Annotated in this window: 48 protein-coding genes (1 of these 48 running past the window's edge); 18 read left to right on the forward strand and 30 right to left on the reverse strand. The window is 72.3% G+C overall.

Going from position 1 to position 57,671, the window contains the following annotated elements:
* Window positions 1–7 precede the first annotated feature (7 nt).
* Window positions 8–601, forward strand: coding sequence for a hypothetical protein (locus GA0070558_RS26805; protein WP_091284687.1), 594 nt, complete (start codon window positions 8–10; stop codon window positions 599–601).
* A gap of 112 nt (window positions 602–713) precedes the next feature.
* Here the strand turns inward: GA0070558_RS26805 and GA0070558_RS26810 are convergent, their stop codons facing one another.
* The 3 genes from GA0070558_RS26810 to GA0070558_RS26820 all read right to left on the reverse strand — a co-directional run bounded on the left by GA0070558_RS26810 (window position 714) and on the right by GA0070558_RS26820 (window position 3,187).
* A complete protein-coding gene (locus tag GA0070558_RS26810; protein ID WP_228987049.1) occupies window positions 714–1,346 on the reverse strand; it encodes a transcriptional regulator in 633 nt (210 codons plus the stop codon).
* A 135-nt stretch (window positions 1,347–1,481) separates the two neighbouring features.
* Complete coding sequence (locus tag GA0070558_RS26815) at window positions 1,482–2,519, reverse strand: aminotransferase class V-fold PLP-dependent enzyme (RefSeq protein ID WP_091284689.1); 1,038 nt, start codon at window positions 2,517–2,519, stop codon at window positions 1,482–1,484.
* A 278-nt stretch (window positions 2,520–2,797) separates the two neighbouring features.
* Window positions 2,798–3,187 (reverse strand): cation:dicarboxylate symporter family transporter, encoded by a 390-nt coding sequence (locus GA0070558_RS26820; RefSeq protein WP_305119954.1) that lies wholly within the window; start codon window positions 3,185–3,187, stop codon window positions 2,798–2,800.
* A 24-nt stretch (window positions 3,188–3,211) separates the two neighbouring features.
* Between GA0070558_RS26820 and GA0070558_RS26825 the strand changes: the two genes are divergently transcribed.
* Window positions 3,212–3,463 (forward strand): response regulator, encoded by a 252-nt coding sequence (locus GA0070558_RS26825; protein ID WP_091284778.1) that lies wholly within the window; start codon window positions 3,212–3,214, stop codon window positions 3,461–3,463.
* A gap of 48 nt (window positions 3,464–3,511) precedes the next feature.
* Here GA0070558_RS26825 and GA0070558_RS26830 read toward each other — a convergent pair whose 3' ends face one another.
* The 5 genes from GA0070558_RS26830 to GA0070558_RS26850 all read right to left on the reverse strand — a co-directional run bounded on the left by GA0070558_RS26830 (window position 3,512) and on the right by GA0070558_RS26850 (window position 11,369).
* A complete protein-coding gene (locus GA0070558_RS26830; protein ID WP_256092145.1) occupies window positions 3,512–4,435 on the reverse strand; it encodes a DUF2268 domain-containing putative Zn-dependent protease in 924 nt (307 codons plus the stop codon).
* 3 nt (window positions 4,436–4,438) lie between these two features.
* Complete coding sequence (dnaE, locus tag GA0070558_RS26835) at window positions 4,439–7,975, reverse strand: DNA polymerase III subunit alpha (RefSeq protein WP_091284691.1); 3,537 nt, start codon at window positions 7,973–7,975, stop codon at window positions 4,439–4,441.
* Between the two features lie 169 nt (window positions 7,976–8,144).
* Entirely contained in the window at window positions 8,145–8,750 is a 606-nt protein-coding gene (locus GA0070558_RS26840; RefSeq protein ID WP_218107114.1) for a TetR/AcrR family transcriptional regulator, read from the reverse strand.
* A gap of 136 nt (window positions 8,751–8,886) precedes the next feature.
* Window positions 8,887–9,759, reverse strand: a complete 873-nt coding sequence (locus tag GA0070558_RS26845; protein WP_091284693.1) for an oxidoreductase — start codon at window positions 9,757–9,759, stop codon at window positions 8,887–8,889.
* Between the two features lie 65 nt (window positions 9,760–9,824).
* Window positions 9,825–11,369: an MDR family MFS transporter gene (locus tag GA0070558_RS26850; protein ID WP_141722333.1), complete on the reverse strand. Its 1,545-nt coding sequence runs from the start codon at window positions 11,367–11,369 to the stop codon at window positions 9,825–9,827.
* A 176-nt stretch (window positions 11,370–11,545) separates the two neighbouring features.
* Here GA0070558_RS26850 and GA0070558_RS26855 point away from each other — a divergent pair, with 176 nt between their 5' ends.
* From GA0070558_RS26855 to GA0070558_RS26870, 4 genes are all read left to right on the forward strand, one after another.
* Window positions 11,546–12,373 (forward strand): M23 family metallopeptidase, encoded by an 828-nt coding sequence (locus GA0070558_RS26855; RefSeq protein WP_091284697.1) that lies wholly within the window; start codon window positions 11,546–11,548, stop codon window positions 12,371–12,373.
* Window positions 12,374–12,481: 108 nt separating this feature from the next.
* Window positions 12,482–13,150: a hypothetical protein gene (locus GA0070558_RS26860; RefSeq protein ID WP_077939331.1), complete on the forward strand. Its 669-nt coding sequence runs from the start codon at window positions 12,482–12,484 to the stop codon at window positions 13,148–13,150.
* A 141-nt stretch (window positions 13,151–13,291) separates the two neighbouring features.
* Window positions 13,292–13,690 (forward strand): VOC family protein, encoded by a 399-nt coding sequence (locus tag GA0070558_RS26865; protein ID WP_091284702.1) that lies wholly within the window; start codon window positions 13,292–13,294, stop codon window positions 13,688–13,690.
* A 70-nt stretch (window positions 13,691–13,760) separates the two neighbouring features.
* The gene (locus GA0070558_RS26870) at window positions 13,761–14,090 is read left to right on the forward strand and encodes an ArsR/SmtB family transcription factor (protein WP_077939329.1); all 330 of its coding nucleotides are present in this window, start codon (window positions 13,761–13,763) and stop codon (window positions 14,088–14,090) included.
* Between the two features lie 83 nt (window positions 14,091–14,173).
* On the opposite strand, the gene GA0070558_RS26875 is transcribed toward GA0070558_RS26870, so the two are convergent.
* The 3 genes from GA0070558_RS26875 to GA0070558_RS26885 all read right to left on the reverse strand — a co-directional run bounded on the left by GA0070558_RS26875 (window position 14,174) and on the right by GA0070558_RS26885 (window position 16,415).
* Window positions 14,174–14,995, reverse strand: coding sequence for an alpha/beta fold hydrolase (locus tag GA0070558_RS26875; RefSeq protein ID WP_091284704.1), 822 nt, complete (start codon window positions 14,993–14,995; stop codon window positions 14,174–14,176).
* Window positions 14,996–15,014: 19 nt separating this feature from the next.
* Window positions 15,015–15,584, reverse strand: coding sequence for a DJ-1/PfpI family protein (locus GA0070558_RS26880; protein ID WP_077939326.1), 570 nt, complete (start codon window positions 15,582–15,584; stop codon window positions 15,015–15,017).
* Between the two features lie 87 nt (window positions 15,585–15,671).
* Window positions 15,672–16,415 carry a GntR family transcriptional regulator gene (locus tag GA0070558_RS26885; RefSeq protein WP_091284706.1) on the reverse strand — a complete coding sequence of 248 codons (744 nt, stop codon included), beginning with the start codon at window positions 16,413–16,415 and terminating at the stop codon, window positions 15,672–15,674.
* Between the two features lie 382 nt (window positions 16,416–16,797).
* Here GA0070558_RS26885 and GA0070558_RS26890 point away from each other — a divergent pair, with 382 nt between their 5' ends.
* The 7 genes from GA0070558_RS26890 to GA0070558_RS26920 all read left to right on the forward strand — a co-directional run bounded on the left by GA0070558_RS26890 (window position 16,798) and on the right by GA0070558_RS26920 (window position 25,149).
* Complete coding sequence (locus GA0070558_RS26890) at window positions 16,798–18,234, forward strand: sugar ABC transporter substrate-binding protein (protein ID WP_091284708.1); 1,437 nt, start codon at window positions 16,798–16,800, stop codon at window positions 18,232–18,234.
* A complete protein-coding gene (locus GA0070558_RS26895; protein WP_091284710.1) occupies window positions 18,231–19,181 on the forward strand; it encodes a carbohydrate ABC transporter permease in 951 nt (316 codons plus the stop codon). The genes GA0070558_RS26890 and GA0070558_RS26895 overlap by 4 nt, the downstream gene beginning before the upstream one ends.
* Window positions 19,181–20,092, forward strand: coding sequence for a carbohydrate ABC transporter permease (locus GA0070558_RS26900; protein WP_091284712.1), 912 nt, complete (start codon window positions 19,181–19,183; stop codon window positions 20,090–20,092). Before GA0070558_RS26895 ends, GA0070558_RS26900 begins: the two co-directional genes overlap by 1 nt.
* Window positions 20,092–21,159 (forward strand): ABC transporter ATP-binding protein, encoded by a 1,068-nt coding sequence (locus tag GA0070558_RS26905; protein WP_091284714.1) that lies wholly within the window; start codon window positions 20,092–20,094, stop codon window positions 21,157–21,159. Before GA0070558_RS26900 ends, GA0070558_RS26905 begins: the two co-directional genes overlap by 1 nt.
* Complete coding sequence (locus tag GA0070558_RS26910) at window positions 21,159–22,235, forward strand: ABC transporter ATP-binding protein (RefSeq protein ID WP_091284716.1); 1,077 nt, start codon at window positions 21,159–21,161, stop codon at window positions 22,233–22,235. The genes GA0070558_RS26905 and GA0070558_RS26910 overlap by 1 nt, the downstream gene beginning before the upstream one ends.
* 97 nt (window positions 22,236–22,332) lie before the next feature.
* On the forward strand, window positions 22,333–23,793 hold the full coding sequence (locus tag GA0070558_RS26915) for an NAD-dependent succinate-semialdehyde dehydrogenase (protein ID WP_091284717.1): 1,461 nt from the start codon (window positions 22,333–22,335) through the stop codon (window positions 23,791–23,793).
* Between the two features lie 126 nt (window positions 23,794–23,919).
* A complete protein-coding gene (locus GA0070558_RS26920) occupies window positions 23,920–25,149 on the forward strand; it encodes an iron-containing alcohol dehydrogenase (RefSeq protein ID WP_091284719.1) in 1,230 nt (409 codons plus the stop codon).
* Between the two features lie 18 nt (window positions 25,150–25,167).
* Here the strand turns inward: GA0070558_RS26920 and GA0070558_RS26925 are convergent, their stop codons facing one another.
* The 4 genes from GA0070558_RS26925 to GA0070558_RS26935 all read right to left on the reverse strand — a co-directional run bounded on the left by GA0070558_RS26925 (window position 25,168) and on the right by GA0070558_RS26935 (window position 32,541).
* Window positions 25,168–25,848, reverse strand: coding sequence for a response regulator (locus GA0070558_RS26925; RefSeq protein WP_091284721.1), 681 nt, complete (start codon window positions 25,846–25,848; stop codon window positions 25,168–25,170).
* A gap of 1 nt (window position 25,849) precedes the next feature.
* On the reverse strand, window positions 25,850–26,008 hold the full coding sequence (locus GA0070558_RS33590; RefSeq protein ID WP_176734392.1) for an ATP-binding protein: 159 nt from the start codon (window positions 26,006–26,008) through the stop codon (window positions 25,850–25,852).
* Window positions 26,009–26,153: 145 nt separating this feature from the next.
* Window positions 26,154–31,424: a type I polyketide synthase gene (locus tag GA0070558_RS26930; RefSeq protein ID WP_091284722.1), complete on the reverse strand. Its 5,271-nt coding sequence runs from the start codon at window positions 31,422–31,424 to the stop codon at window positions 26,154–26,156.
* Window positions 31,425–31,497: 73 nt separating this feature from the next.
* Window positions 31,498–32,541 (reverse strand): ketoacyl-ACP synthase III family protein, encoded by a 1,044-nt coding sequence (locus tag GA0070558_RS26935; protein WP_091284724.1) that lies wholly within the window; start codon window positions 32,539–32,541, stop codon window positions 31,498–31,500.
* A gap of 425 nt (window positions 32,542–32,966) precedes the next feature.
* On the opposite strand from GA0070558_RS26935, the gene GA0070558_RS26940 reads away from it, so the two are divergent.
* Together GA0070558_RS26940 and GA0070558_RS34635 are read left to right on the forward strand one after the other, a co-directional pair.
* Window positions 32,967–33,146 carry a hypothetical protein gene (locus tag GA0070558_RS26940; RefSeq protein WP_256092146.1) on the forward strand — a complete coding sequence of 60 codons (180 nt, stop codon included), beginning with the start codon at window positions 32,967–32,969 and terminating at the stop codon, window positions 33,144–33,146.
* 216 nt (window positions 33,147–33,362) lie between these two features.
* On the forward strand, window positions 33,363–33,485 hold the full coding sequence (locus tag GA0070558_RS34635; RefSeq protein WP_256092147.1) for a hypothetical protein: 123 nt from the start codon (window positions 33,363–33,365) through the stop codon (window positions 33,483–33,485).
* 112 nt (window positions 33,486–33,597) lie between these two features.
* Here GA0070558_RS34635 and GA0070558_RS26950 read toward each other — a convergent pair whose 3' ends face one another.
* The 5 genes from GA0070558_RS26950 to GA0070558_RS26970 form a co-directional block, all read right to left on the reverse strand.
* Window positions 33,598–35,190, reverse strand: a complete 1,593-nt coding sequence (locus tag GA0070558_RS26950; protein WP_091284726.1) for a beta-1,3-glucanase family protein — start codon at window positions 35,188–35,190, stop codon at window positions 33,598–33,600.
* Between the two features lie 198 nt (window positions 35,191–35,388).
* A complete protein-coding gene (locus GA0070558_RS26955) occupies window positions 35,389–37,284 on the reverse strand; it encodes a CocE/NonD family hydrolase (protein WP_091284728.1) in 1,896 nt (631 codons plus the stop codon).
* Window positions 37,285–37,421: 137 nt separating this feature from the next.
* The gene (locus tag GA0070558_RS26960; protein ID WP_043967787.1) at window positions 37,422–38,333 is read right to left on the reverse strand and encodes a sulfotransferase family protein; all 912 of its coding nucleotides are present in this window, start codon (window positions 38,331–38,333) and stop codon (window positions 37,422–37,424) included.
* A gap of 3 nt (window positions 38,334–38,336) precedes the next feature.
* Window positions 38,337–39,392 carry a sulfotransferase family protein gene (locus tag GA0070558_RS26965; protein ID WP_091284730.1) on the reverse strand — a complete coding sequence of 352 codons (1,056 nt, stop codon included), beginning with the start codon at window positions 39,390–39,392 and terminating at the stop codon, window positions 38,337–38,339.
* On the reverse strand, window positions 39,389–40,633 hold the full coding sequence (locus tag GA0070558_RS26970; protein ID WP_176734393.1) for a glycosyltransferase: 1,245 nt from the start codon (window positions 40,631–40,633) through the stop codon (window positions 39,389–39,391). Before GA0070558_RS26970 ends, GA0070558_RS26965 begins: the two co-directional genes overlap by 4 nt.
* A gap of 239 nt (window positions 40,634–40,872) precedes the next feature.
* Between GA0070558_RS26970 and GA0070558_RS26975 the strand changes: the two genes are divergently transcribed.
* Genes GA0070558_RS26975 through GA0070558_RS26985 form a run of 3 tightly spaced genes read left to right on the forward strand, consistent with a single transcriptional unit; the run spans window position 40,873 to window position 44,082 of the window.
* On the forward strand, window positions 40,873–41,808 hold the full coding sequence (locus tag GA0070558_RS26975; protein ID WP_091284735.1) for a sulfotransferase family protein: 936 nt from the start codon (window positions 40,873–40,875) through the stop codon (window positions 41,806–41,808).
* On the forward strand, window positions 41,801–42,601 hold the full coding sequence (locus GA0070558_RS26980; RefSeq protein ID WP_091284736.1) for a sulfotransferase family protein: 801 nt from the start codon (window positions 41,801–41,803) through the stop codon (window positions 42,599–42,601). The genes GA0070558_RS26975 and GA0070558_RS26980 overlap by 8 nt, the downstream gene beginning before the upstream one ends.
* Window positions 42,598–44,082, forward strand: a complete 1,485-nt coding sequence (locus tag GA0070558_RS26985; protein ID WP_091284738.1) for a hypothetical protein — start codon at window positions 42,598–42,600, stop codon at window positions 44,080–44,082. The genes GA0070558_RS26980 and GA0070558_RS26985 overlap by 4 nt, the downstream gene beginning before the upstream one ends.
* Before the next feature lie 12 nt (window positions 44,083–44,094).
* Here the strand turns inward: GA0070558_RS26985 and GA0070558_RS26990 are convergent, their stop codons facing one another.
* The 10 genes from GA0070558_RS26990 to GA0070558_RS27030 all read right to left on the reverse strand — a co-directional run.
* A complete protein-coding gene (locus GA0070558_RS26990) occupies window positions 44,095–44,940 on the reverse strand; it encodes a sulfotransferase family protein (RefSeq protein WP_091284740.1) in 846 nt (281 codons plus the stop codon).
* A complete protein-coding gene (locus GA0070558_RS26995; protein ID WP_141722334.1) occupies window positions 44,937–46,505 on the reverse strand; it encodes an oligosaccharide flippase family protein in 1,569 nt (522 codons plus the stop codon). Before GA0070558_RS26995 ends, GA0070558_RS26990 begins: the two co-directional genes overlap by 4 nt.
* A gap of 6 nt (window positions 46,506–46,511) precedes the next feature.
* Window positions 46,512–47,567 carry a Wzz/FepE/Etk N-terminal domain-containing protein gene (locus tag GA0070558_RS27000; protein ID WP_176734394.1) on the reverse strand — a complete coding sequence of 352 codons (1,056 nt, stop codon included), beginning with the start codon at window positions 47,565–47,567 and terminating at the stop codon, window positions 46,512–46,514.
* A 26-nt stretch (window positions 47,568–47,593) separates the two neighbouring features.
* On the reverse strand, window positions 47,594–49,093 hold the full coding sequence (locus GA0070558_RS27005) for an O-antigen ligase family protein (protein WP_091284746.1): 1,500 nt from the start codon (window positions 49,091–49,093) through the stop codon (window positions 47,594–47,596).
* A gap of 64 nt (window positions 49,094–49,157) precedes the next feature.
* Complete coding sequence (locus GA0070558_RS27010) at window positions 49,158–50,384, reverse strand: glycosyltransferase family 4 protein (protein ID WP_091284748.1); 1,227 nt, start codon at window positions 50,382–50,384, stop codon at window positions 49,158–49,160.
* Window positions 50,385–50,688: 304 nt separating this feature from the next.
* Window positions 50,689–53,907 carry a ThuA domain-containing protein gene (locus GA0070558_RS27015; protein WP_091284750.1) on the reverse strand — a complete coding sequence of 1,073 codons (3,219 nt, stop codon included), beginning with the start codon at window positions 53,905–53,907 and terminating at the stop codon, window positions 50,689–50,691.
* 379 nt (window positions 53,908–54,286) lie between these two features.
* Window positions 54,287–55,399, reverse strand: coding sequence for a sugar phosphate isomerase/epimerase family protein (locus GA0070558_RS27020; RefSeq protein ID WP_228986305.1), 1,113 nt, complete (start codon window positions 55,397–55,399; stop codon window positions 54,287–54,289).
* A 424-nt stretch (window positions 55,400–55,823) separates the two neighbouring features.
* Entirely contained in the window at window positions 55,824–56,405 is a 582-nt protein-coding gene (locus tag GA0070558_RS33030; protein ID WP_052503910.1) for a TlpA family protein disulfide reductase, read from the reverse strand.
* Complete coding sequence (locus GA0070558_RS33035; protein WP_141722335.1) at window positions 56,402–56,854, reverse strand: hypothetical protein; 453 nt, start codon at window positions 56,852–56,854, stop codon at window positions 56,402–56,404. The genes GA0070558_RS33030 and GA0070558_RS33035 overlap by 4 nt, the downstream gene beginning before the upstream one ends.
* A 77-nt stretch (window positions 56,855–56,931) precedes the next feature.
* On the reverse strand, window positions 56,932–57,671 hold the 3' end of the coding sequence (locus tag GA0070558_RS27030; RefSeq protein ID WP_077939302.1) for a M6 family metalloprotease domain-containing protein. Its footprint extends 1,306 nt past the window's final position; only the last 740 of its 2,046 coding nucleotides appear in the window; the start codon falls outside the window, past its right edge — the gene reads right to left on this strand; it ends in the stop codon at window positions 56,932–56,934.

Consider the following 57,671-nt stretch of genomic DNA (forward strand, 5'->3'; position numbering starts at 1 on the left):
CACCCCCATGAACACGACCATCCTGCGTAAGAGCGTCCTCGGCATCGCCGGACTCGCGTTCGCCGGCGGCCTCGCCGCCGGCCCCCTCCACCACACCGGCACCGGCACTGCCGACGCCCGTCCGGTCGCCGCCGTGCAGGCCGACACGACCGTGGACGCCGGGAAGCTGATCCCCCACGGTGTGCAGGGCGCGCAGTCGCGCATCGACCTCGACGCCGAGCAGACCGCCAACGCCAAGGCCATCATGGCCGCCACGAAGAAGACCGGCCTGGACGAACGCGCCGCGGTGATCTCGATCGGCACCGCCCTGCAGGAGTCGAAGCTGCAGAACCTGGGTCACCTGGGTGACCGCAACGACCACGACTCCCTCGGCCTGTTCCAGCAGCGCCCGTCCAGCGGCTGGGGTTCGCCGGAGCAGATCACCGACCCGCAGTACGCGACCACGGCGTTCCTCAAGGGCCTCCGACAGGTCGACGGCTGGCAGAACATGCCCCTGACCGACGCCGCCCAGACCGTCCAGGTCTCCGCCTACCCCGACGCGTACGCCCAGTGGGAACAGCAGGCCGCCGACCTCGTCACCCAGCACTGGAACAACAGCTGACACCACACACCCACACCACCCGCCGGCCGGACCCCTGACACGGGGCCCGGCCGGCAGCGTCTCCACCTCAGCCGTCGAGTGTTAGGAAGGGGCCCCTCCTATACAGAAAGCGTTAACAAGGGGCCCTTCCTTGCAAGCAGGCGGCGGTGGCCGCCGCCAGGGTGGTCAGGCGGATCGACGGGGGCGGCAGCGGTTCGATCCAGCCCGGCCCGGCCGCGTGCACGCGTACGCCCGGGGTGTCGCGGCCGAAGCGGACCAGTCGGTACGCGCGGCCGGTGACCGGCGTCTGCGACCAGACCACGACGGTGTGCGGACGCGCCCGGCGCACGGCGGACGCCAACGCCGTCCAGGGCAGCGCGGGCCCGAGCAGCAGCGCTCCCCGCCCGCGCTCCCGCAGGGCGGCGGCGAGCGCGTGCAGGCCGAGACAGTGGGTCTCGTGCTCGGCCCCGGCGAGCAGTACGCCGCCGGTGGGCAGTTGCCGGGCGGGCTCACGGTGGAACACGTCCAGGCCGATGCGCACGCCCTCGGTGAGGGCGTGTTCGGTGGCGACCTCGGCCGCCGTGTGGCCCCGCAGCGCGGCGAGCAGCGGAACGCATACCTGCTGCCAGGACGCCAGCACCCCATGGTCGGCGGCCAGCGCCAGCAGCAGGGCGGCGACCTCGTTGGCGTCGAGGTCCTCGGCGGCTGCGGAGAGGCGCTTGCGCGCGGTCTCGACGGCCTCGGCCGGCATCGAGTCGGTCAGCACGACGTACCCCCGGGTAGACGGTCACTACCAGGGGTTCGTCCGGGCGGCGCGATTCGGATGCGGCGCGGGCGCGGCTGCCGGCGGCCAGCGCCGGCCCACGACCAGCGCCGGCCGGCGACCGGGGCGCGCGGCGGGTCAGCCGGTCAGCGCGTCGAGGGCCAGGTCGACGTCGGCGTCGGTGGTGTAGAGGTGGAACGACGCCCGGACCCGGCCGGCGCGCACCGCCGCCCGGATGCCCGCCCGTTCCAGTTTCTCCTGCGCGCCGGGCACCTCGACGGCGACGATCGCGCTGTCGCCGGGTGGCCGGCCCAGCCCGGCGAGGAACCGGTTGGCCAGGCGCACGTCGTGCTCGCGCACGGCCGGCACGCCGATCTCGGCGAGCAGTTCCAGGGCGGGGGCGGTGCCGATCCAGCTGAACCACGCCGGGGACTGGTCGAACCGCCGGGCGTCGGCGGCGAGCCGCAGCGGCGGGCCGTAGTAGGAGGAGAACGGGTCCTCGGCCGCGTACCAGCCGGCGCCGTCGGGTCGCAGCCGCTCGCGCAGCGCCGGCGCCAGGTAGGCCAGGGCCGACCCGCGCGGCCCCATCAGCCACTTGTACGCCCCGACGGCGACGACGTCGGCCAGGCCGGCGTCGAACGGCAGCCAGCCGCACGCCTGGGTCGCGTCGACGGCCACCAGCGCGCCGTGGGCGCGGGCGGCGGCGACGATCCGCTGGTAGTCGGCGACGGCCCCGTCGGCGGACTGCACCAGGCTGAACGCGACCAGATCGGTGTCGGCGTCGATCGCGTCGACGAGCCCGTCGAGCGGGACCGTGCGCACCCGCACCCCCCGCTCGGCCTGGGCCAGCCAGGGGAAGAGGTTGGAGGTGAACTCCACCTCGGGGGCCACGACGGTGGCGCCGGCCGGCAGGGCCGCCGCGACGGGGGCGAACAACGCGGACACCGTGCTGCCGACCGTCACGTCGGTGGGCGCCACGCCGACCAGGCCGGCGAAGGCCGCCCGGGAGCGCCGGGTGGCGTCGTCCCAACCCTCCCAGGACGTACGTCCCGTCCGCCAGTCGGCCAGCGCCTCCTGCACCGCCGCCCAGGCCGGCTCGGGCGGCAGCCCGTAGCTGGCGGTGTTCAGCCAGCCGGGCTGCGGCTGCCACAGCTTGCGTGCCTGCTCCAACTCCATGCCGCCGACGGTAGTGCGGCCGTCGCCACCTCCGTGAGCGCCAATTCACCGATGGTGGCCGCCGCCCCCGGTCGCGGCCCGCCCGAGGGGCGATCGACGCGGGGACGGCGGTGGACAGGAGCCCGGGGACGGGGGCGGCGCGGCGGCGGCCCGGTCAGGCGGGTGCGCCGCTGAGCGCCGGGCGCTGCGGCCCGGCCGGCGGCTGCGGGTCGTCGTCGTCCTCGTCGAGCATGGTGGCCTCGTCGAAGGGGCGGCGGCCGGCGAGCACGTCGGCGGGCCTACGCGCGGTCGAACTCGCCGGTCCAGGTGCCGACCAGGACGGTGGCCACGGCGTTGCCGGCGAAATTGGTCAGCGCCCGCGCCTCGGACATGAACCGGTCGATGCCGACGATCAGTCCGACGCCGTCGAGCAGGTCGGGGCGGTGCGACTGGAGGCCGCCGGCCAGGGTGGCCAGGCCCGCGCCGGTGACGCCGGCCGCACCCTTCGAAGCAATGATCATGAACAGGAGCAGGCCGACCTGCTCGCCGATCGACATCGGCTTGCCCATGGCGTCGGCCACGAACAGCGCCGCCATGGTCAGGTAGATGGCGGTGCCGTCGAGGTTGAACGAGTAGCCGGTGGGCACGGTGATCCCGACGACGGGCTTGCTGACGCCGACGTGCTCCATCTTGGCGATGACGAGGTGGACCGGATGTTCGCCACCCTGCGGGGCCCGGCTGCGCACACGCTGCCAAAGGGGCTCGACGAGCAGACGCTGCGGGCGGTGCTCGGCTCGCTCGGCGGCGACGCCGGCCGGTCCGCGTCCGAGGTGGCGGGGCTGGCCGGCATCTCCCGGGTCACCGCCCGGCGGTACCTGGAGTATCTGGTGGCCGCCGAGCGGGCGGTGCGGGCGCCCCGCTACGGCACCCCGGGCCGCCCCGAGGTGGAGTACCGCCCGGCCTGACTCGATTTCCACCTGACCAAGCCCGGCCGGACCGACCACCGGGACCCGTCAGGCCGCGACGGCGACTGCGCCGAGGGCGCGGCGCAGTTCCGGCACGGCCCGGTCGAGGTCCCACCGGGCGGTCTCCGGCAGCGGATAGTGCCGTCGCAGCTCACGAACCAGCCGCAGGCCAACCAGGTAGCCGCAGCGCTTTGGCAGGTCACCCCCGTCGGGCAGGTCCCGCATAAGGAAGTACGGTGCGTTCCGGTCGAGGTCGGTGGCATCGAGGTCTGCGATGATCCGGTCGATGATCTCCTCCCACCGAGTCCGGCATTCGGCGAGCCATGGCTCGTATCCGGGGCGGTGGAACCACAGGTACGCCTCGTCGGAAAGGCCCGGAACAGTCTCCGTGGTGACCTCGGTGGCCAACCCCTCGGCCAGCAGCGAGGCGGCAACGCCGTGCTCCGGCCAATCCCTGATGGTCGCAAGCCGGTCGTGGACGACGTGCGCGGTCTCGTGGTGCACCAGCAGCCGCTCCTCGGCCAAATCTCCGAGTTGCTCGACGGCGAGGAAGAGTGCGTACCGGCCGTCGAGGCGGTCCGCCCAGCCGTTCGCCCGGCGCAGGCCGACCAACGTCACGCACTCGATCGGATCGCGGTCATCGGCCCAGCCCAGTGCCCCGGCCACCGAGCGCACCGCATCGGGCAACTCAATCCGTAGCCGGGCAGCTCGCCTCGACAGGTCGGCCCGATCCTCGGTCAGCTGGTCCAGCACCGCAGGCAGGTCGTCGCCGCCGGACCACTCCCCCGCCCGGTCGAGGGCGGCGGCGAAAACATCCGGGTGCCGGTCGAGGTAGCGAGACCGCCACAGCTCAGACCGGCGAGCCGGGGAGGCTCCGTCGGCTGAGCGGGCGTACTCGAGATAGGTCGGGACCAGGTCGCGGACCCGCACGGACGGCTCCCCGGCAGTGATGTCGGGTGGGGTGCCGGTCACGGGTCAGCTCACGTTGGCCGGGCCGAGGACGCTCTTGAGGTCGCCCATGAGGGCGGTGGTGGCCGCGACCCGGAAGGGGCCGAGGCGCAGGGTGGTGGTCTTGCCGCCGTTGAGGAGCTTGACGTGCACCTCGGTGTCGCCGGGGTGCAGGACGAGGGTCTCCTTGAGGCGTTCGACCAGCGGCGGGGTGCAGCGGTGCACGGGGATGGTGAGGGTGACCGGTTTGCTGCCCGGGTTGCTGGTGACGTCGGGCAGCTGCATGTCCATCGCCATGATGCGGGGGGTGTCGTCGCGGCGGTCGACCCGGCCCTTGACCACGACGATGGCGTCCTCGGCGATGTACTGGCCGATCACCTCGTAGGTGTTGGGGAAGAACAGGGCCTCCACGCCGCCGGCGAGGTCCTCCAGGGTGGCCGACGCCCACGCGCGGCCCTGCTTGGTGACGCGGCGCTGCACCCCGGAGAGGATGCCGGCGAGGGTGACCACCGCGCCGTCGGGGACGGTGCCCTCCTCGGAGAGGGCGGCGATGGTGCAGTCGGCCGCCGCGCCGAGGACGTGTTCGAGGCCGAACAGGGGGTGGTCGGAGACGTAGAGGCCGAGCATCTCGCGTTCGAAGGCGAGCTTGTCGCGCTTGTCCCACTCGGCCTCGCCGATGGTCGGCATGACGGTGGTGTTGCCGCCGACGGTCTCGGTGTCGCCGAAGCCGGCGCCGAACAGGTCGTACTGGCCGACGGCCTCCTTGCGCTTGACGTCGGCGTACGCGTCGATCGCGTCGGCGTGCACGGCGAGCAGCCCCTTGCGGCTGTGGCCCATGACGTCGAACGCGCCGGCCTTGATCAGCGATTCGATGGTCTTCTTGTTGCAGACCACCGCGTCGACCTTGGCCAGGAAGTCGTAGAAGTCGGCGTACTCGCCCTTCTCCTGGCGGCACCGCATGATCGAGGCCACCACGTTCGCCCCGACGTTGCGGATCGCCGCGAGGCCGAACCGGATGTCCTTGCCGACCGGGGTGAACGGCCCGGCCGAGGTGTTCACGTCGGGCGGGAGGACCTGGATGCCCATCCGCCGGCACTCCGACAGGTACAACGCCATCTTGTCCTTGTCGTCGCCGACGGAGGTCAGCAGCCCGGCCATGTACTCGGCCGGGTAGTGCGCCTTCAGGTACGCCGTCCAGTACGACACCAGCCCGTACGCCGCCGAGTGCGCCTTGTTGAACGCGTACCCGGCGAACGGCACGAGGACGTCCCACACGGCCTGGATCGCCTCGTCGGAGTAGCCGCGCTCGCGGCAGCCGTCCCGGAAGGGCACGAACTCCTTGTCGAGGATCTCCTTCTTCTTCTTGCCCATCGCCCGCCGCAGCAGGTCCGCCTGGCCGAGCGTGTAGCCGGCGAGGATCTGCGCGGCGCGCTGCACCTGCTCCTGGTAGACGATCAGGCCGTGGGTGGGGGCGAGGATCTCCCGCAGCGGCTCCTCCAGCTCCGGGTGGATCGGCGTGATCTCCTGCAGGCCGTTCTTGCGCAGCGCGTAGTTGGTGTGCGAGTCCACGCCCATCGGGCCCGGTCGGTACAGCGCGAGGACGGCGGAGATGTCCTCGAAGTTGTCCGGCTTCATCAGCCGCAGCAGCGACCGCATCGGCCCGCCGTCGAGCTGGAACACCCCCAGCGTGTCGCCGCGGGCCAGCAGGTCGTAGGCGGCCTTGTCGTCCAGGTCCAGGCCCAGCAGGTCCAGGTCCTTGCCGTGGTTGAGCTGGATGTTCTTCACCGCGTCGTCGATGATCGTGAGGTTGCGCAGGCCGAGGAAGTCCATCTTCAACAGCCCGAGCGACTCGCACGTCGGGTAGTCGAACTGGGTGATGATCACCCCGTCGGAGTCGCGCCGCATCAGCGGGATGTGCTCGATGATCGGCTCCGCCGACATGATCACCCCGGCGGCGTGCACACCGGTCTGCCGGATCAGCCCCTCGATGCCCTTCGCCGTGTCGATGACCTTCTTGACGTCCGGGTCCGACTCGTACAGGCCCCGGATCTCCCCCGCCTCCGCGTAGCGCGGGTGCTTCGGGTCGAAGATGCCCGACAGCGGAATGTCCTTGCCCATCACCGCCGGCGGCATCGCCTTGGTGATCCGGTCCCCCACCGCGTACGGAAAACCCAGCACCCGCGCCGAGTCCTTGATCGCCGCCTTCGCCTTGATCGTGCCGAACGTGGCGATCTGCGCGACCTTGTCCTCACCCCACTTGTCGGTGACGTACTTGATCACCTCACCGCGCCGACGCTCGTCGAAGTCGATGTCGACATCCGGCATCGAGACCCGCTCGGGGTTGAGGAACCGCTCGAAGATCAGCCCGTGCGGGATCGGGTCCAGGTCCGTGATCCCCAACGCGTACGCGACCAGGGAACCCGCCGCCGAGCCACGGCCCGGGCCCACCGCGATGCCCTGGTTCTTCGCCCACTGGATGAAGTCGGCGACCACGAGGAAGTACGACGGGAAGCCCATCTGGATGATGACACCCAGCTCGTACTCCGCCTGCACCACGTGGCCCTCGGGGACCCCGCCCGGGAACCGCCGGGCGAGACCCTTGAAGGTCTCCTTGCGGAACCACGACTCCTCCGTCTCCCCCTCCGGGATCGGGAAGCGCGGCATCAGGTTGTGGAACTCGAACATCCCCGCCGGGTCGACCTTTTCGGCGACCAGCAACGTGTTGCGGCAGCCCTGGAGCCACAGCTCGGAGGAGTCGACGGCGCGCATCTGGTCGGCGGACTTGATGAAGTAGCCGCCGCCCTCGAAGCGGAACCGGTTGGGGTCGGCGATGTTGCTGCCGGTCTGCACGCAGAGCAGGACGTCGTGCGCCTCGGCCTGCGCCTCGTGGGTGTAGTGCGAGTCGTTGGTCACCACCGGCGGGATGCCGAGCTTCTTGCCGATCTCGGTGAGCCCCTCGCGGACCCGGCGCTCGATGTCGAGGCCGTGGTCCATCAGCTCCAGGAAGTAGTTGTCCTTGCCGAAGATGTCCTGGTATGCCGACGCGACCTTGATCGCCTCGTCGAACTGGCCCAGCCGCAGCCGGGTCTGCACCGCGCCGGAGGGGCACCCGGTGGTGGCCATGATCCCCTCGGCGTGCTCGGCGATCAGCTCCATGTCCATCCGGGGCCACTTGACGTAGTGGCCCTCCATGGAGGCGCGCGAGTTGAGGGTGAACAGGTTGTGCAGGCCGGTCCTGTTCGCCGCCCACATCGTCATGTGGGTGATCGCGCCGTTACCGGAGACGTCGTCGCTCTTCTGCTCCGGCCGGCCCCACTTCACCCGCGCCTTGTGATAGCGCGACTCCGGCGCCACGTACGCCTCGACGCCGAGGATCGGGGTGATCCCGGCGGCCATGGCCTGCTTGTAGAAGTCGTTCGCGCCGTGCATGTTGCCGTGGTCGGTCATCGCGACCGCCGGCATGCCGAGCCGGTTGGCCTCGGCGAAGAGGTCCTTCAGCCGGGCCGCACCGTCGAGCATCGAGTACTCGGTGTGCACGTGCAGATGCGCGAACGAATCGCCCATGCGTGGCGCCCCCCCGGGTCGGATCATGGGTTGTCGAGATCGGTCGGCCCACCCTATCGCCGGGGGATCGGGGACCTCCAGCAGCCGCGCGGGGCGGAACCGCCCGGGTGGCAAGGATCTCCCCAGCCAAGGCGGCGACGGCTCCGGCCCGATGCCGACCGGCCCGCGCTCACCCGCCGGTCGGCGGGGCGGGCAGCCCGGCCGCAATCCGTTCCAGCGTGTCGCGGATCGCGTCGGACAGGGAGGTGGCCCGCGACGAGTCGACCCAGAACTCGACCGCGACCCGGACCGCGTTGACCACCATCGTGGCCAGCAACCTCGGGTAGATGTCGTCGTGCGGCGCCATCCCGAGCCGCTCGGCGATTCCCTCGGCGAGCGCCGTCTCCCGCGCGGCGTGGGCCTTCAGGTACTCGCCGCCCAGCGGCGAGGTCGCCACCGCGAGGCGCACCTTGGTCACCAGGTCGCGGTCCAGGTTGTCCCAGGCGAGGAAGGCCGCGAGCATCGCGTTAACCACGGCCTGGGTCAGCGGTTCGTCCGCCGGCCGGGAGCGCAGTTGCTCGCGGATCGCCACGGACCGGTCGAGGTCGGCGGCGTACAGGGCCTCGTTCTTGCTGTGGAAGTAGTTGTTGAACGAGCGGGTGGACATGCCCGCCCGGGCGGCGATGTCCTCCACCCGCACGTTGTCCCAGCCCCGCTCGACCGCGAGGCCGAGGGCCGCCTCGCTGAGCATCCGCCGGACGGCGGCCGCCTTGCTGGCCCGAATCGTCGTCGACACGCAGACAGGGTGACACGCCGCTGCAGCCTCGGCAACCTGTTGCCCGGAAGGCAACAACGCAGGTCAAAGGCGCTTCAAGGGCTCCGAGCTGATGGAGCTGAGCGACCGGGAGCTTCCCTCAGGCGTGGCTCCCGCGCTACTCGGACAGGGCGGCCATGTCCTCGTCGGTGAGGGCAAGGCCGGCCGCCGCGATGTTCTCGGTGAGGTGGTCCAGCACGCTGGTGCCGGGGATGGCCAGGATCGCCGGCGACACGGCGAGCAGCCACGCGAGCGCGACCTGCCGGGTCGTCGCTCCGTGGCGCTCCGCGACGGCCTTGAGCCGGTCGTGGTCGATGGGCGCGCCACCGCCGCCGACCGGGAAGAACGGCACGTACGCGATGCCGTCCTTCGCGCACCGGGCGACGAGCTCGGAGTCACCACGGAAGTGCACGTGGAACTGGTTCTGCACGGCCGCGACCGGGGCGATGGCCTGCGCCTCGGCAAGCTGCTCCGCGTCGACGTTGCTCACGCCGAGATGCCGGATGAGGCCCTCCTCGCGAAGCTGCGCGAGGGCCGCGAAACGGTCCCCGATCGACACGCCGCCCGGTGCCGCCGTCGCGCCGCCCACCCGCAGGTAGACCAGGTCGAGGCGGTCCACCCCGAGACGGCGCAGGTCCTCCTCGACGAGCTGGCGGAGCTGGTCGGGCTTGGCCTCCGCGGTCGGCACCACCCCGCCCTCGATCACCGGGCCCACCTTGGTGGCGATCACCAGATCGGCGGGGTACGGGGAGAGCGCCTGCCGGATGACCTCGTGCGAGTGGAGGTCACCGAACCCGTAGAAGCCGGCCGTGTCGATGTGGTTCACCCCGCTGTCGACCGCGCTGCGCAGCACCGTGGCGGCAGTCTCGGGATCGCGCACGGAGCCGCCGAACGCCAGCCGCATCGCGCCGAAGCCGAGCCGGCGCACGGGCAGGTCACCGCCGAGCGTCAGCGTCCCGGCGGCCTCGGCCGTGATGGAGTTCGCAGTCATGTTCCTGTTTTCCTTTCCAGATCAACGAGAAGTCGAGAAGACCGGTGACGCCGTCCCGGTCCCGCTCACGCGGGTTGCGCCTGGGCAACCTTCTTGTCCTGGGCGCCGGGGGTCGCCGGGATCCGCCCGGGCAACAGCAGCGCCGGTACGATCGCGAGCGCGAGGAAGCCGGCACTCCACCAGAACGCGTGGTGGTAGGCGTTCGCGAGACTGTCCAGGTCGGACCCGGCGGTCTGTTTGGTCAGCTGGATCTGCAGCACCAGGCTGATCACCGCCGTGCCGGTCGAGAGGCCGAGCTGCTGGACGATCCGCGAGGCGCCGGTGGCGCGGGCGATCTGCTGCGGCGGCAGCCCGACGTAGAGGGCCGTCGACATGGTCAGGGTGACCATCGCGAGCCCCACCCCGGACAGGAGCATGGCGAGCACGATGAACACCCGCCCGGTGCTGGCGTAGAACTGCGTGAACGCGACCGTTCCGGTGAAGGTCAGGGCCAGGCCGACGGTCCCCACCAGCCTCGCGCCGAGCCGGTTGAACACGCGGCTGAGCACGACGGAGGTGAGCGCCGAGCCCACACCGAAACCGACCAGGAGAAGGCCGGCGCCCATCGGGCTCTCGCCGTGCACCTGCTGCAGGAACAGCGGCTGCACGATCCCGGCGCCCATCGTGAGCGCCGCCAGCAACGTCAACGCGCTGGCCGCCGCGAAGTTCCTGTACTTGAACAGCCGCATCGACACCAGGGCCTCGATGTTCGGCCGGGCGGCGTGCAGGATGAACCCGGCGATCAGCACGACGCCCGTGACGAGCGGCGCGACGACCAGGGGGTCGCCGAGGCCGCCGGCGGCCGCCCGGGAGAGGCCGAAGACCACGGCCACCAGGCCGGGCACCAGCAGCACCACGCCGAGCACGTCCAGCGCGGCGCGGGCCTCCTCCTTGAAGTTGGGCAGGTTGCGGCCGGCCAGGAAGAAGGCGATCAGCCCGATCGGGATGTTGATGAGGAACATCCACCGCCAGCTGAAGTCGTCGACGATGACGCCGCCCACGACGGGGCCGAGCGTGGGGCCGATCACGCCCGGGATGGCCATCAGCCCCACCAGACGCGCGCGGTGCTCGGCGCCGGCGACCCGCATCAGCATCGCCTGCCCGACGGGGACCATCATGCCGCCGCCGAGGCCCTGCACCACCCGCGCGAAGATCAGCGTCTCGATGTTGACGGCGACGCCGCACAGCACCGAGCCGACGAGGAAGACGACGAGCGAGACGGTCCACATTCTGCGGGTGCCGAACCGGTCGGCCGCCCAGCCGGCGATCGGCATGCCCACCATCAGCGCGAGCAGGTAGCCGGTCACGACCCACTGGAGGGTCGACACGGAGACGGAGAGCTCACCGGAGAGGGTGTTCAGCGCGATGCCCACCATGGTTCCATCGAGCTGCATCAGCAGAAGGCCGACCAGGACCACCACGGCGATCTTCTGCAGCTCCTTGGGCAGGGGCGCGTCCCCGCCTGCCGCACGAGGTTCAGTCGATCGTTTTCTCAGCATCACACGCCCCCGAACCAGCGCTTGCGTCTCGGCCTCAACACTGAGTGAGGCTTCCACAACGTTGCCGAGCACGCAACTATGTGCCGATTACGCACGTCGGGTTCGTGTCGGGCGTCGGGCGGGCCGCGCGGCGGCGACCACGACGTACGCTCCCGGACCTGCCCCGCGACGGCGCGGGCGCACGCGACTTGCGGGCCGACCGGGGAGAAACCCTTGCCCCGCACCGGAAGTGGCCCTAGTTTGCATTGATGATCCTCAACGAGGAGCCTCACCCTGACCTACAGGATGTCAGCCACGGCGAGCTGCGGCCGGAGGATCTCGCCGGCGTCGCCTATCTGCGAGGACTCTCGAGGCGGGGGTTCATCACGGGCGCCGCGTTGGCGGCGTCCGGGGTGTCGGCCGCCTTTGCCCTGCTGCCCGACACCGCCCGGGCTGCCGGCAGCTATCAGCGGCCATGCGGGAACGTCCGCATCTCGAGCTCCTGGCAGGACCACCGGAACCGGACGCCCCCCTCGGGTGAGCCGGGCACCGACTACGCGGTCGGCACCGGCACGCCCGTCATGGCCGCGGCCAACGGCACGATCCGTTTCGTGAAGACCGACACCTCCACCGCGACCGGGCGTGTCGTGGGCATGGCCCACGACGACGGCAACTACACCCGGCACCTGCACCTCTCGTCGATCGCCGTCTCGACCGGTCAACGCGTGTCGCGCGGACAGACGATCGCATACTCCGGCGCCTCGGCGAACGGCAGTGACCACGGCGTCGGGCCGCATGTGCACACCAGCCTCTGGCTGAACACCGCAAGCCCGACGAACTTCGGCGCCACGGCGGACTTCGAGAACTACGCCGGGGACGCCGCCACCCCCGACCCCACCGACCAGGAGGTAGACGACGTGTTCATCGCGAACGTGAAGGGCAGCTGGTATCTGGTGGTCCCCCAGGGCACCGGCAAGCCGCGGGCAGTGGTCCTCGGCGGCGACAGCAACGCCGCCGCTTCCGGCATCCCCGTGCTGAACTTCAGCTGGGACCCGTCGATCAGTGCGCTCCGGGCCGCGGTCGACGGCATCGGTTGAGGTAGCTCGGCCGGCGCGGCGCCCGGGGCTGGCCCGCGCCGAACGCGATGAAGTCCGGCAGTGGCGGGGGCGCACTACGCTGCGGCCGACTTCATCGAAAGGAACAACATGCGCAGGACGCTGCTGCCGCTGGCCGCGCTCGCCCTGGTCCTCGTGGCGGGCGGTTGCACGATCGAGATCAACGACGGCGCCGCGCCGGGCCCCGGCGACACCACGACGCCGGCGGACTCGCCGGTGGCCGAAGAGCCGTTCGGCGACGGCAGCAGCGAGAACGACAACGTCTCGCCGACCGCCGCGCCGCCTGCGAAGGTTCCCGCGCTGACCTGCGACCAGGTGGCCGAATCGGAGCTGGGCAGCACGAAGGTGCGATACAACGACTACCCCGACCCGATCCCGCTGACCGAGGGGCGCTGGGCCGGCGAGGACGGCGTGGTGGTCGCCCTGCAGCCGCCGTGCGCGATCGGCGACATGACCGGCGACGGCGCCGCCGACGCGGTGCGCGCGATCATGCTCGACGGCGGCGGGACGGGCAAGTTCTGGGGCATCGTGCTCTGGCGCAACGTCAAGGGCGCCCCGGCCTACGTCGGCACGGTCGACCTCGGCGACCGCACCCCGGTCGAGAAGGTCACCATCGGTGCCGGCCAGGCGCAGGTGGTCTACCTGACCCGACCCGACGACGCCTCGATGGTCGAGCTGGTGATCGAGCGGACGGCCACCTACCGGCTCATCGACGGCAAGCTGGAGGAGATCGGGTACGTCGACAAGCCGCACTCCTAGCCCGCGTCCACTCTGGGTCTGAGCGCGGCCATCCGTGCGGAACGCCGCCCCACCTCCCCAGCCGTCGGCGGCTGCGGGGGTGGGGTTCGCGCGTTGCCTGGTTCGCCCTGACCCCGGGGTCTGCGTGTGCGACAGTGGTCCATGCCGCTGAACACATATCACCTCAGAGCTTCGATCGCCGTGTCCGACATACAACGGGCGGTCGCGTTCTACGAAGGCCGGCTGGGCCTACGGCCGCTGCGGTCGGGCCCCAGCGCCGACATCGCCGGCGGCAGCCGCGTCTATGGTTCCGGCGGCGTGGCGGCGCTGAACGTCTACCAGTCGGTCACCGCCGGGAAGAGCCCGGCGACGCTGGCGACATGGTATGTCGACGACATCGAGCGGATCGTCGACGAGCTCGCCTCGGCCGGCGTCGGGTTCATCCGGTACGACCAGCTCGACCACGACGCCAGAGGAATCACCGCCCGGACCGGCGGTGGACGTATCGCCTGGTTCCAGGATCCGGACGGCAACACCTTCGCCGTCGAATCCGACGTCTGACGCCCCGAGCCAGGGCCCGGCGGCGTCGGACCGCCTTGCTTGATACAGCCACGGATGTACTATCCGGGATGTGGAGACGTTGACCCACGGGCAGGTGCTGGCCCGGTTCGGCCACGCCCTGTCCGACCCCACCCGGGCCCGCCTGCTGCTGGCGCTGCGCGACGGCCCCGGCTACCCGGCGCAGCTCGCCGACCTGCTCGGCACCACCCGGCAGAACCTGTCCAACCACCTGACCTGCCTGCGCGGCTGCGGCCTCGTCGTGGCCGCCCCCGAAGGCCGCCGCACCCGCTACGAGCTCGCCGACCCGCGCCTCGCCCACGCCCTCGGCGACCTGCTCGGCCTCGTGCTCGCCGTCGACCCCGCCGCCTGCCCCGACGCCGCCACGAAGGGCTGCTGCTGATGACCCTGCCCCTGGTCCAGGCCCCGGCCGGCCCTGCTTCACGCTGAGCTGCCTGAGCGCGGGCCGCGGACCTGGCGCAGCAGTCAGTGGCGGCTGTCCCGGCGGAGGAAGCCCGACAGCAGTTGCCGGAACTCGTGCGGGTGCTCGATCGCCGGCACGTGCCCGCACCGGCCGAGCACGTGCAGCCGGACATCGGCCAGGTGTTCGAGCAGGGGCAGGGTCGACGTCGCGAGCGGAGTGACCCGGTCATCGGCGCCGTGCACGAGCAGCACGGGCGCGCGGATCGCGGCCAGCGTCTGCGTCGAGAGGGTGAGGTCGTCGGCCCATCGCGCCCTGGGTGGCGGGAACAACGACGCGAACGCGGCCGCACCCGCCCGCATCGCGGCGGCGCGGGTCTCGACGGCCGCGTCGGTCACGAGCGCCTGGTCGAGGACGAGTCGACTCAGCATGTCCCGGGCCCCGGGCGGGCCGGCGGGGGCGGCCCAGATCGCGTCGAGGTCGGCGGACAGCGGCGCCCCGGGGGCGCCCATCGTCGAGACCGCCACGACACGGCTGACCTGCTCGGGGCGCGCGGCCGCCAACGCCAGCGCGACGGCGCCGCCCATGGAGTGCCCCACGACCGCGTAGTGCTCGACACCGAGAGCGTCCATCAGGCCGGCGGCCTGCTCCGTCCACAGCCTGAGCCCGCCCCTGGAGCCCGCCGGGACGGGGGTGCGGCCGAATCCCGCCTGGTCAGGGGCCAGCACGCGCCAGGACGCGCCCAGCGCCTGCGCCGTCGCCGCCCAGGCTCCGGACCCGGTCGTGCCGGGTCCGGAGCCGTGCAGCATCAACACCGCGGGCCCGGCGCCGCTCTCGAAGACGTGGACGGGGAAGCCGTCGACGGTGACGGTCCGCAGTGCCGTCACCGGGGCAGGCCGGGTGTGCTCATGCCGACGCGGGGTCGACGGACTTCGAGAAGACCTCCATCATCGCCCTGCCGAACTGCGGCATGTCGGGCCAGCCCCGGCAGGAGACGAGGTTGCCGTCCACGACGTCGGGGGCGTCGATGACCGTCGCGCCCGCGTTCTCCATGTCCCCGGTGATCGGGGGGAAGCACGCCGTCTTCCGGCCCTTCAGCAGCCCGTACACCGCCGGGACCTGCGCGCCGTGGCACACCAGCGCGATGGGGAGGTTGCGGGCGAAGAAATGCTCGGTGATGCGCCTGACGTCGGCGTCGACCCGGATCCACTCGGGGGCACGCCCCCCGGGGATGATGAGGGCGTCGTAGCGCTCGACGTCGACCTCGGCCCAGGGCACGTCGACCGGCAGCTTCCGGCCGTTCTTCTCCACGTAGGCGTCGGAGTTGGGGTCGAACTCGTGGATGACCAGTTGCACGTCGCGCAGCGTCCGGGACGAGACGTCGACGTCCCAGCCGCCCTCCTGGACGCGGTAGTAGGGATACATGGTGTCGAGTTCCTCGGCGGCGTCGCCGGTCAGGAGCAGCGCTCTGGGCACCTGCTTCTCCTCGTGTCTGGTGGCGGTGAGGCGGACGCGATCCAATCCGATCCGATTGGGCTAGCATTCCCCTGCCCCGCCCGCCCGTCAAGCCTCAACCGCCATCGCGTCCGCACCCTCGACCTCGTCGAACAGTCGCCGGAAGCGCTCGCCGGACCGCAGGATGTGCCGCCGCATCGCGTAGGCGGCGGCGTCGGGGTCACGCGCGGCGATCGCGGCCACGACCTCCTCGTGCTCGGCCATGGCCAGGTGGGTGACCTGGGTGTCGTGGTGCAGCCGGAAGAGGTGCACGTGACTGTGCAGGCGGGCGAGCGTCTCGCGGATGACCTGGTTCCCCGCGCTCAGCGCGACCAGATCGTGGAAGGCGGCGTCGCGCAGCCCGAAGGCGCCGTAGGCCAGGGGCCCGCTGCCCCCCTCCAGCTCCGCCATCTCCTCCAGCATCCGTCGCAGCCCGGCCACCTGCGGCAAGGAGGCGCGTTCGGCGGACCTGCGCGCCGCCGCCGGCTCCAGGAGCAGGCGGACCTCGAGCATGTCTTCGAATCGGTTCCGGGTGATCTGGGGGGGAATGCGGTAGCCGGCATGGGGCACCCGCACGACCAGGCCCTCGGCCTCCATGCGGTTCAGAGCGTCGCGGATCGGCGTCTGCGAGACCCCCAGCTCCCGCGCCAGGACGTCGATCGTGACACGGGAGCCAGGCTCGATCCGTAGCGACATCAGCTGTCCGAGCAGCGTGTCGTACACCTCGTCGGCGAGCCGACCGCCGGATCTGCCCGACGACGTCCCACCCGTCACGACCCTACGGCCCCGCGCGGTCATCGCTTCGTCGTCCATCGTGACGTGAGGTCCTTTCCTGCATCTTCGGGAACCTGTTGACACCAGTCACCACGCTGCGACATGCTGACGCCCCGCTCGATCGTATAGGAAATCCGACGAGCGCCCGTCATTCTGCACCGCCGGAACCACCTGCCACCGCTCCACTCGATCACCTGACGCTCCCACGAGCATGCTCGACACCCCTCCCCGGTCGTCACCGGCCCGGACGGGTCGAAGGGCCGCTCGACGGCGCGCGGACCCGGCGCGTCCCGGCGCGCTCGCGACGCCGACCCCCGCGGGTCGGCCCCGCGACAGCCCGGCAACACGCCTGAACGACCGGCACCTGCTCGGCGAAGCACCTAGCGAGGCTCCACACCCCCACCAGAAAGCAGGCCAGAAGATGCGGCATCCGAAGCTGACAGGACGATTGTCCGTTCCCGGGCGAAAGGCGCGGCTGGCGACGGCGGCCATGCTGCTGGTCGCCACGACCATGGCGGCCTGCGGCGACGGCCAGGACGACGGCGACGCGAAGGCGGGCGCCCCCAAGGCACCGGCGACCATCCCGGAGCTCACCAAGGACCCGCTGACCCTCAGCTTCATCTGGTTCGACTGGCCCCCCGCGCACGCTCTGGAAGACTTCGCGAACGCGGAGTACAAGAAGGAGCGGCCGAACGCGACCATCAAGGTCAACACCGTGCCGAACGCGAACTGGCACGACGCGATGTTCACCCAGTTCGCCGCGCACAAGACCGACTTCGACATCGCGATCCTGGACTCGCAACACATCGGCGAGGCCGTGACGAACGGCAACATCCTCGACCTCACCGACTTCGTCAAGAACAACATCGACGTCAATGCCTACAACCCCTACCTCCTGGCGGCCTACGGCCAGTTCCCCCAGGCGGAGACCGGCAAGCGCGACGAGAACGCCAGCCTGTACGGGCTGCCGCTGCTCGGCGACACCTGGACGATGATCTACCGCAAGGACCTGATCGGCGACAAGCCGCCGCAGACCTGGGACGAGATGATCTCGGTCGCCGGGAAGTGCCAGGCGGACAACCCGGGCGTCAGCGGGCTGGCGTTCCACCAGGCCAACGGCTCCGACGCCGCGGCCGTCACCTACAACACGGTCAACGGCATCTACGGCGGCAACCTCTGGGACCCCAAGACGCGCAAGATCGACGGCGTCCTCAACGACGCCGCGGGCCAGGAGGCGATGGACGTCCTGGTCAACAAGATGAAGCCGCTGACCGCCAAGGGCTCCGGCAACTGGTTCATCGACGAGGTGAACGCGGCGGTCGCCCAGGGCAAGGCATGCATCGCGTTCAACTGGATCGCCGCGAGCGGCGGCCTGCTCGACCCGAAGCAGTCGACGCTCGGCACCACGCGGGAGCAGATCCTCGACAAGCTGGGCTTCGCCACCCTGCCGAGCCAGAAGACGAACCTCGTCCCCCTCGGCGGCATGGGGATGCACGTGTCGGCCTACTCCCCCGCGGCGAACCAGGCGGAGGCGCTGAACTTCATGAAGTGGTTCGAGCGGCCCGACATCCAGAAGAAGTGGGCCGCGGCCGGTGGCGTGCCGGCGCGTACGGACGCCCTGGAGTCGCCCGAGTTCCTCAACGCCGGGCCGTTCAACAAGGTGTACGCCGACTCGGTTCCCCGGATGCGGGACATGTGGAACGTGCCCGAGTACGCGCGCCTGGTCGACATCGAGAACACCAACGTGAACGCGGCCCTCAACGGCGCGAAGAAGCCGAAGGACGCGCTCGACGACATCGCCCGGGAGCAGCAGAGCGTGCTCGACTCGAGCGGTCGCAAGGGCGGCGGCGGACTGTGAGTGAGCCCGTCCCTCTGACGACCGACGGCCCCGGGCAGGTGGCGTCCGCGACACCGCCTGCCCGGGGCCGGTCCCCCCGGCTGGGCGACCGCGGGCTCGCCGTGGCCTTCATCTCCCCCGCGCTGCTGCTGTTGCTCGCGATGTCGGTGTTCCCGTTGCTGTGGGCGTTGTACCTGTCGTTCACCGACTACTCGGCCACCCGCGGCGGGCCCGCCAACTTCGTCGGGTTCGGCAACTACACGGCCATCCTGACGTCGGCGCAGGTCCACACGAGGGCCCTGACGACGTTGATCTACGTGGTCGGCGCGGTCTCCCTGCAGACCGTGCTCGGCTTCACCATCGCCTACCTGATCTCCCGGCGTACGCACGGGCGAGGACTGCTGACCACACTGTTCATGGTCCCGATGATGCTGTCGCCGGTCGTGGTCGGGCTGTTCTGGCGATTCATGCTCGACGCGCAGTTCGGCGTGGTCAACAGCATGCTCGGCTCGATCGGCCTGGAGCAGGTGGAGTGGCTCACCCGGCAGCGGACGGCACTGGTCTCGCTGATCGTGGTCGACACCTGGCAGTGGACGCCCTTCATCATGCTCATCGCACTCGCGGGCCTCACCGCGGTGCCCAGGTACCTGTACGAGGCCGCCTCGATCGACCGGGCGTCCGAGTGGTTCCGGTTCCGCACCATCACCCTTCCGCTGGTGTGGCCGCTGCTCCTCATCGCCGTGTTGTTCCGGGCCATCGAGGCGTTCCGGCTGTTCGACCTCGTCTACATCCTCACCAACGGGGGCCCGGGGGTCTCCACCGAGACGTTGTCGTTCCACGTCTACAAGGTCGCGTTCCTGGGCTTCAACACCGGCACCGCCTCAGCGTACGGAATCCTCATGGTCCTCGTCGTCGTCGTCCTCACGCAGCTCTACCTGCGCTACCTGAACAAGCTCAAGGAGGGCTGATGGCCGTCTCCGTCGACGAGGCCGTGTCCGCAGCTCCTGCCCGGGATCACACGCCCCCCGCGCGCCGCTTCGGCGGCCGGGGCCGCCCCGCGCTGGAGGTCGTGCTGCTGACCGTGCTGGCCGTCGTGATGCTCTTCCCGGTGCTGTGGATGATCGAGACGTCCATCAAGGACAACCGGGACGTCTACGCCATCCCGGCGAAGTTCTTCGACTTCAACGTCACCCTGGACCACTTCAAGGACGTGTTCGTCGCCCCCGACGGCGGTCGGTCGGCCCTGTCCGTCTCGTTCCTCAACTCCGTGGTGGTCGCCGGGGTCTCCACGGTGCTGGCCACCGTGCTGGGGGTCCCGGCGGCCTGGGCCTACTCACGGTTCACGCTGAAGGCCAAGAAGGACCAGCTGTTCTTCATCCTGTCCACCCGCTTCATGCCGCCCGTGGTGGTCGTGATCCCGATCTTCCTCATGTACCGCCAGGTCGGGCTCATCGACAGCAAGCTCGGCCTGATCCTCATCTACGCCGCGTTCAACGTCCCGTTCACGATCTGGATGATGAAGGGGTTCGTCGACGAGGTGCCCGCGGAGTACGAGGACGCCGCGATGCTCGACGGCTACACCCGTCTGCAGGCGTTCTGGAAGTTCACCCTCCCCCTGCTCGTGCCCGGCATCGCCGCGACGGCGGTCTTCGCCCTCATCTTCTCCTGGAACGAGTTCGTGTTCGCCATCTTCCTCACCTCCAGCGACGAGGTCCGGACGGCCCCACCCGCCATCGCCGGCCTCATCGGCGGCACCACCGTGGACTGGGGTCTGGTAGCCGCCGCCTCCGTCGTGTTCGCCCTGCCGGTGCTCGTCTTCGCCTACCTGGTGCGCAAGCACCTCGTCGCCGGCGTGACGCTCGGGGCGGTGCGACGCTGATGGCCGGCATCGAGGTGACCGCCCTGCACAAGCGCTACCCGGACGGAACGGTCGCGGTCGAACACGTGGACCTGTCCATCGGCGACGGCGAGCTGTTCGTGATGCTCGGCCCGTCGGGCTGCGGCAAGACGACCACGCTGCGGGCCATCGCCGGCCTGGAGCGGCAGACGACGGGCGACATCCGCATCGGCGACACGCTGGTCAACGACCTGCCGCCCGCCGAGCGCGACATCGCCATGGTGTTCCAGTTCTACGCGCTCTACCCGCACCTGAGGACCCGCGACAACCTGGCGTTCCCCCTGCGCGCCGAGGGGCTGCCCAAGCCGGAGGTGCAGGCGCGGGTCGCCGAGGCCGCCCGGCTGATGCGGCTCGATCCGCTGCTGGACCGGCGACCGCGCCAGCTGTCCGGCGGGGAGCAGCAGCGCGTCGCGCTGGCCCGCGCCCTGGTGCGACGACCACGCGCCTTCCTCATGGACGAACCTCTCACCAACCTGGACGCGGAGCTGAGGGCGGACATGCGTACGGAGATCAAGCACCTGCAGGGGGAACTGGGGGCGACCATGGTCTACGTCACCCACGACCAGGTCGAGGCGATGTCGCTCGGTCATCGGATCGCCATCCTCAACAAGGGCCGCGTCGAGCAGGTCGGCACGCCGCTGGAGGTCTACGACCGTCCGGCGAGCCTCTTCTGCGCCGCGTTCATCGGCTCCCCGCCGATCAACCTGATCGAGGTGGAGGTGGCCGACGGGAGCCTGCGCGGTCAGGGCGGCCTGGCCCTCACGCCACCGTCGGGCCTGCCGCGCGACCGTCGCCTGGTCGCCGGCGTCCGGCCGGAGGCGCTGGAGGTCACCGCGCCCGGGGCGGAACGTTCGATCCCGGCCCGCGTGGTCTCGGCCGAGTGGCTGGGCGACGAGATCATCTACGTGGTCGACCACGGCGGTCAACGCGACGTGCGGGTTCGGATGCCACCGACCGTCCGGTTCGCCGCTGACGCACCGGTCGGGCTGCGGCACACCGGCGGAACCCCGGCGGTCTACGACGTGCGCACGGAAGAGCTGGTGGCCTGATGGGTACCGTGGCAGTGGACGGGCTGCGCAAGTCCTTCGGCAAGGTCCAGGCCCTCGACGGGGTGACGCTGGACGTGCCGGACGGTTCGTTCTTCGTCGTGCTCGGGCCCTCCGGGGCAGGCAAGACGACGACCCTGCGGGCGATCGCCGGCCTCGACAGGCTCGACGCAGGGTCGGTGCACCTGGACGGCAGGGACGCGACCGGTGACGCCCCGGCCGCCCGCGACCTGGCCATGGTCTTCCAGAACTACGCCCTCTACCCGCGACGCACGGCGTACGAGAACATCGCCTCGCCGCTGCGGGCACGCCGCTGTTCCGCGAGCGAGATCGCCGCCGCCGTCGAGCGGATGTCGAGCCTGCTGCACATCGAACGCCTGCTGCAGCGGCGTCCCGCGCAGTTGTCGGGCGGTGAGATGCAGCGGGTCGCCCTGGCCCGGGCGCTGGTCCGTAGCCCGCGCGCGTTCCTCATGGACGAGCCGCTGACGAACCTCGACCTCAAGCTCCGCGTCGAGATGCGCACCGAGCTCACCCGCATCCACCGCAGCCTCGGAGCGACCTTCGTCTACGTGACCAACGACCAGGTCGAGGCCCTGTCCATGGCCGACCAGGTCGCGGTCCTCAAGGAGGGGAAGGTGCAACAGGTCGGCACGCCGACCGAGGTGTACGAGCGGCCAGCCAACCAGTGGGTCGCCGGTTTCGTCGGGAGCCCGCCGATCAGCCTGCTCGCCTGCCGAGCGGAGGGAGACCGGCTGATCGGTGCGGGAGGCTGGACGCTGCCCCGGCCCCGCTGGACCACGGCGCAGGACGGTCGTGCGCTGCTGCTGGGCCTGCGCGCGGAGGACCTGTCCATCGAACAGCGCGGGGACGCGTCGCTGTCGGGGGAACTCTACGGACTTGAGCCGCTCGGTGACCGGACGGTGGTCGACGTCCTCGTGGGGACGGAGGTCCTCAAGGTCAAGGCACGACCCACCGTCACCGGCACGCCGGGCGAGCGGCTGCAGGTCACGGTCGACCTGGACCGTGCGCACCTGTTCGACGCGGAGACCGGGCTGTCGCTGTCCGCGGCCGGACGGTAGCCGCGCGGCCGACGGGGGCGGGCGGCCCGTCCGGTGCGCGCACGGCGCGATCGCCGGGACGCCGGACATCACCAAGATCATCACAGGAGGCGACGCAGTGAGTGACCCGACGAACGTCCTGGCCCCCGAGCACCGGCGGCTGCGGATCGGCGACACCTGGCGCGACGCCGCAAGCGGAGCCACCTTCGCCGTCGAGGACCCGGCCACCGGCCAGACCATCGCCGAGGTGGCGGACGCCGGTGTCGCCGACGTGCTCGCCGCGCTGGACGCGGCGAGCACGGCGATGGCGCGGTGGGCGGCGACCCCGCCGCGGAAGCGGTCGGAGCTGTTGACCGCGACGCACCGGGCGCTGACCGGGCGATCCGAGGAGGTCGCCCGGCTGATCACGCTCGAGATGGGCAAGCCGCTCGCCGAGGCTCGGGCAGAGGTGGCCTACGGCGCCGAGTTCTTCCGTTGGTTCGCCGAGGAGGCGGTGCGCGTCGAGGGGCGCTACAGCACCGCGCCCGCGGGTGGCTACCGCATCCTCACCGTGCCGAAGCCGGTCGGACCGTGCGTCTTCGTGACGCCCTGGAACTTCCCGCTGGCCATGGGCGCCCGCAAGATCGCCCCCGCGCTGGCCGCCGGTTGCACGACGATCACCAAGCCGGCAGCCCAGACGCCGCTCACCATGCTGTTGCTGGCCCGCATCATGGAGGAGGTCGGCGTTCCCCCGGGCGTCGTCAACGTGGTGACCACCAAGCGCTCCGGCGAGGTGGTCTCCGCGCTGCTGGCCGACGGTCGGACCCGCAAGCTCTCCTTCACCGGGTCGACCGAGGTCGGGCGCGTGCTGCTCCGGCAGGCTGCGGACAACGTGCTGCGTACCTCCATGGAGCTGGGCGGCAACGCGGCCCTGATCGTGTGTGCGGACGCCGACCTGGACGTCGCGCTCGACGGTGCCATGGTCGCCAAGATGCGCAACATCGGGGAGTCCTGCATCGCGGCCAACCGGATCTACGTCGAGGAGCCGGTGCGCGAGGAGTTCACGGCGCGCTTCGCCGAGCGGATGAGCGCGCTCTCGGTGGGCCACGGTCTCGACGACGGCGTGCACGTCGGTGCGTTGATCGACGACGCCTCGGTCACCAGGATCGACGAGCTCGTCGCCGACGCGGTCGAGCGCGGCGCCCGGGTCCTGGTGGGCGGCGCGCGCCCGGACGGGCCGGGCCACTTCTACCCGCCCACGGTCCTCGTCGACGTGCCCGAGGACGCGCGGATGCTGAGGGAGGAGATCTTCGGCCCGGTGGCGCCGATCATCCCGTTCACGTCCGACGACGAGGTGCTGGCGAAGGCCAACGACACCGAGCACGGCCTCGTCGGCTACGTCTTCACCCGTGACCTTGCGCGGGCGCTCCGGTTCGCCGAGGGGCTGGACACGGGGATGATCGGCATCAACCGTGGCCTGATCTCGGACCCGTCGGCCCCGTTCGGGGGCGTGAAGCAGTCCGGGATCGGCAAGGAGGGGTCGCACGAGGGCATCCTCGAATACCTCGACCTCACCTACGCGGCGATCGACCTGCCGTGACCGGCCTCCACCCGGGGGCGCCTGGGCCACCCGGACGACCCGACCTCGCCGACGCCGTCCCGGTCCCGCAGGTGACCCGGACGCCCGCCCAGCACATCGCCGCCGACGTTCCGGAGAGGCACCGACATGCTTGAGACCGTCCGCGGACCACGCCAGCTGATCGTGGGCGAAGGGGTCGCGCAGAACATCCCACGAGTGGTGGCCGAGAGCGGCTCGCGGGTCCTGATCGTGACCGACCGGATTCTCCTCGGGCAGCCGGGCGTGGCCGGGATCGTGGCCGCCGTGCGGGAGAAGGTCGAGGCCGTCGCGGTGTTCTCCGACGCGACCCCGGACGTGCCACTCACCGATGTCGACCTGGCCGTCTCGGCCGCCGCCGAGGTGGACGCCGACGTCATCCTCGCCATCGGCGGCGGCACGGTGATCGACCTCGCCAAGATCGTCGGCGTCATCCGGCGCCACGGTGGGACGCCACGCGACTTCTACGGCGAGTCGAAGGTGCCGGGGCCGACGTTCCCTCTCGTCGCGGTCCCGACGACGTCCGGCACCGGCTCCGAGCTCACCCCCGTCTCGGTGTTGACCGACCCGGACCGCGCGCTGAAGGTGGGGGTCTCCAGCGTCCACATCGTGCCCGACTTCGCCATCGTCGACCCCGAACTCACCTACACCTGCCCCGCGACCGTCACCGCCCACTCCGGCATCGACGCCTTCTGCCACGCGGTGGAGAGCTACACCGCGCGGCCCCGGGCCCACGCACCACGCGACCCGGTGGAGCAGGTGTTCCTCGGCCGCAACCCGGTCACCGACCACTACGCGCTCCGGGCCGCCGAGCGGATCGCCCGCAGCCTGCGTCGTGCCGTCCGGGACGGCGGCGACACGGACGCGCGCGCGGACATGTCCTACGGGTCCATGCTCGCCGGGCTCGCCTTCTCCCACGCGGGCAACGCGGCCCCGCACGCTCTCCAGTACCCCATCGGCGCGGCCACCCACACGCCGCACGGCCTGGGCGTCGGGCTGCTGCTGCCGTACGCGCTGGACGCGGCCAGGGATGCCGTCGTCGACCGGCTGGCCGTCCTCGCCGGGGCGTGCGGGCTCGACGTGGCCGACGCCTCGGACGCCGAGGCCGCGGACGCGTTCCTCACCTGGCTCGACGGGCTCCTCGCCGACATCGGCATCCCTGCCACCCTGGCGGACATCGGCGTGGCCCGCGCCGACCTCCCGCGCTTCGCCGAGATGGCCGGTGGCGTCACCCGCCTGATCCAGAACCATCCGGGCCCGACCGACACCGCCAGCCTGACCGCGATCCTCGAAGCGGCCTGGACCGGGGACCGGACCCGACACGTCCGGAGTCCGGGCTGAGCCGCCGCGTCCGTGCCCTCAGTTGTCGGGCAGGGTGTCGCCGGGCCTGACCATGTGGTGCCGGTAGGCGAAGACCACCAGTTGGGCCCGGTCACGCGCGCGCAACTTGCTCATCGTGCGGTTGATGTGCGTCTTGACCGTCAGCGGAGACAGGTGGAGCCGTCGGGCGATGGCGTCGTTGGACAGCCCGTGCGCGACCAGGAGCAGGATCTCCTTTTCCCGACCGGTGACCAGCTCGAGCTCCGGGAGCCTCCTCGTCGGCGGCTGGAGGTGATGGACCAGCCGGCTGATCAACCCGCTGGTGGCCCGCGGCGACAGCAGCGCCTCTCCGCCGGCGACCACCCGGATGGCGTTGACCAGGTCGCTGGGCGCCACGTTCTTGCCCAGGAAGCCGCTCGCCCCGGCCTGGAGGGCGTAGATCACGTTGTCGTCGTTGTCGAACGTGGTGAGAACCAGCACCCGCACGCCGGCGAGGCGCTCGACGGCGCCGGTGCGACGGGTCGCCTCGATGCCGTCCAGGATCGGCATGCGGATGTCCATCAGAACGACGTCTACCTGGCCCCGGTGGCACCGGTCGGCGGCAGCACGGCCGTCGGCGGCCTCGCCGACGACCTCCGGCCCCACCTCCGCCTCGATGATCATTCTGAAGCCTGCGCGGATGAGCGCCTGGTCGTCGGCCAGCAGAACGCGGATGCTCACGTCACATCCCCCGCAGGGCCACGGGCGGCGGCGCGGCGTGGGGGTTGAGGCGGTTGACCGCCCGTTCATCGGTGGGCAACTCGGCATGGACGCGGAACAGGCCGCCGTCGACCGGGCCGGCGACGATCGTGCCGTGTGCAGCCGCGGCCCGCTCCTGCATGCCGAGCAGACCGAAGCCGAAGCCGGGCCGGCAGCCGCCGGGGCGCGCCGCGCTGTCGGTGCCGTACGGCGAATCCCATGGCGCGCAGCCCGGCCAGCAGTTCCTGCAGGCGTTCCACGCCGGGCGCCGCTGCCGGCGCCTGCTTTCAGAGGGCGGCCGGCGCGACGCTCCGTTCCTCGTCTTCGGAGATCAACAGCGCGGTCAGGTGGTCGGCGATGGCGGTGACGGTCGGTTGGTGCCACAGCAGCGCCGCCGGGAGCACCCTGCCGAACCGGCTTTCCAGGCTCCGCCGTACGACGATGGTCATCACCGAATCCAAGCCCTGCTCGGACAGGGAGCGGCGGGGATCCAGATCCTCGCCGGACCTTCCCATCTCGGCGACGATCCGTTCGGTGACCTCCGCCAGGAGGCGGCTGCGCAGCGCCTCGGGGGCCAGGCCACTGAGGTCGGCGACCTGGCCTGATCCGACCTGCGCCGCGTCGTCCGCGCCGACGCCGGCCACCGTCTCGGTCAGCACGGCGGGCCGCTCCATGCCGGGTTCCCCGGGAAGGACACGCAGCACGGTGAACTGCCCCGCGCCATGCCGATGCGCCCAGTCCCACGCGTCGAACGCCTCCCGCACGGAGATCGCGCCCACCCCGCGGGCCCGCAGTTCGAGATCGACGACCTCGTTGACCGACATGCCCTTGGACCGCCACGACGTCCAGCCGAGGCTGAGGGTGACGTCGCCGGCGGTGGCCTGCCGGAGGGCCGCGAGCGCGTCGAGGAAGACGTTGGCCGGTCCGTAGGTGCTCTGGCCGGGCAGGCCGAGCAGCTGCCCGCACGACGAGAAGAACACCAGGAAGTCGAGGGTGCCCGGAGGGAACAGCTCGTGCAGCGTCCACGCGCCCGCGGCCTTCGGCCGCAGGACCGTGCGCACCGACTCCTCGTCGACGTCGGCGAGCATCCGGTTGTCGAGCACGCCGGCGGCATGGACGACGCCACGGATCGGTGGGAGCCCCAGCGTGTCGGTGTCGAGCAACGCGGCGGCCCGCTCGGCGTCCGCGATGTCCAGGGCGACCGAGCGGACGGTGACGCCGAGCGCTTCCAGGTCGCGTACCACCTTGATCTTCGCACGTTGGCCGTCGTCGGCCGGGTGGTCCCAGGTGGCCCGCGGCGGCAACGCGCGGCGACCGGTCAGCACCAGACGTCGGGCGCCACGCTCGACCAGCCACTGAGCGACCTCCAGCCCGAGCGCGCCCAGTCCACCGGTGATCAGATACGTGCCGTCCGCCTGGCAGGTGAACGGCGCACGGGTCGGCGCGCCGTCCACTGCGGTGATCCTCGCGACCTCGGGGGCACCGTCCCGCAACGAGATCACGTCCTCGGCCGGGTCTGCCCCGAACAGGCGGAGCACGAGGTCGGCGGGCACGTCGTCGGCGCACGACACGTCGAGGGTGCCGCCCCACAGCTGCGGAAGCTCGTTGCGCAGCACCCGTCCCAGCCCCCAGAGCGGGGCCAACGCGAGGCTGCGCTCGGTGCGGCCGTCCCGCACGCCCGTGGTCAGGCACCACAGCCGCGGCGCCTGCGCCGGAGGACCGCCGGCGAGGTGCCGTGCCGCCGAGGCCAGCAGCCAGGTGGCTCGGGTCGCCGCCTCGGCCGGGGCGCCGGACACCGACGGCAGCAGCAGCACGTCCGTCGACGCACCCGGTGCCGGCACCAGCCGGTCGAGTGCGGCGGGATCGGACACGACGCGTACCGGCGCACCGGCCGCCGACAGGCGCTCCTGCCAGTCGCCCGCCGCCCGCGCGTCGGCGGCGACCAGGACCACCTCGCGGCGATGCGGTTGCCCGCCCGCCTCCGCAAGCTCCAGCCTCCGCCAGACCGTCTCGTGGACCAGGTGCTGCGGCGCCACGGAGTCGGCCGGGACGTCCTGCATACCCGCGTACCGCAGGCCGGTCAGCGTGGCCAGCACGGCACCGTGCCCGTCGCCGATCGACACGTCCACGAGGTCCGGGCCGGCGTCGCTCACGACGACGTCGATGACGGCCGTCTCCGGCGGCTCGCCGACGATGCGGACTTCCCGCACCCCGGCGACCATTCGCAGGGCGGGCACCGGATCCGCCACCGGAGCGACGGACAGGGCGGCGTCGAGCATCGGCGCCCACGTCCCCATGGGGTGGTCGGGCCGCGCGGCACGGACCCGGGCGCGCAGCCCGCGGGCGCCGCGGCGCAGCTCCTCGACGGTCCAGTCGAACGCCATGGTGGGTACGCCCACCGAGGCGAGCTGCCGCGCGACGATCGCCGGGTCCTCGGCGGTGGTGTCCAGGCCCTCCGGCGGCGGCATCGGCGGCGGCAGGGGCGCTGCGGCCTGCGGCGCCGGGACGAGCGCGCTGGTGTGGACGAGCCAGGGTCGTCCGGTGCCGGGGTCCTGCGTCTGCGCCTGCCGCTGCGATGCCAGCCGCAGCACGCCGTCGGCGTAGCTGACCTGGACCTCCCGGTGTTCGTCGGTGAGGGGCACCCGGAGGGAGACGTCCCTGAGCACGGGTCTGCCCTCGCCGTCCGCGGCGGCCCGCAGCAGCGTGTTGATCAGGATGGCGGCGGGGACGATCTCGACGCCGTTGATCGTGTGACTGCCCGGGTACGGTCGGCACGACTCGTCCAGCAGGGTCCGCCACAGCCGCATGCCGTGTCCACCGACGGGAACCTCGGTGCCGAGCAGGGTGTGCGAGTCACTGTCGTGGCAGAGCCCGAGCCCGGCGCCCCTGGGCCGGGATTCACGCCAGAGCGGGCGGCGCTGCCAGGCGACGGTGGGCAGGGCGGCCAGCCCGCCCACCGGCTGCAACGTCGCCCAGTCGAGCGCGATGCCGTGGCAGTACAGGGCTCCGGCGTTGGCCAGCAGCGTCGCCCGTTCGGGCCGGTTGCGCCGCAGCGACGTGCCGACGAGGGCGTCGGCGTGCGTGTCCGCCAGTGCCTCGCGGATCGAGTGGGCCACCACCGGATGGCCGGAGATCTCCACGAACGTGTGGTGGCCGTCCTCGGCCGCCGCCAGGACCGCCGCGGCGAGCCGGACCGGGCTCCGCAGGTTGGCGGCCCAGTAGGCGCCGTCCACGAACGGCGTGGTGCACGGCTGCGGCATCGAGGTGCTGTACATCGGGATCCGCGGCGACGCGGGCGACAGGCCCGACGCCGCCTCGGCGAGCTCGGCGAGCAGCGGCTCCATGTGCGGGCTGTGGAAGGCGACGTCGGAGGCGACGCGCCGGACGTCGACGTCCTCGGCGGCCCACCGCCCCATGACCTCCGCCACCGCGGCGGGGTCTCCGGCGACCACGGTCGACACGGGTGAGGAGGCGATGGCGGCCACCACGTCGGCGCGTCCGGACAACCGGCGGGTCACCTCGTCGAAGCCCAGCCCGACCATCGCCATGGCGCCCTGCCCGGCGACCCGGCGCAGCAGCCGCGACCGCCGGCAGATCAGCACCCCGCCCTCCTCGAGGGTCAGCGCGCCGCTGACGACCGCTGCGGCGATCTCGCCGACGGAGTGTCCGATGACGGCGTCCGGCGTGACGCCGTAGGAGTTCCAGACCGCCGCGAGGCCGACCTGCAGCACGAAGATCATCGTCTGGATCCGGTCGACGTCCACGAGGTCGCCCTCGGCGAGGACCGACCGCGGCGAGAAGCCGATCTCGCGCAGGAAGACGGGGGTCAGCGTGTCGACGACGGCGGCGAACGCCGGTTCGGTGGCGAGCAGTTCCCGGCCCATCCCGGTCCACTGGGAGCCGTGCCCCGAGAAGACCCAGACCACGCCCTTCCCCGGGCCGGGAGGCACGGCGCCCGAGGCGGCGCCCTCCCCCGGCGTGCCGTCGGCGACGTGGCGCAGCCGCGTGACGAGTTCGTCCCGGTCCGCCGCCACCACCGCCGCCCGGCGGCCCAGATGCGACCGCCGCAGCGCCAGGGTGTGGCCCACGTCGGCGAGCGTTGCCTCGGCGGTGCGGTCCGACAGCCACGCCGCCAGGTCACCCGCCTGCTGCCGCAGCGCGGCCTCCGACGCCGCGGACAGCGGGAACAGCAGCCCTGCGGCGGTCGCGGCGGGCTCCCTTCGCGCCGGCGGCGGGGCCTGTTCCAGCACGAGGTGGGCGACGGTTCCGCCGTACCCGAAGGCGGACACGCCGGCCCGGCGCGGATGGTCGGTCCGGGGCCAGGCGGTCGGTTCGGTGACCACGCGCAGACCGGCGTCGTCCCAGTCGATCGCGGGGTTGCCGGTGGTGTGGTGCAGCGTCGGCGGTATCTCGCCGTGGCCCAGCGCGAGCACCGCCTTGATGACCCCGGCCGCGCCGGCGCCGGCTTCGAGGTGGCCGATGTTGGACTTGACCGAGCCGATGAGGCAGGGCCGGCCGGGTTCCCTGCCCGCGCCGTACACGGCGCTCAGCGCGGACGCTTCGAGCGGATCGCCGAGCCTGGTGCCCGTGCCGTGGGCCTCGACGTAGTCGACGGACCGCGGGTCCACCCCGGCCTGCGCGCAGGCGCGGGCCAGCACGTGCCGCTGCGCGTCGGCGTTGGGCGCCATGATGCCGTTGGTACGCCCGTCCTGGTTGACGGCGCTACCCAGGATGGTCGCCAGCACCCGGTCGCCGTCCCGGTACGCGTCGCCGAGGCGCTTGAGCACCAGGACGCCGGCGCCCTCGCCGCGCCCGTACCCGTCCGCCGTGCTGTCGAACGACTTGCACCGCCCGTCCGGGGCGGTGGCTCCTGCGGCGTCCAGGGTGAGGGTGAGCCCCGGGGAGATGATGAGGTTGACGCCGGCGGCCAGCGCCACCGGGCTCTCGCCCGTCCGCACGCTCTGACAGGCCAGGTGCAGGGCCACCAGCGACGCCGAGCACGCCGTGTCGACGGCCAGGCTCGGCCCCCGCAGGTCCAGGGCGTACGAGATCCGGTTGGCCACCGCGCACATGGCGGAGCCGATGCCGGTCCACGCCTCGATGGTGGGCAGGTGCTCCAGGAGGCGCCGCCCGTAGTCGTCGGAGCCGACGCCCACGAAGACGCCGGCGTCGCTGGCCGCCAGGGACTGCGGGGGGATCCCGGCGTGCTCGAGCGCCTCCCAGGCGACTTCGAGCAGGAGCCGCTGCTGGGGGTCCATCAGTTCGGCCTCGCGGGGGCTGAGCCCGAAGAACTCGGCGTCGAAGCCCTCGATGTCCGGCAGAAAGCCGCCCCAGCGGGTGGCCCGCCGCAGGGCGGCGGCGAAGTCGCCCCCCAGGTCGGCATAGACCTGCCACCGCCGCTCCGGCAGCAGGCCGATGCCGTCCCGTCCGGCGCGCAGCAGCTCCCAATAGCTCGCCGGGCTCGTGGCGCCGCCGGCGAACCGGCATCCGACGCCGATCACCGCCACCGGACCGGTGTCGGCCAGAGCGGATCGTCCGGGGCCTTCCGTACCGACCATTGGCGTGCCTCACCTTCTGACGACAGGGCATCGTTCCCTGCGCGCCGAGCTGACCAGCAGGGGCGGGACCGGCTCAGCCGAGCCAGGCGGGGCGGTGCAGGATCTTGATGACGGCGCTGGACGCGGTCATCCCGGGTCCGAGGCCGAACAGCAGCACGTGGTCCCCCGCGTCGAGTTCCCCCGCGGTCAGCAGGTGGTCCAGGGAGACGATCTGGTCGCTGGCGCCGATATGCCCGACGGTACGACCGAAGTCCCACGTCGACCGGGACAGGGGCAGCCCGAGCATCGCGAGGTAGCGGTTCTCGATGATCTCCCGGGAGAAGTTCATGATGGCGATCCGGGTGACGTCGTCGGTCGTGATGCCCGCCTCGGCGAGGTTGCGCCCGACGACGTCGGGGACCGTCTGGTACACCCGGTCCCACACCGCGGTGCTCCCCGTCTCGGCCATGGCCTTCGCGTTGAAGGAGTCGCCACGGGCGGCGAAGTCGAGGTCCCGGCCGACGAGGCAACCGGGCGGGAACAGCGCTTCGCCGCTGCGGTGCACCTCCTCCGCCTCGGGGACGGTCGTCGAGCACACCGAGAGCAGCTGGGCGAAACCGGGTTCCTTGCCGAGGAGCACCGCGCAGGCGGCGTCGCCGAGGACGAAGCCCGTACCCGTGCGCCACCGGTCGATCAGCGGGGTGCCGAAGTTGTCGGACGCGACGAGCAGGGCCGTCTGCCGTTCGGGAAGGGCACGCAGGTAGCTGGCTGCCATCTCCAGCGCCCCGAACATGCCGTTGCAGCCCTGCCGGATCTCGACCCCGAGCGCCCTGTCGCAGCCGAGGTTGCGCTGGACGAAGAACTGCGGCTGCCAGCCGTCGGGGCCCTGGTGCCAGGAGTCCGCGTACAGGATGAGATCGGTCTCCTCCGGCTGCCTGCCGCAGCGCTTGAACGCCTCCTGGGCCGCGGCGAGCGCCATCTCCGGTGCCGAGATCATGCCCGCGACCGCAGCACCGCCCAGACCGTGCGCCTGGACCTCGGCCCGCGGGTACAGGCCCCGTTGCACGGCCTGTTCGACGGTCACCGTCTGCGGCAGGAACACGCCGAGCCCGTTGAGATACATGTCGGAGGTACGCACCGTGTCTCCTTCGATTCAACGATCATGGGCGGGCGGATCGGTGCACGCCGTACGTGCTCGTCTCCCGACGCGCCACTTGCCGGCCACGGCACTGGTGCAGACCGTGATCGAACGCGATGTGCGGACCCTGGAGGAGGTGACGTCGAGGGCGTCCAGGGTCGAGAACCGGTCACGGTCGGCCGCCGGCAGCGGGATCGTGATGGTCTCACCGGCCTTGACTCTCGTCGCACCGATTCCGCCCCCGCACCTTCGGCAACGTCACTGTCACCCACGGTAGGCATTCGGCGGGCATGATTCAAGTGCTTCGATACTTCAAAGCGGCGTCGGACCGCCCTCCCGGCACGAGCAAGCTGGACCCTGCGCCCGATCCCGCAGCCAGGGGGCCGGTTGTCTCTCAGGCCCGACCCTCACCTCCGGGAACCTTCGTGAACCCGGGCTTCACCTCGCACATCGTCGAGGTCTCCGACGTCGAGAGCCGGGCCATCCTGGACCTGCTCTACGCCCACCGCGACTACGGATCCGAACGGCGGGTCACGCATCGCATCACCCTGCGCGGGGACATCCCCCGCGGACCGCAGGACCAGCCGCGCTCCCTGGATGGTTGACGATCCCCACTGGCGCGTCGATCGCGAGGCCGGCGTCGTCAGTCCCGAGAGACCACCGAACATGCCTGGGCCGATGCCGAAGCCAAAGTCGCCGACACGGCCAAGGGCGGGGGCGCCGCACGCGGAGAGGTCCTCGACGGCAACCTCCACCCCACCCCCGGCACATTCGGTGGCGGCGGAGCGGGCACCACCTCGCTGGTCGGCTCGGCTGAGGACGTGGCGAACCCGCTGCGCAAACACCAGCGGCTGGGCGGCACCCACTTCGTGCTCTCCGACACGCCCCACCTTCCCGAAGTCGGACGTCAGGGCGACCAACTGCTGCCCCCGCTGCGCACCTGAGCCGGAACTTGGTGGTGACGGAGGTGCTGGTCAGCCGAGCAGGACTCGATCGTGTCAAGCACCCTGCCGGGGGCGGGGACGACTCGCGCCCCCACCCCGTCGCGTTGGCCGGTCAGCCCGTGCGCCACTTCTGGTTGGCCGTTCCGGCGCAGTCCCAGAGCTGGAGCCTCGCGCCGTCGTTGCCGTTCGCGTCCTTGATGTCGACGCACTTGTCGGCCTGAAGGTTGACCAGGTCTCCGGCCGCGTTCAGGGTGAACTGCTGGGCGCCGGTGCCGTTGCAGGTGTAGAGCTGCACCACCGCTCCGTTCGCTGTCGACCCGGCGTCGATGTCCATGCACTTGTTGTTCTGGCTCTTCAGGGCCGTGCCGCTGAGGAGCCACTTCTGCGCGTTGGTGTTGTTGCAGTTCCACATCTGCAACGGCGCGCGGTCGACGAAGTTGGAGCTCGGCACGTCGATGCACTTGTTGTTCCAGGTGCTGACCACGGGCACTCCGGTGGTCGGGTTGCCGCCGGTACCGCCGGTGAACGGGCTGAGGATCAGTCCGGCCGAACGTGGGTCGCCGTCGTGCACCAGCGACTCGAATCCGCCGACGTCGTCGAAGGCGAACGCGTACGCCCGACCGTCGGTCATGTTGGCGTGGATCAGGCGGGCGTACTGGTTGGTGGGGCTGTTGCGGTAGAAGTCGGCGGCGTTGGTGGTGGGCTGGGTGTCGATGGTGCCGAGCGTGCCCCGGTTGAGCGCGGCGCAGAGCGTACGCGAGATCGGGCCGACCACCTGGTCGTTCGGCGCAGGTAGGTCGCCGTCGCAGCCCCAGACGCTGGCCGAGGAGGGCCGGTTGAAGGAGGCGACCACCTGGCCGCTGCCGTTGGTGAAGGTCATGGTGTTGCCCGACGTGCGGCCGTAGTACCTGGTGGCCGGCTGGTCGGCGAAGGGCGCCACGGTCAGGGTCTTCGTGGTGTACGCGTTCCAGGCGGAGGCGACGTAGGAGTCCAGGTAGGTGGTGCTCAGCAGGCCGACCCCGGCCGCCTTGCCCGGAGCCAGGACGCGCAGCACGGTCCCGTCGGAGCGGGTGTGGACGGTGTTGACCCAGCCCGGCTGCGCCCGGATCCCGTCGATGACCGCGTTGCGGCCGTTGGCCGCCACGTCGCCGGTGCGCCTGGTGACACCGTTGGCGCCGGTCACGGTGACCGCGTGCGGGATCGCGAACATGTCGACCTGAGAACTGTTGAGCCACAGGCCGGAGTCGTTGTAGGTGAACTCGCTCCAGTCGAAGAGGATGTCGCGGTTCGCGTCACCGGCCGCCCAGGGCGCGGGCTGCACCAGCCCGTCCGGGGTGAGGAAGAACTTCAGCTTCTGCCCGAGGGCGAAGTAGACCCGGCCGGAGAAGCCACGGGGGAACTGGAGGGTGGTGCTGCCGCCGTTGCCGGGGCCCGGTATGGAGACGTCCGGCGCGGGCGACGGCGGGATCTGCCCGCCGGTCCACGGCGCGAAGGCGCCGCCCGAGGTGACGTAGCCGAGCCGGCCGGTGGACAGCTGGACGCCGATGACATAGAGGTGGACCGCGTCGCCGCGGCCGGTGGTGTTGGTGACGGTGACGGGCAGCAACGCCGGTCCGACCGCGTGGGCGGGCGTGGCGACGACGGCGGCCGCGAGGCCGGCGAGCAGTGCGGACGCGGCGGCAAGCAGCTTTCTTCGGAGACGCATGGCGACACCTCGCTGGAGACGGGACGGGAGAGCGCTCTCTCAGCAGGGTCCGACTGTTAACAATGTTTGTCAATAGGTGCCTGCTCCAGCCCGCCCCGCCGACGGTGACGTCGTGCGCGACGGCGACCCCCGCACGGGTGACCTGGCCGGGTGGCCACCGGCGCAGCGGTGCTGCGCCGGCGGCCACCCGGGGACCGGTCAGAGACCGGCCGCGTGGGCGGCGGTGGTGCCGCCGACCACCGGAAGAACGATCTTGCTGCTCTTCAGGGCGACGTTGATGTTCGCGGCGGTGGTGTCCGCCTGGCTGGAGTACTGCGGGTAGCTGGCCACGATGATCACGCCGATCCGGTGGCCCGGCTTGAAGACGTAGTCCTCCGGCAGCAGCGGGAAGGTGAAGTTGTACGACTCCCCCACCACCAGCGGCACGGCGGTGCGGATGGACTGCCGGTTCTGGGCGTCCATGATGCCCTTGGTGACCAGCTCGTAGTCGGCCGTGGCGACCCGCTTGGCGGTCTGCTTGTAGCAGCCGTCGTCGGTCGGGCTGTTCAGCCCCCAGCAGTCCTCGGTGGCCAGGGTGATGATGCCCTCGCCGGAGGCCCGGTGCGCCACCCGCTCGTCGGTGCCGTAGTCGACCAGGATCGCCCCGAAGTTGGTGTCGGTCTGGTCGGCCGAGGCCCGCAGCTGCACCGTCGGCGTGCCCGAGATGTGCAGGGGCGCGGTCAGCGGCGCGGACAGGAACGCCAGCCGGTTCGGCTGCACCGTGTCCGGGTTGAGGATCATCGTGTTCTGGCTCTGGGTGCGGCTGTCCTGGAACGCGCCGGTCGCCGGCTTGGCGGTCGGCACCAGCTTCAGGCCGCCGGCCCCGGTGGTGCCGGGCTGGAGGAACACCTCGGTGTCGGCCTTGCCGGGGATCGGCCAGTCGGCATGGGTCTCCCACACGTCGGCGGCCCGCTCCAGGTCGACCCGGGGCTCGTCCATGATCCCGTTGGCCACCCCGTGCAGCCAGAAGTCGAACCACCGGTGCAGGGTGGACACCCAGACCGCGCGGCGCGAGTCGAACGGGTCGACGTGCCCCTCCTGGGAGAGCCACAGCTTGCGCGGGATGTTGTTCTCCGCCAGGGCATACCAGAACTTGCTGAAGTGGTCCGGGCGGACGTTGTCGTCGTTGAGACCGTGGTAGAGCAGCACGCTGGCGGTCATGTTGGGGACCTTCTTGACGTAGCTGCGCTCGTTCCAGAAGGCGGTGTAGTCGCCGTGCTCGTCGCCGTCGGCGGCGGCCATCGCGTCGCGCACCGGCTTGCAGTAGTCCCGCCGCTCCGGGTTGGTGACCGTGTTGGCCAGCGACGCCACGTAGCTGTTGCCCCGGGTGACCACCCCGTTGCTGCGCACGTAGTCGTAGTACTCGGTGGGGCCGCTGATCGGCACCACCGTGGTCAGGCCCTTGACGCCGGTCACCGCCGTCGCCATGGCCAGCGAGCCGTCGTACGACTTGCCGATCATGCCCGACTTGCCGTTGTGCCAGTCGGCGGTGACCACCTGGCCGGCCGCGTTGCGCGCGGTGGCCCGGCCGTTGAGCCAGTTGATCGCCTGCTTGGCGCTGAGATTGTCCTGGTTGGCGTTGGTGGTGGGGCAGCCGGTGGAGTTGTTGGTGCCCACCATGTCCAGCAGGATCACCGCGTAGCCGCGCGGCACGAAGTAGTTGTCGTAGAACAGCGGCCACCTGTCGAGCAGGCCGTCGCCGTCCAGGTCGGCCTTGCACTCGGACTCGTTGCCCCGGCAGACCGTCGAGTAGTAGGGGCTGGCGTCCATGATGACCGGCACCTTGAGCCCGTTCGCGGTGGCCGCCGGTCGCATCAGGTCGAACGCGATGATGTCGCGCAGACCGTCGTTGTCGCTGTCGAAGGTGGAGTCGATGAACAGGCGTTCCCGGATGGCGTCGGCGTAGCCGAACACCGGCTGGGTGACCCCGTCCTGGACCACGATCGCCGGTGCGTCCGACGCCGCCACCGCCCGTGGCGCCGCGCCCAGGGCGGCGAGCAGCACCGCGGCCAGTACGGCCGCCCCGGCGCGAAGGGGTGTTCCCGTTGCAGCCATGCAGTCTCCTTGAATGTCCCGAGAACCGCACGCTATGGGCCGACCGACCGGCACCACCACCTGCACCTGTAGGAACTTTGCCCACGCCGCTCCGACGACGCCGACGCGACGAGCCCGACGGCGGTGTGCCGCGCCCGTCAGTCCCGGTAGCCCCACTGCCGCAGCGGCTTGTCCAGCACCCGTTCCACGGCGGCGAGCTGCGCGTCGCCCAACTCCTCGTGGTAGGCGGCCTGCCGACCGGCGTGGAACCGGTACCGCCCGAAGCCCTTCTCGAACGCCGGCGACCAGTCCAGGTCGAGGAAGTCGAGCATCCGGGCCACCTCGCCGCGCGGGTCGGCGAGCAGGTCCTCGTAGCGCACGTCGAGCCACTGCGCCTCGGGGTGCGCCGCGCGGGCCTCGGCGAAGGAGTCCATCAGCATCTTCCAGCCCAGCGCGGCGAGCACCGGGAACGACCTGTCGTACTCCTCCCATTCCCGGCGCAGATCGGTCGGCAGTGGGCCGAGGAACCAGTTGTCCGGCCCTCGCCAGCCGTCCCACCAGCCCATCTGGAGCCAGGAGTTGGTCACCGCCCGGCCGTCGCGGACCACGTTGACCACCCGCAGCTCCGGGTAGCCGGCCCGCAGGAACCCGGTCCTCGGCCAACCGGTCACGTGGTGCAGCAGCAGCCGGCAGCCCTGCCGGGCGATCCGGGCGTCGAAGAAGGCGCGCAGCCGCCGCCGCAGGTACGGGGTGAGATCCTCGGCGGTCAGGTCCCGGCACGGGCGGGAGAACCCGGCAAGCACGTGCCGGTCCAGCAGGTGGTACGCCTCCGACGGGGCGACCCGCAGCCGGCCCTTCTCCAGCAACCGGCGGCTGTGCCGCAGCGAGGTCATCCCCGCCGGGCGGGGCGCGGAGCGCCGGTACAGCGGGCCGTTGAGCCGGCCGGTCAGGTTGAGCCGGGACAGCTTGTCGTCGACACCGGAGACGAACCCGACCCCGGGGTGCCGGGACAGCAGCTCCTGCACCAGGGTCGACCCGCACCGCCCGGTGCCCACCACCACCGCCAACATCGCTCAGCCCTCCTCGTGCCGGGCCGGCCCCGACCGCCCGACGCCCACCGGCCGCCCACCGGCCGCAGCCGGCCCACCCTGCGCGGGCCGCCCGTCGCCCGCCGACCGGTCGGCCCCCGCCGGGCCCGGGGCACCCCGCCGCCACGGGTAGCCGAACCGGCGCAGCCCCGCCGCGGTCAGCACGGTGACCAGCGCGTACGACCAGCGGGACAGGTCACGCCGCCACTGCACGTCGGCGGTGATCGGCACCGGACCGGTCCGGTGCCGGGACGGGTTGCCGGCCACCGAGTGCGTCGGCGTCAGCCGGACCGTCGCCGGGCCGGTGAACGGGCCCCCGTCGGGGTCGACCCCGGCGAAGTCGGCGATCCGGCGCAGCGTCGGCTCCGGGTCGGCGGTCAGGTCCTCGTAGCGCACCCGCAGGTAGCCCCCCGGGGCACTGTCACCCCACAGCCGGACGGTCACGGTGTTCCACACCAGCCAGAGCAGGGCCGCCTTCCATGCCGGCGGCCGGCTCATCAGCTCCGGATCGGTGTCGCCGTCGAGCCCCCGGCGACGACGCCAGGAGAAGGCGGTGGCCCGGGGGTCGCGGACCAGGTGCAGCACCCGCAGGTCGATGCCGGGCAGCGCGCCGACCAACGCGCCGTACGGGGGCAGCTTCGACGAGTCGACCACCACCCGGGCCCCGGTGTGCCGGGCCACGGCCGCGTACAGGTCGGCCAGCGCCGCGTCGTCGGGATGCGCGGGCACCGGCCGGACCCCCCGCCGGTGGCGACGCAGCAGCGCCGGCAGCCCGCGCATCCGCAGCCGGCCCCGCAGTCCGGCGGCGATCGTGGCGGCCCGCTCCACCGGCAGTTCCCGGGCCACCGCGCGCCACAGCGGGCAGTCCCGCAGCGGCCGGCCGCAGCCGCACGGCCGGTTCTCCACCTCGCCGCGCTGCCACAGGTAGCGCAGCTCCCCGGCGGCGAAGACCCCGTCGTACTGCCCGAGGACGGTGGTGACCAGGGTGCTGCCGCTGCGTCCGCTGCCGGCCAGGTAGAGGACCCGCACCGGCGGGTTCACACCGGCTCCCGCACGGTCCGCGCGGCGGTCGCGTAGACCTCCCGCAACCGGGTCAGGTGCGCCTGCGGGGAGAAGTCCCGCTCCACCCGCGCCCGGCCGGCCCGCCCCATCCGGTACGCCCGCGCCGGGTCGGCGAGCACCCGGGCCAGCCCGGCGGCCAGCGCGACCGGATCGTCGGCGGGCACCACCTCGCCGTCCACGCCGGCGGTGACCAGCTCGGGCAGCCCGCCCAGGTCGGAGGCGACCACCGGCACCCCGCAGCCGTACGCCTCCAGCACCGCCATCGGCTGGTTCTCGTTCCACCGGGACGGCACCGCCACCACCGTGGCGGAGCGGACCAGCTCGTGCAGCCGGGCCTTGTCCAGCCGGCCGTGGAACCGGACCCGGCCGGGGGCCCGCCGCCGGGCCAGCTCGGTCAGCCCGTCGCGGGCCGGGCCGTCCCCGGCCACCTCCAGCACGACGTCGTCGGGCAGTCGGGTGAGCGCCTCGATGAGCACGTCGACGCCCTTCTCCGGGGCCAGCCGGCCGGCGAAGACCACCGGCCCGCCGGGGGCCGCCTTCACCGCCGTCGCGGCGACGTCGACGAAGTGCGACACCACGTGCATCCGGTCGGGGAAGACACCGGCCCGGCGCATCACGTCGGCCAGGAACCGGCTGGGGCTGACGAACGCCTGCACCGGCCCGTACGCCCGGGTGGTGCGGTGCAGCCAGGACTCGACGGCCAGCAGCGAGCTGGCCCCGAACGATCCGTCCTTGCAGCGGCGACGGGCCGCGCGCAGCGGACCGCCGGTCACGCAGGCGTCGCAGACCGCCCCCCGGTCGAGCATCTGGTAGCTGGGGCAGGCCAGCTTGTAGTCGTGCAGGGTCATCACCGCCGGCACCCGGGCGGCCCGCACCGCCGCCAGCACCGACGGGGAGAGCTGGTGGTAGATGTTGTGCAGGTGGACCACGTCGGGTCGGAACTCGTCGAGCACCCGGGCCAGGCCACGCCGGCTGGCCGGCGACCAGATCATCCGGGCCGCCACCGCCGCCCGGGGGCCCGCGCCGCGCGGCGCCGGGTCCAGCTCCACCCGGGGCGGGAAGTGCCGGGCGTACGGGGTGGGGGCGTCGTTGTCCGGGTGGGTCATGCCAAAGAAGGCCACCTCGTCGCCGTCGCCCCGTTGCAGCTCGGCGACGTCGAGCAGGTAACCCTCGGCGCCGCCGCGCCGGTAGAGGAACTTGTTGACATGGAGGACACGCATCGGCCCGCTCCGGGGGTGGCTGCTGCGGTTCGTCGGGGTCCAGGGGTGGGGTGGTCGCCCCGGACGGCAGCGGTGACCAGGGGCCCCACCGTATGCACCAGCCACGTCGTGAGTCCAGCTCATGATCCCCAAGCTGACCACACGGCCCATCGCCGGTCGACCACACGGCCACGTGGCCACCCGTGATGATCTGCCGGTACCGTGTGCCCCACCCCGCCTGACGTGCCCGAGGAGGACCGGTGCCCCACCCCGACGAGCCCTCGGCGCTGGCGTACACCGCCCGACGGGTCCGCCGGCACCTGCGCTGGGCGCGCACCGAGGGCGTCCGGCGGCTGATCGAGGAGGACCGGCTCGACCCGGTCGACCGGGCCCGCACCGCGCTGGCGAAGTGGCGCTGGCGGCGGGCCCATCCCGGGCCGCCCGGCCGGGCCGTCCCGGTCTACCTGGTGGGCCTGCAACGCTCCGGCACCAACATGCTGACCCGGGGGCTGGACGCCGACCCGTCGGTGGAGGTCCGCAACGAGAACGACCGGGCCGTGTTCCACCGCTTCCGGTTGCGCCCCGACCCGGTGCTCGGCGCCGTCATCCGCCGCAGCCGGCACCGGTACGTGCTGGTCAAGCCGCTGTGCGACACGCACCGGGTGGACGAGTTGCTCGGCCTGGCCGGGGTCGCGCCGGGGCGGGCGCTGTGGGCGTACCGGGACGTCGACGACCGGGCCCGCTCCGAGGTGGCGAAGTTCGGCGACGCCAACCTGCGGGCGCTGCGGGCGATCGCCGACGGCACGATCGGGGACCGCTGGCAGGGGCAGCGCCTGGACGCGCCGATGCGGGACCTGGTCGCCGGCTTCGACTACGACCGGATGACCCCGCACACCGCCGCCGCCCTGTTCTGGTACGTGCGCAACTCGTTGTACTTCTCCCTCGGGCTGGCCGACCGCCCGGACACCCTGCTCTGCTCGTACGACCTGCTGGTCGCCGACCCGGCGGGGTCCACCCGGCGGCTGTGCGCCTTCCTCGACCTGCCGTACGACCCGGTGCTGCACGCGCACGTCGGCGCGCGCACCCCGGCGCGGCCCCGGCTGGAGATCGACGCCCGGGTACGGGCGCTCTGCACCACCCTGGCCGGGCGGCTGGACGCGGCGGCCGGCCGGCAGGAGGCGGTGGACCATGGCTGAACCGCACACCCCGGCGGCGCGGACGGGGGCGGCCCGGGGGCCGATCTTCCTGGTCGGCTGCCAGCGGTCCGGCACCACGATGCTGCGGCTGGTGCTCGACTCGCACTCCCGGGTCAGCTGCGGCCCGGAGACCCGGTTCCTGGCCGACATGCAACGCATCGTCGGGCGGGACTGGGAGCGGCTGGCCCGCTTCGGGTTCCCCCGGGAATACTGGCTGGGCCGCATCGCCGACTTCTTCGGCGGCATCCAGGCCGACTACGCCCGGTCCCGGGGAAAGACCCGCTGGGCCGACAAGACGCCGCTCTACGCGCTGTCCATCGACTTCCTGGCCGAGGTCTTCCCCGACGCGCAGTTCGTGCACGTCGTGCGGGACGGCCGGGACGTGGTGGTGTCGCACCGCAAGCGGTTCGGCTACTGGTCGGCGGTGAAGTGCGTGGTGAAGTGGCCGCGCTACATCCGCATCGCCCGCGCCTCCGGGGCCCGGCTGCCGGCCGACCGCTACCACGAACTGCGCTACGAGGAGACGGTCACCGACCCGGAGAAGGCCATGCGGGGCCTGTTCGAGTTCCTCGGCGAACCCTGGGAGGCGGGCGTGCTCGACTACGACGGCAAGCAGCACGACGTGGCGGGCAAGTACACCGCCGAGGCGGATCGTCGGCGGGCCGCCGCCGGCACCGACGCCCCGATCTACGGCTCCCGGGTCGGCACCTACCGCCGGGAACTGGACCCCTTCCTGCGGGTGCTGGTCCGGATCTTCTCCGGTGCCACCCTGCGCGAACTGGGCTACCGGTGAGCCGCCGGACCGGGCGGCCGGTGCTGCTCGCCGGGGTGCTGCTGGCCGCCCTGGTCGCCGGGGCGGCCTGTTCGGACGAGCCCGCCCCCCGCCCGGCCCCGTCGGCGACCGGCCCGTCGGCGGCCACCCCGTCGGCCGGTGCCACCGGCGCGCCACCGGCCGGCGCGACGGCCCGCAACCCGTTCGGCGCGCACTGGGACTGGTCCCGCTACGACCAGTTCGTGCCCTACCTGGAGAAGCTCTCCGGCTCGGCGACCTACCACGAGCTGAGCTGGTGCGACATCGAGAAGACCCAGGGCAGCCCGGACTTCTCGGCGGTGGACCGGATCGCCGAGCGCAGCCGGCAGCTCGGCATCACCCTGCACCTGAAGATCCGCACCGGGGTCTGCTGGGCCACCGGCGGGACGGCGAAGTTCACCCGGGGGCAGGCCAACAAGACCGAGTCGGCGATACCCCGGGACCTCGCCGCCTACCAGGCGTTCGTCCGCGCCCTGGTGCAGCGGTACGCCCCGTACGGGGTCCGCGAGTACGCCATCGAGAACGAGGTCAACGCGCAGCAGTACTGGGCGGGCAGCCCCGAGGACTACCGCCGGCTGGTCACCGCCGCCGCCGAGGCGATCCGGTCGGCCGACCCGCAGGCCACGGTGGTCGACTCGGGCATGAGCAGCGTGGCGTACGGAATGGGGGTGGCCGACCGGCTGCTGCGGGCCGGGCAGCCGGACCAGGCCGTTGCCGCCTACCAGGCGTACTTCCAGCGGCGGGTCGGCACCCGGGGGCGGCTGATTCCGGCGGTCGCCGACCCGACGGCGTTGCGCGCAGCGCTGGACAACACGCAGAACTCCCGCAACCTGGCCTACCTGGCGGTCACCGAGAAGCTGCTCGACGACCGGGTGGTCGACGTCCGGCAACTGCACTTCTACGAGCACTTCTCCGGGGTGCCGGCGCTGCTGGACTACCTGCGCGCGGAGACCCCGGCCGGGGTGCCGGTGCAGGCGTGGGAGGTCGGCCAGTTCTGGAAGGACGGCGCGGACGACGCCGCGGCCCGGGGCGACGAGATGGTCAAGGTGGTCAGTCTGCTGGTCGCCGGGGGCATCCACGAGGTGCTCTGGCTGCCGCTGGCGTACAACCCCGACAACCGGGCCGGCGCGGAGGTCCGCTACGGCCTGCTCGACCCGGACGGCACCCAGCGGCAGGCCGGCGCGATGCTGGCCGCCCTGGCGGCGGCGGCCCGGGACGCGACCGTCGAGCCCGTGAACGCCAAGGGGCTGACCGGGGTGGCGTTCCGCCGGGGTGCGGAGAGCACCCTGGTGGTCTGGTCGACCACCGGGGGCACCGTGTCGCTGCCGGCCACCGCCGGGGTGACCGGCGGCCCGGTCGGTGCCGACCCGGCCGCCCGCACCGGCGCGCTGCCGATCGGGCCGAGCCCGGTGCTGCTGCGCGCGAACGGCGACCCGGCCGGCGTCCTCGCCCCGATCCGCTGACGCGGTGGCCGTTCACCAGGTGCGGGACCAGCCGAGCAGGGCGGCGAGGCGGGCGTTGTGCGGGGCGAACCCGGCGGACAGCTCGGCCCGCAACTCGGCGGTGAGCTGGGACGGGCCGGTGTCCGCCCGGCGGGTGTGCCGGGCGAACTCCGCCGGGGCGTACGGGGCCAGCCCGAGGAACCGCAGCACGCCCGCGTAGGCGGTCGCCGGGTCGGCGTACAGGTCCTCGCTGCGGATCACGTGCAGCCGTTCGGCGGGCAGGTGGGCGTACCAGCGGTCGAGCTGCTCGGCGTAGCGGCCCCGGGCGGCGTAGGAGAAGTTGCGCAGCGCGTGGTGGGCCGCCGGGGTGTCCGGCCCGTCGGCCAGCGCTGCGTCCAGCCGCCCCGGCTCGGCGGCGAGCGCCTCGGCGAAGCCCAACGGCTCCAGCCCGTACGAGCGGGTGTGCAGGTAGTGCGAGTAGGCCCGCTCGACCGGGTCGCGCAGCAGCGCCACGAACCGGGCCTCGGGCAGCGTCGCCGCCACCCGGGCCGGCACGCCGGGGTGGAAAAGGTAGTAGGGGCTGGCCTCGAAGCTGCGTCGGCCGGGGGCGGCCGGTGGGAAGTGCGCCCGGTACCAGCGCGGCCCTCGACCGTAGTGCAGGCTGAAGAACTGGAGTTCCTTGCCGGTGGCGGCCCGCACGTCGGGGTGCGCGGCGAGGTAGTGGTGCAGCGAGGTGGTGCCGCACCGCTGCCCGCCGATGATCAGGAAATCGGGCAGCGCGCCGACCGCGCCGGGCCGCGCCGCCCGCGCCCAGGCGCGGGTGCCGCGTACCATCCGGCGCAGTCGGTCCACGGTGGCCCGCCGCGGCCCCGCGCTCACCGCGACACCGCCCGGCCGGCCTCGTCGACGACCGGGGCGGGACCGTCCCCGGCGGCGTCGGGCGGGCCGCCGCGACGGCGTCGGCGGGCCAGGGTGCGCAGCACCATCACGTCCTCCCGGCTGAGGCCCAGTGCCAGCACGGTCCCCAGGTAGACGGCCACGATCGCGGTCAGCCCGGCGGCCGGCCGCCCCGGCCAGCCCGGCACCAGCCAGCGCACCAGCAGCCCGGCGAGCAGCGCGGCCACCCCGGCGGCCAGCCCCTTGGCCATCCCGACGGTGAACGGCAGCGCGCCGGTCAGGTGGCGGACCTGCACCACCCGGGCGACGTTGACCACGATCAGCGAGGCGCTCCACGCCGCCGCCGCGCCGACGATCCCGTACGCCGGGATGAGCCACAGGTTGAGCAGCACGTTGAGCAGCAGGGCGGCCAGGTTGTCGGCCATGTTGAGGGCCACCCGGCCGGACATGTTCAGCACCGTGCCACACGGGCCGGTGGCCGCGTTGACCAGCTGGCCGAGGGCGAGGATCACGGTCACCGCCGCGCCGGTGGCGACCTCGCCGCCGAAGACGCGCAGCAGGTCGCCGGGGAGGACCAGCAGCGCCACGAACGCCGGCAGCGACAGCCGGACGACCCAGCCGGTGGCCACCGCGTAGACCCGGCGGACGTCGTCGAGGTCCCCCCGGTGGTGGAGGTGCGCCAGGTACGGCCCGAACGCGGCGTTGACCGGCGCGAGGACGAAGATGGCGACGGTGACCAGCCGGGTGGCGACGTTGTAGACGCCGATGTCCGGGTTGGCGAAGAAGCCGAGCAGCAGGGTGTCGACCCAGATCAGCCCGGTCGACGACAGCGACGACACCCAGCTGACCGTGGAGAAGCGGAACAGCTCCCCCGGCCGGTGCACCGGGCGGGCCGGCGGCACCCGGCGCACCATCCGGCCCAACGCCAGCAGGGCGAGCAGGGCGGCCGACCAGCCGGCCACCACCAGCGCCCAGAAGGCCCCGGTCAGCCCCACCCCGGTGCCCAGGGCGAGCGCGGTGAGCAGCAGTCGGGCGCCCGGCTCGTAGAGCTGGCCGATGAAGGTGAACGGCCGCTGGGTACGCCAGCCCCGGGTCGCCGCGAGGGCCGCCTCGCAGACCGTCGAGGCGGGCAGGGTGAGCGCGACCAGCCGCAGGCCGGTGACCAGCCCCGGGTCGTGCAGCCGGTCGGCGAGCCAGGGCGCGCCCGCCGCCAGCGCCCCGGCGAGGACGACCGACGAGCCGGCCGAGACGGCCAGTCCCAACCGGATGGTGCCGCGCAGCGCCGGGGCGTCCGCGTCGGCCAGGTGCACCGCCACGAACCGGGTGAGGCCGGCCCGGAACCCGGACAGCGACAGCAGCCCGGCCAGCGACAGCACCGCGTAGCACTGGGCGTACCGGCCGACCTCCCGGATGCCCAGCACCCGCGCCAGCAGCAGCATGATCAGGAAGACCGCCGCCTGGCTGAGCAGGGCGCCGAGCAGGTTGAGCCCGCCGCCCCGGGCCATTCCCCGGACGTGCTGGTCGCCCCGCGCGGACCCTTCCGGCACCCCCGCCTACCGGTGCCGGGAGTTCTGCTCGGGCACGGTCGCCGTGACGGCCGGCAGCACCACCGTGTCGTCGCTGCCGCGCCCCCCACCGGCCGGAGCCGCCCGACCGACGGCCGACGGCTGGCCGGCCCGGCGGCTGCGCGACAGCCACTCCAGCACCGCGACCAGGAGCACGGCCAGCAGCAGGCCGGCGCCGAGCACCGGGAGCACCAGGCCGACCAACGCCTTCACCCGGGACACCGGCTGCACCTCGCCGACGCTGGTCACCTTCTCCGGGTCGGCGGCCTGGGACTGGGCGCGGGCCTGTTGCAGCCGCTGCCGGGCCGAGGCCAACGCGCTGGCGGCGCTGTCCCGTTGCGCGATCAGCGCCTGGTAGTCGGGCAGCTTCGGGCCGAGCCCGTCGAGCCGCTTCTGCCCGGCGCTGATCGACTCGGCGGCGGCGTCGGCCCCCCGGGAGTTGCCGACCGCCTGCATCTGCAACTGCTGCTGCCGCAGGCTGGCGATCTCCTGGAGGGTCGACTGGTAGAGCTTGTCCGGCTGGCTGACCTTGTTGGCCTTCTCCCAGTCGTTGATCGCCCGGGTGGCGGTGGTCAGCTCGTCGGTGGCCGTCTTCACCTCGTCGGTGGCGATGCCGACCTGGCTGGCGAAGAGGAAGGCCAGGGCCCGCTTGCCGGTCGAGGCGAGCACCGGGTCGACCGTGGACCGGTCGGCGGCGGTGTAGGTCACGGTGAGCTGGCTGCTCGCGCCGACCTGCTTGACCGCCAGCCCGCCGCGCAGCGTGTCGGCGGGCACCCCGGTGTCGGCCGCCACCTGGTCGACCACCTGCGGGGAGGTCACCGCCGCGGCGAAGGCCGCCGCGAACTGGTTGGCCGCCTGGGTGCCGGTGTACTGCTGGGCCGCGCTGCCGCCGACCAGGGCGGGCGCGGCGACGTACGAGGTGGCCGCGTACTGCTGCGGGCCGAGCAGGACGACCAGCGCGGCCGCCGCCCCGGCCACCAGCGGAATGCCCACCAGCAGCCAGAGTCGACGCCGCGCGACCCGCAGATAGTCGACGATCTCCACCCTGCCGCTCCCCACTGCTCGTTGCTTCATCGGTTGTGCCACCCGGTGCCCACCGGTCGGGGCGTCGCCACCCGGGTCGGCTCGGCCGGTAGCCCCCGGGCGACCGCGCCGGCTGCCGCGGCGAACGCCGCGAAGTACCACAGGGTCACCACGTTCGAGATCACGTTGGACGCCGCGCTGACCGCGACGAAGGCGACCGCGCAGCCCAGGAAACCGATCGCGATCCCCCGGCCGAGGCTCCCCGGTGGGGCCCGGCGCAGCGCGTTCAGCCCGGTGTGCAGACACAGCGCCAGCATCGCCAGGTACGCCAGCAGCCCGGCCAGCCCGGTCTCCACGTACGCGCGCAGGAAGTCGTTGTGTGGCTTCTTCGCCTCGTCGGCCTCGAACTTGGTCATGTTGGGGCCGATCCCGGTGACCGGGTTGCGGTTGGCCAGCGACACGATCTCCGACCAGTAGCCGACCCGCCAGGCGAGGGTGTTGCCGGTCGGGCCGCCGCCCACGGCGGTGCTGTCGGCGAGCTGCCCGAAGCGGTGCGCCACGCTCGGCAGCAGGGCCACCCCGGCCACCGCGACCAGGCAGAGCGCCACCAGCATCCGCCGGCTGCGGTGCAGCACCGCCACCACCAGCAGGCCCAGTCCCGCGCCGAGGATCGCGCTGCGGGTGTTGGTGAGCAGCAGGAACAGCAACGACGCGGCGAGCAACGCGCCGAGGCCGAGCCGGAGCCGGCGGCTCAGGTAGCGGTAGATGCCGAACCCGAAGATCACCATGAACATCAGGTAGCGGCCGAAGGTGGTGGACTGGCCGAACGGCCCGCTGATCCGGGTGAAGCCCCCCTTGACCTCGGCCGGTGGGTGGCCGAGCAGGGACAGCACGACGGTGTAGCCGACCGCCAGCGCCAGCGAGGCGTACGCGGCGAGCAGCACCCGGCGGACCGCCGGCAGGTCCGGCATCAGTTGCTCCAGGACCACGAACATCACCACCACGGTGCCGATCCGCAGCGACTCCAGGGCGCTGGGCACCGGCTGGGCGGCCCCCGCCGCGCTGACCAGGGAGGTGGCCCCGACCAGCAGCATCGCCACGCCGAGCGGCGAGCCGCGCAGCCGGCCCCGCTGGCGCAGCTGGGCGGCGAGCCAGAGCCCGGCGGCGAGCAGGAACAGCACCGCGAGGATCGTCGACGGATCCATCGCCCGGGTCGCCGCCGCGCCGTCGGCCCGGCCGGCCGTCGGGCCGCTGAGCTTGAACAGGTCGACGCAGGAGCGGACCGCCAGCATCAGCAGCACGTACGCCGCGAACCGGGTCAGCGCGAGCACGCCGACGGCCAGCCCGGCGAGGACCGCCAGGGGCAGCACCGCGCCGACCCGGCCGCCACCGGTGGCGGCCAACCCGACGGCGACCGCCGCCACGGCGCAGAGCAGGGCCGCGCCGACGGTCAGCAGGCGGGCGGTCGGATCACCGGCGGCCCACCGGCGCCGCCCGTCGGCGGGCAGGGCGAGGTCACTCTCCGTGCCGTGTCGCTGTCCGTCCACCGCTCGCCGACCACTCGTTTCCAGGGAACTGTTGCCGGTCGCCGCCGACGGCCGGAAGGACGGCCTAATCTAACGGTCGCCGAGGTCGGGAGACATGGGCCGTTACGCCGACCGTGGGCGACCCAACGTCCGGTTCCCCCCGGCGGGGGGCGCGCAGAGCCAGCGAGAAGTAGAGTTCCTCCAGCTCACGGGCGGCGGCGTCCCAGCTGTACTCGGCGAGCACCCGGTCCCGCAGCAGCGCGGCGCCGGCCCGTTCGGCAGGCAGGTCGGCGGTCACCGTGTGCAACGCGCGGCGCAGGTCGTCGACGTCGCCGTCGCGGAACAGCCGCTGCCCCGGGCCGTCGCGGTCGAGCATCTCGCGGTGGGGTTCGATGTCGCTGGCCACCACCGGCAGGCCGTACGAGGCGGCCTCCAGCACGGTCAGCGGCAGCCCCTCCAGGCGGGACGGCTGCACGAAGGCCGCCGCGTGCGAGTACAGCTCGGCCAGCACGTCGCCGTAGACGAAGTCGGTGAACACGATGCGCGGGTCGTCACCGGCGGCGGCGCGGAGCTGGGCGACGTACCCGTCGGTGAAGGCCGAACCGCCGACGATGGCCAGCCGCAGGTCGGTCGGCAGCTGACGGAACGCCCGCACGAGCAGGTCGGCGGCCTTCTCCGGGACGAGCCGGCCGACCAGCAGCAGATAGTTGCCGGGGCGCAGGCCGAACCGGGACAGTTCCCGGGGCGGCAGGTGGGTGGGGGCGACCACCCCGTTGGGGATGTAGCGGGCGGGCCGGCCGAACCGGCTGGCGTAGTGCGCGGCCAGGCCCCGCGACACGGTCACCCGGGCGTCGGGCAGGTGCCCGCTGAGCCGGTACGCGGTGCCGAGCACGGCCCGCGCCGCCCGGCCCCACTTGTCGCGCTGGTTGTCCAGCCCGTGCACGGTGAGCACCACCCGGGCCCGGGAGGCGTACCGGGCCAGCGGCGCGGTCAGCACCGGGCCGAGGCCGTGGTAATGCACGATGTCGGGGCGCTCGGCCAGCGCCGCCACGGTGGAGGTGGCCGAGTGCACGATGGCGTCGAGGTGCTTGCTGGACACGGTGCGGGCCCGCCGTAACCGGATGCCCCGGTGCCGGGTCTCCTCGACCGCGCCGTAGCTGTCCCGGCAGTAGACGGTCACCTCGTGGCCGAGGCCGGCCAGCCGGCTGGCCATCTCCTCGACGTGCCGTTCGATCCCCCCGTAGGTGGCCGGCACGCCCTTCTGGCCGATCATCGCCACCCGCAGGGGACGCCAGCCCGGCGGGCAGGTCACGCCCGGCCCCGGGCGGTCGGGGCGAGGCTGTCCCCCTCGGTCGGCGGCATCGTTACGGAACGGCACGGTCCCCCCTCGTTTTCGCTGCGTGCCGGGGCGGGGCGTGGCCCCGGGCGCACGGGACGCTAGATCATCGACGATCGGCCGGCCACTGGCCGGTCAGTCAGACCTGGCCGGCCACCGTCGCCACCGGCCGGGTCGGGCGCCTGCGGGTGCCGCCCGGCCGGGTGCCGGTGGCCGCCCCGGTGCCGGTGCGACGCCGGGAGGACGGAGTCTCCGTCCTCCCGGCGTCCGGGCGGTGACGTCAGGAGGTCGGGCCGCCGAACTCCACCCAGTTGAGGTTGAACAGGCTGGTCGTGGGTCCGCCGGAGACGGGCTTGAAGACCAGGTAGAGCGCGTGCGTGCCGGCCGCCTGGCTGACCGGGAAGGTCTGGCTGGCCCAGGCGCTGGTGCCGGTGGTCGCGTTGAGCGTCGCGCTGGTCACCAGCTCACCGGTCGGCGAGTCGAGCCGCAGCTCGACGATGCCGCGCGGGGTTCCGGCGGTGGCCGTGGAGCCACCGGCGTACCGGAAGGTGATCGTGTCGATCCCGCCCAGGTTGATCGGGGCGAGCGCGATGTGGTCGCCGTTGTCGATGCCGGCCACGTGCTGGCCGCCACCGGCGTCGGTGGTGTTCGCCAGGGTGACGCCCTGCTGCACCTGGGCGAACTCGGCCTGCTGCCGGAAGGTCTGCAGGACCACCTGGTCGAGGGAGGACAGCGCCGGCTGGCCGTTGGCGCCCGTGTCGGTGTAGGTGGCGCTGATCGCGCCGTACAGGTAGCCGCCGGCGTGGTCGGCGCCGTCGGCCGGGGTCTCGAAGGAGCCGGAGCAGCCGTTGGCGTCACTCATGCCGTGGCCGTGGGTGTCGTGGCCCAGCACGAACGAGACCGTGACCCGGCTGCAGTCGATCGGGCCGTCCTCGGGGTCGGTCACGGTGACCGTCCACGGCACGGTGTCACCCCAGTTGAAGAAGGTGCCCGACAGCGGTGAGGTGACCTTCACGGTGGGCGCGGTGTTGCCCACCGTGATCTCGCGGGTGAGCACCGCCGTCTTGCCGCTGGAGTCGGTGACCGTCAGCTTGGCGGTGAAGACCCCGTTGGTGGTGTAGGTGTGCGACGCGTCCCGCTGGGTCGAGTCGGTGGTGCCGTTGCCGTCGAAGTCCCAGGCGTAGGTGATGGTCTCACCCGGGTCCGCGTCGTAGGAGCCCTCGGCGGAGAACTGCACGGTCAGCGGCGCCTGGCCGGAGGTCGGGCTGGCGTGCAGCTCGGCCACCGGCGCCCGGGTGCCCTTGGCGTAGCGGATCACCGACAGCGCGGCGTCCGGGTTGGCCCGGAAGAAGCCGTCGCCGTACTCCAGCAGGTAGAGGTTGCCGTCCGGGCCGAACTCCATGTCCATCGGGTTGTCGAAGACGAAGCCCGGCAGGAACTGCTCCACCCCGACCAGCTTGCCGCTGCCGTTGGTGCGCATCATGAAGATCTTGTCCCGGGTGAACTCCCCGAAGACCACCGCGTCCTGGTAGTACTCCGGGAACTTGGTCTCGGAGGCCAGCGCCGCGTCGTACTTGTAGACCGGGCCGCCCATCGGGCCGACGCCACCGGTGCCGAGCACCGGCCACGTGAACTCACACGTGCCGGGCGGAGTGGCCAGGTACGCCTCGGCGCAGGTGGTGGTGGCCCGGAAGGTGTAGTTGAGCTGCGGGTCCTGCACCGGCGGGAGGACCTGCCGGCCGGTGTTGCGCGGCGAGTCGTTCACCGGAGCGGCGCAGTTGAACGCGCCCTTGGACTGCTTGGTGACGAAGTCGTAGTCGATGTACGGCAGCGTCGGCGAGTAGCAATACGGCCAGCCGAAGTTGCCGGCCTTGTTGGTGGCGATCCACCGACCGGTGCCCTCCGGTCCCCGGGCCGGGTTCGGCACCTGCGAGTCCGGCGAGTAGTCGCCGATGTAGACGAAGCCGCGGGAGTCCACGTCGAAACGGAACGGGTTGCGCAGACCCATCAGGAAGATCTCCGGGCGGGTCTGGTCGTCGCGGTCCTCGGACTCGGGGAAGAGGTTGCCGGCCGGGATGCTGTACGACCCGTCCGCCTTCACCTTGATCCGCAGCACCTTGCCCCGCAGGTCGTTGGTGTTGCCGGCGGACCGCTGGGCGTCGTAGCCCGGCCCCTGGGTCGGCGACTCGTTGATCGGGGTGAAGCCGTCCGAGCCACCGGCGTTGGTGTCGTCACCGGTGACCAGGTAGAGCAGCCCCTTGCCGTCGAACTTGACCTCACCGGCGACGTGGCAGCAGATGCCCCGGTCGGTGTCGACCTTCATGATCTTCTGCTCGCTGGCCAGGTCCAGGTGCGGGGTCGGCTCCTCCACGAACTTGAACCGGGAGAGCTGGTTGTGGCCCTTGTAGACGTCCCACGCGGTCGGGTCGGCGCTGGTCGCCGGCGCGTCCGTGGTGGGGGTGTCGAGTTTCGGCGCGTAGTAGGCGTACACCCACTTGTCGGTGGCGAAGTCCGGGCCGACGGTGACCGACTGGAGGCCGTCCTCGTCGTGCTGGTAGACGGGAATGGTGGTGATCACCGGGCTGGCGCCGGTCTCCGGGTCGTACAGCCGGATCTCACCGGCCCGGGTGTTGTGCAGCACCCGACCGTCGGGCAGCACCGACAGGGTCATCGGCTCGCCCGGCTCGTCGTTGAGGATGACCTTCTCGTAGTTGGCCTTGACCGTCGCGCCGCAGTCCCCCTCGACCATGCCGGCCGACCACTGGATCGCGCCGAGCAGGTGCTTGCGGAACGCGCCGTTGGCGTACGTGTCGGCGGAGTCGCCGAGCCCGGTGTAGAACGACCGGCCCCCCTGGAAGTCCTTGCACCAGGAGATCGGGTGGTCGTAGCCCATGGTGCCGCCGGTGAACGTCTTCTCGTCCACCGTGGCCAGCACGTGCGCGGCGCCCCGGACGTTGGTGGTGAAGTTGTACCACTGGTCGTTCAGGCTGATCTGCCGGGCGAGCGGCTTGCTCGCCGGGTGCGCCCGGTCGGCCACGTCGATGCTCGCCGGCCCGCTCGACGCGGTGCCGGCGGCGGTGGTGCCGACGATGTCGCGGTAGAACGTCCACGACGGTTCGGCCTCGACCGCGGCGTGCACGCCGAGGTAGCCACCACCGTTGCGGATGTAGCGCTCGAAGGCCGCCTCCTGGCTGCCGTTGAGCACGTCGCCGGTGGTGTTGAGGAAGACCACCGCGCCGTAGCTGGCCAGGTTGTCGTCGGAGAACGCGGTCGAGTTCTGGGTGACGTCGACGGTGAAGCCGTTGCCGTTGCCCAGGGTGCGGATCGCGTTGACGCCCTTGTCGATCGACGGGTGGCGCTCACCGTCGGTCTTGGTGAACACCAGGACGCTGGTCCTGTCCTGGGCCGGCTGGGCCAACGCCGGGGCGGTCGCGGCGAGCGGGACGACGATCCCGACTCCTGCGATCGCGGCGAGCCATCGGTGTACCGATCTTGCCATCTGGTTCCTCCGGTGGGGGGACGATGTGCTGCCTGCTCCGGGCGGGACGCCGGGGCCACCCGGGTGGTGTGTGTTGCGTCTGGCTCTCTCATGGGGTACGGGACGACGCCGTCCCGATCCCGTGCGGTTCGCCGACCGGAGAGCTGCGTACGGCCTGGGCCCGTGCCGGGGGCGCGCGGCAGCGCGGCACGGGGTCACGGGTCGGAAGAGGTGACGGGCTACGGGGGGCGGTACGCCCGGTCGCCGTCCGGGGCCGCCTTGCGGCGCGGACGGTCGGAGCGGGCCCCGGGAGGTGACGGTCGCGTCGGGGGACGCGACCGCCACCTGGGTGCCGGCGGCGGTGTGGCCGGGCGGTGCCCAGCTACGGCCGCCGGACGGGTCAGTCGTTGGTGTAGATGGTCAGGTCGGCCATGTTGGCGTAGCTGAGCCGGGCGAAGTCCAGCGACTGGCCCGGGTTGGCGGTGCCGCCGGGGGCGGTGTCCATCTCCCAGTTGGCGTGGTGGAAGTCCGACTCGCCGATGGTCTGGAAGAACTGCTGGAAGTTGATGTCGCCCTCACCGAGCGGGATCATCTCATAGCCGTTGGGCAGCGCGGTGTTGCGGTTGCCGTCCTTGGCGTGGAACAGCGGGAACCGCTTGGTGCGCCGGGCCACGTTCAGGATCGGGTCGAACAGCGAGGTCTTCTGCTGGCCGGCCGAGTTGGTGTACGTGGTGTGCTTGTGCCGCGCCACGTACGCCCAGTAGATGTCGCACTCGAAGAAGACGTACTTCGGGTCGGTCTTGGCGAAGAAGTACTCCAGCCGGCGCACGCCGGAGGAGCGGGTGGGCTTGCCGTTGGCGTCCAGCGGGCCGCTGTCGAGCAGGAACGAGTAGGCCACGTCGTGGTTGTGGGTGTAGAGGCGCATCTTGCGCTCCTTGGCCTGCCGGCCGAGCTCGTTCCACAGGTCGGCCGCGGCGTCCCAGTCGGACTGGTAGGCGCTGTTGGTCGGGTCGCTGCCGGTGCCGATGTTCTTCATGCCGAGTTCCTCGGCGATGTCGAGTTGCTGCTGGAAGGTGTCCGCCCGGATGCTCGTGTGGGTGCCGTTGGCGACCAGCCCGTTGTCGTCCAGGATCTTGCGGATCTCCGTCGGGGTGATCTGCCGGCCCAGGATCGAGGTGTGCTGGTTGTAGCCGGCGAACTCGATCTCCTTGTAGCCCATCTCGGCCAGGCTGGCGAGCACCCGCTCGAAGCCGTAGGGCACGCCGCTGTCGTCCGGGGCGGCGGAGATCCGGTCCCGGACGCTGTAGAGGATGATGCCCCGGTTCTGCGCCGGGATGAGCGGGTCGACCCGCCACTTGCCGTCCGCGCGGGCGGGACCGTTGGTCTGGAGCACCGGCAGGCCGGCCGCGCCGAGCACGGCGGCGGCGCCGGCCGACGCGGCCAGCAGCCGACGGCGGGTGACCTGGGCGCGGTACTGGGGGTCGGAGGCCATACGGCGCTGATCCTCGTTCACAATTTCCACCTTTCGAAAGCGGCCCTGCGGACCGTGGAGACGTGCGAAGTCCTACTAGGAGGGTCGAAGGACCTGCGCCGCCGAATACGCGTGGCCGGGTAGATGGCTGGTCGATCAAGGGGTGATGTCAACCGTGTTACGTCCGTGAACCGGACACTAACGGCGACCGCCAGCTAAAGATAGACCTCGAACGGAGAAACTTTTGTTCGTGCGAACAGAAGTTCCCGATGGTCGGCGAGGAGCCGCCGGACGGTCGCCCGCACCGGCCTCCCCCGTCGATCCACCGACCCCCACCAGCGCGAACACCGACCGTGACGGGAATCCGAGGACCCGGGCACGCCGCAGGGCGCGGCGTCGACCTCCCGTCGATTCGACGCCGCGCCCGCACGAGCCGGCGGGGACCGGCCGTCACCATCCGGGGCGGCTACCCGGAGCCGGCCAGCACCAGTTCCCCGAGCCGCTGCTCCAGCGCCGCCGCGTCCAGCCCGCCGGGCCACCCGCGCAGCAGCGCGCCGCCCTTGGCGACCAGCACGACGGCCGGTGGCTCCCGCACCGCGTACGACCGCCAGATCGTCTGCTGCTCGTCCACGACGACGGGATACTCCACCCGGTGCGCACGCAGGTAGTCCTGCAACTCGTCGGCCTGGTCGGCGCCCGCCACCCCGACGAAGACCACCCGGTCCCGGTAGCGGCGGGCGAGGTCGCTCAGCGCGTCCTGCCGGTCGACGCAGGTGGTGCACCAGGAGCTGAAGAAGGTGAACACCACCGGCCGGTCGGCCCACAGCCGGGCGGCGGTGAGCGGGGTGCCGTCGGTCAGCCCACCGGTGAACGCGGGGGCGGCCGGCGCGGTGCCGGGCGCCGGGCGCAGCGCCAGGTCGGCGGGGACCGGGCCGGGCAACGTCGACGCGCCGCCGGCGAGCGCCGGTGCGGGCTCGGCGGCCGGCCGGGCGGTGCAGCCGGCCAGCACCAGCACCGCCAGCAGCGGCGCGAGCAGCCGCCGCCTCACGCCGGCACCACCGCCACCAGCGCCGGACCCTCGCTGGTGTCCGGGGTCAGGTCGAGCGCCGGCCGGCCGGCCACCTCCAGCCGGTACCCGGTCCGCTGCGGCACCTGCACCGGCACCGCGAACTCGCAGTAGGTCGGCACCCGCTCCACCCCGAGGTCCTCGGCGAAGGCGGCCACCGCCGTGCCCGCCGGCAGCGTCCCGGTGACCAGGGCCGCCCCGGCGGGGTCGAGCACCCGGAACGGCGCCCGGTGGTGGAAGTAGAGGTACGGTCCGGTGCCGGCGCAGTCCACGCCCTCGGCCCGGATGTTGATGTCGCGGACCAGCACCCGGACGGTGGTCGGGGTGACCGCCTCCGGTTCGGCGTCGGGGCCGCCGCAGCCGGCGGCGCCGGCCAGCAGCAGGACCGCCAGCGCGCCGACGCCGCGGCGGGCGCTCGTGGTCAGCCGCACGTGGTCTCCTCCCCACCCGTGCCGTGGGTCCGTGGCGGCCTGCGCCACCACGGACCCACGGCGTCGGTCGATTCCGGTCAGGACTTCTCCACCCGGCACTGCTTGGTCACCGTCTTCGACGGGTCGCTCTCCGAGGTCGCGGTGAGCTTGACGAAGCCGGTGTCCGCCGCGGCGGCGGTGGCCCCCACCGACACCCGGACGGTGGTGGACTTGCCGAACTGGGCGGTGGCCAGCGGGTTGGGCAGCCAGGTCCGCCAGCCCGTGCCGGCCACCTCCGCCGAGAGCCGGTAGACGTCCGACTTCAGGTACGCGGTCGCGTTCTCCGGGTGCTGCTGCCCACCGGCGGAGTAGACGCCGCTGTTGGTCAGCTCGAACGAGCAGGTCACGCCCCGGTTGGTGGGCTTGCCGGTGCTGGTCACCTCGCCCTTGCCCAGGGTCACGCCGTGCGTGCTCGGCCCCCCGGTGCCGTCCAGCGACCGCACCGCCACCGTGTACGACAGCGAGCCGGCCGCGTCCCGCTTGAGGTCGATGATGTAGAAGTGCAGCCGGTTGGCCTCGTCGACGTACTCGTACTGGCTGCCGGTGTCCGCCCCGGCGTGGAACAGCGCGTCGGAGAGCTGCCGGTAGTCACCCATGGTGATCTTCTGCGGGGTGCCGTCCGGCCGGTAGAAATCGATCATGTCGATGTCCTGCGGGTTGGCGTCCACCACCCACTGGAACGGTGCGCTGTCGGCGTTCTTGGTCTTGCTCAGCAGCACGCCCCGGTCCGGGGTGAACGAGTCCGCGCCCATCCGGTCGACGACCTCGACCGTGTAGT

Source organism: Micromonospora haikouensis (genome assembly GCF_900091595.1).
In the GTDB taxonomy this organism is placed as follows: Bacteria; Actinomycetota; Actinomycetes; order Mycobacteriales; family Micromonosporaceae; genus Micromonospora; species Micromonospora haikouensis.

Excerpts from the sequence above, each read along its gene's own strand:
- GA0070558_RS33590 (WP_176734392.1), bottom strand. The coding sequence starts at position 26,008 with ATGCAGGAGCGGGCCGCGGCTGCACACGGCACGATCGTCGCCGGCCCG.
- GA0070558_RS26900 (WP_091284712.1), top strand. The coding sequence starts at position 19,181 with ATGGCCGTCTCCGTCGACGAGGCCGTGTCCGCAGCTCCTGCCCGGGAT.
- GA0070558_RS26920 (WP_091284719.1), top strand. The coding sequence starts at position 23,920 with ATGCTTGAGACCGTCCGCGGACCACGCCAGCTGATCGTGGGCGAAGGG.
- GA0070558_RS26905 (WP_091284714.1), top strand. The coding sequence starts at position 20,092 with ATGGCCGGCATCGAGGTGACCGCCCTGCACAAGCGCTACCCGGACGGA.
- GA0070558_RS26825 (WP_091284778.1), top strand. The coding sequence starts at position 3,212 with ATGTTCGCCACCCTGCGGGGCCCGGCTGCGCACACGCTGCCAAAGGGG.
- dnaE (WP_091284691.1), bottom strand. The coding sequence starts at position 7,975 with ATGGGCGATTCGTTCGCGCATCTGCACGTGCACACCGAGTACTCGATG.
- GA0070558_RS26960 (WP_043967787.1), bottom strand. The coding sequence starts at position 38,333 with ATGTTGGCGGTGGTGGTGGGCACCGGGCGGTGCGGGTCGACCCTGGTG.
- GA0070558_RS27015 (WP_091284750.1), bottom strand. The coding sequence starts at position 53,907 with ATGGCAAGATCGGTACACCGATGGCTCGCCGCGATCGCAGGAGTCGGG.
- GA0070558_RS26890 (WP_091284708.1), top strand. The coding sequence starts at position 16,798 with ATGCGGCATCCGAAGCTGACAGGACGATTGTCCGTTCCCGGGCGAAAG.
- GA0070558_RS26910 (WP_091284716.1), top strand. The coding sequence starts at position 21,159 with ATGGGTACCGTGGCAGTGGACGGGCTGCGCAAGTCCTTCGGCAAGGTC.
- GA0070558_RS26885 (WP_091284706.1), bottom strand. The coding sequence starts at position 16,415 with ATGGACGACGAAGCGATGACCGCGCGGGGCCGTAGGGTCGTGACGGGT.
- GA0070558_RS26860 (WP_077939331.1), top strand. The coding sequence starts at position 12,482 with ATGCGCAGGACGCTGCTGCCGCTGGCCGCGCTCGCCCTGGTCCTCGTG.
- GA0070558_RS26950 (WP_091284726.1), bottom strand. The coding sequence starts at position 35,190 with ATGCGTCTCCGAAGAAAGCTGCTTGCCGCCGCGTCCGCACTGCTCGCC.
- GA0070558_RS26820 (WP_305119954.1), bottom strand. The coding sequence starts at position 3,187 with ATGGAGCACGTCGGCGTCAGCAAGCCCGTCGTCGGGATCACCGTGCCC.
- GA0070558_RS26955 (WP_091284728.1), bottom strand. The coding sequence starts at position 37,284 with ATGGCTGCAACGGGAACACCCCTTCGCGCCGGGGCGGCCGTACTGGCC.
- GA0070558_RS26845 (WP_091284693.1), bottom strand. The coding sequence starts at position 9,759 with ATGACTGCGAACTCCATCACGGCCGAGGCCGCCGGGACGCTGACGCTC.
- GA0070558_RS26930 (WP_091284722.1), bottom strand. The coding sequence starts at position 31,424 with ATGGTCGGTACGGAAGGCCCCGGACGATCCGCTCTGGCCGACACCGGT.
- GA0070558_RS26815 (WP_091284689.1), bottom strand. The coding sequence starts at position 2,519 with ATGGAGTTGGAGCAGGCACGCAAGCTGTGGCAGCCGCAGCCCGGCTGG.
- GA0070558_RS26805 (WP_091284687.1), top strand. The coding sequence starts at position 8 with ATGAACACGACCATCCTGCGTAAGAGCGTCCTCGGCATCGCCGGACTC.
- GA0070558_RS26865 (WP_091284702.1), top strand. The coding sequence starts at position 13,292 with ATGCCGCTGAACACATATCACCTCAGAGCTTCGATCGCCGTGTCCGAC.
- GA0070558_RS26980 (WP_091284736.1), top strand. The coding sequence starts at position 41,801 with ATGGCTGAACCGCACACCCCGGCGGCGCGGACGGGGGCGGCCCGGGGG.
- GA0070558_RS26970 (WP_176734393.1), bottom strand. The coding sequence starts at position 40,633 with ATGCGTGTCCTCCATGTCAACAAGTTCCTCTACCGGCGCGGCGGCGCC.
- GA0070558_RS26855 (WP_091284697.1), top strand. The coding sequence starts at position 11,546 with ATGATCCTCAACGAGGAGCCTCACCCTGACCTACAGGATGTCAGCCAC.